We start from the raw sequence: 57,671 nt of genomic DNA, 5'->3' as shown, positions 1-57,671 counted from the left end.
TGGTCGTGTAGAACGGCATGCCGATCCGCTTGAGCTGCTGCTCGTTCATGCCGATGCCGGTATCGCGGATGAAGATGAGCACCTTGCCGTTCTCCTTGCGGGAGCTGACCGTCAGCACGCCGCCCTCCGGCATCGACTCGACGGCGTTTTTCATGATGTTGAGCAGGCATTGCTGCAGCTTCTTGGAGTCGCCGACGACCGGCAGCTCGTCGTGGACGCCATGCCTCGACACGAGCTCCACCCCGGTCATGACGCACAGCGGCTTGACCCACTGCTCGACGCTCGCCAGCTCCTGGCGGACGTCGAGCAGCCGGGGCTCGTCCACGGACGGCTTGCTGTAGTTGAGGTAGTCGGTGATGATGGCGTTCGCTCCGTCGATGCCCTCCAGCGCGTTCGTCCGGTAGCGCTCGAGCGTCGCCGAGTCGAGGCCGGAGCGGCCCATCAGCTGCAGGAAGCCGCGCGCCGTCGTCAGCGGATTGCGGATCTCATGCGAGATCGAGGCGGTCAGCTGGCCGATGAGATGATATTTCTCAGCGTTGAAAAGCTCCTCCGTCAGCCGCTCCTGGTGCTTGACCAGATAGTAGGTGTAGGCGACGAGCGGAGACGACAGCAGCGTGCCGATGCCGGTCGCCAGCATCCGCTGATGGTCCATCGTCTCGGAGGTCGCCAGCGACACGCCGACGAACAGCGCCATGTAGCCGCTGACGAGCAGGAAGTGCATCGTCAGCATGCGCCTCACCGTCTCCGGCGACGGCATCCGGTAGTGGTAGGCGATGCCGGCCGCCGCGACGATCGTCGCGGAGATCGTTCCCGGCGCCCATTCGTTGCCCGCGATGAAGATGTTGCCCCAGATGAACGCGGCCGCTGTCGCCACTCCCGGGATCCAGCCCTCGTAGATGGCGATCAGCGCGACGCATACCGGCACCAGGTGGAAGGCATAGACGAGCGGATCGATCTCCTCGTAGCCCAGATAGAAGTAGGACATCAGCGCCAGGATGCCGACGAACAGCAGCTTGCGTCCGAAGCGCATGAAGGACACCCGCGGCGTGATGATGAGGAACAGCAGGCAGGCGGTCAGATAGTACATCAACCCCTGAAATTCGCGCGCAAGAATGTATTCGATCACGGCAAGGCTTTCCTTCCGATCAGCTAGCCGACAATCTTGCCGTTCCAGGGAAGGCCGTCTTCCCATCGGGACTTGTCGTTGCGCTGCCACAGCCCGAGCAGCTCGAACGCGTACATGTCCCAGATCCGGCATTTGTCGGCCTTGATCTCATAATGATCTATAATGGCGTTGACGGCCCGCCTGGCCGCCTCGTTGGCTCCCTCCATCGTCGCCAGGTCCGTATTGGTGCGGACATAGTCGGAGGCGAGGTAGAAATTGGGGATCGCGGTGTAGGCGTTCGGCCGCAGATCCCACGTATGGACCCGGTTCACGAGCAGAGGCTCCATGTTGGTCGCCCCGTGCGGATTCGGAAACTGGATGTCCTCGTCGAGGAACCACGCCTCCAGCAGCCCGTCATGGAGCACGTCGCCGCTATGGTTGAAATGGTCCTTGAGCTGCTGCCATACTTCCTGCTTGATCTCCTCGGCCGAGCATTGCATCGCCGGCTTGCCGAACAGGACGCCCTTGGACTCCCAGTCGGAGACGTCGACCGAGAGGATGCCCTTGACCTTGCCGTTGCCGTATTCGGACAGATCGACGCCCGGCCAGAACTGCTTCTGGGAGACGAGCGTCAGCGCCCACGGGCTGTCCATGCAGATGATATGACCGTGGATCAGCTCGACGTCCTCGTTCAGATAGAACTGGATGCCGTTCATCCACTCGACCGACTCGCTCAGCGGCTTGATGCTGCCGAGCAGCGGATCGGCCTGCACCAGCTCGTCGGTGAGCAGGCCCGCCATCACCTCGACCGGCAGCGCCGCGATGTAGCAGTCGCCGACGACAAGCTGCTCCTGTCCGTCCAGCAGCACGGTCGCTCCGACGATGGAGCCCTTCTCGCAATGGATCGCCTTGACCGGCGCGCCTCGGTAGAATTTTACGCCCAGCGATTCGAGATGATCGTACCAGGGGAACAGCCAAGCCTCGTTGGTCGGCCCGTTCAGCAGCCGGTCGGCGCTGCCGCCCGGCGTCACCATGTCGAGCATGAGCGTCGCGCCGACCGTGCCGATCGTGCAGGCGTTCGCTTCCTGCGCCTTGGCCGCGACGAGGATGCGGGAGAGGCCGACGAAGATGCGCTTGAACTGCTCCGACTGCTTGTCCGCCTCGATGAAGTCCCACCACGACACCCGCTGGTAGTCGAGGTAGCGGCGCAGCTTGCTGCTGGAGGCGAGCTCGAACAGCTTCGCGCCGTACAGCGCCGCCTCCTCCGCCGTCAGGCCGAGATGGTTTTCGAACAGCGACGTGAACAGCACCTTCAGATCGGAGATCGATTCGGGGAACTCCGTAATGAACGGGAGCATGTCGCGGTCGTCGAAGGCGAGCCCGAGCCGCGTGCCCTCGACCAGGTTGTCGAACACGCTCTTGCGTCCGTTTCCGAGCAGCTGGTCGAGCACGCCGCCGCGCGCGCCGCTTTGGAGCGGGATCCTCTTCATCGTGTCGGTCACATGCTGGTAGAACTTCGGGAAGAAGCGGAACCCGTGCTCTCCCGGCAGATCCTTCCTTCCGTCGATGCCCGTGCCCTTGGCCTCCATGCTGCGGGCCTTGCCGCCGGGAACCTCTCTCGCCTCGTAGACGGACACCTCGAAACCGCGTTCGGCCAGCTCATGGGCTGCGCTCATTCCCGCGACTCCGCCGCCCAATATGACAACTTTCGGCAGCCTTTTCTCCAAGCTTCCTTCTCCTCCTCTAGCATCCTCGATTTGATCGGCTTCACCAATAGGCCTGCACTCGTATAAACGCTCCCCATATAGTACCATCGCACTAATGTCAGTTGCTGTCGATTATTATCGGTTATTGAAATATTTCTCGTTAATGGTCGCTCTACGAGAAATGGAATCGCTTGGAAATCCGCGCAGCGCATCGCTTTCTCCAGCGGCGGGCGTTGCGCGGAAGCGGCTTTCGGCAGGCGGAAGGGCCGTTCCGAGGCGGCTTCCGGGCGCTCGGCCGCTGCCGCAGGAAAGCAAAAAAAAGAGAGACGGAAGGCCGCAGCCTCCGTCTCTCGCGCCATCGTTCGCTAGGGCGTGTTTGCATGCCCCGAAGGAAGCAGATGTGACCGAATTTTTGATCCCTGCGAGGAACGTAGGCGAAGGCGTACCGGGGGTACGTCAAGCCTGCGTGACGAAGCAGGGGGCAAAAAGGCGGGGATAGATGCCCCTGAGCGGGTTTGCAAGCACGCCCTAGACCTAATACAGCGTCCGCCACAAATAAAAAGTCGCATAGGCCTCCCAGCCTGCCCAGGCGCGGGCATGCTCGCGCACTTCGGGCTCGGTCGGCTTGCGCTCCAAGCCGGCCTGGACGCGGATCGCATGCTGCAGGCCGACGTCGGCGGCGGGCAGCGCCTCGGCCATGCGCAGGCAGCGCATCATGACGTAATGCGCGGTCCACGGCCCGATGCCGCGGACCGCCGTCAGCCTTTTTTCCGCAGCCGACCAGCCGGCCGCCGCCAGCTCCCTCTTGTCCAGCTCGCCGGCCGCGACATGACGCGCGACGCCGATCAGATACTCCGACTTGCGCGTCGTCATCTGCAGCGCCGCGATGTCGGACGGCTCCAGCGCGGCGACCGCCGCAGGCTTCGGGAAGCACCAGTACGTCCAGCCGCCGTGGCGGACCGAGCGGCCGAACGACTCCGTGAAGCGCTTCTTGAGCGCATAGGCGAACGGCAGGTTGATCTGCTGGCCGATGATGCCCCAGCAGGCGGCCTCGAACAGATCGGGGATGCCGACCATCCGCAGGCCGCGGAACGTCTCCGCCGCCTCTTTCAGCAGCGGGTCGGCGGCCGCCAGCCGGTAGAACGGCGCCAGGTCGCGGTCCAGGTCGAACCACTCCTCGGCGTAGCGCCGCACATGCGCCTGCATCGCCGGGGAAGGCCGGGCGGCGGCAGGCGCGGGCGGGTCGGCGGGCTCGAGCGCCGGGCGAGCGGCCGAGGGCTCAGCGGCGGACGTTGGCGCGACTGGAGCGGCGGGCGGGAGACCGCTCGCCGGGTCTTCAGGCGCGGGCTCGCTCGCTGGGTGAGCGGCCGAGAGCGCTGCGGGTGCAGCCGCGGCGGCGGACGGCGCTGCGGACGGCGACGAGTCGGCGGCGGAGGCGGTTGCCGGGAGGCCGCCGATTGATCGGGCGGACGTTGGCCCGGCGCGCCCCGCGGCTGGAGCGGCGGGCTCGGGCTCGCTCGCATCCGTGCCGATCGGCACGAATTCCGCCTCGAGCGCATGGACATCGTCCCGGCAACGGAAGCGGACCAGCGCCAGCTCGCCCTCCCGCTCGAACAGCTTCGTCACCTCGCTGCCGTCGACCCGGTACAGCGCCTCGTCGCTCGATCTCGCCAAGTAGCCCAGCACCGCCGGCCAGCTGAACAGCTCCGGCAACTCAATCCGCAGGCGGCTCGCCTCTTCCTGCGCCGCTCCGTTTCTATCGGTCGTTTCCATGCTGCTTCCTCCCTCCTGTCATTCCCTGACTCTACCTTTCTCGCGCCCAAGTTGTCCATAGCCGAATCTTGCGCTTTCATGGGACTCTCCGGGAGTGTTGCCTCCTACTCGTTCTATCTTTTCTCGGAGCTCGGCTAGCAGAACGGCGCCAGCATGATTCGGCGCGGCGACGCGACGAGGGAGTCGAGAGTGCCTTGATTAGTGAAAACCCGGCGCGGCGACTCCACGAGGGAGTCGAGAGGGCCTTGGTTGGTGGGAACCCAGCGCGACGACTCCACGAGGGAGTCGAAAGTGCCTTGGTTGGCGGAAACCCAGCACTTCGGCGCGACGAGGGAGTCTAGAGTGCCTCGCTTGGCGGAAACCCGGCGCGGCGACTCCACGAGGGAGTCGAGAGTACCTTGGTTGGTGAAAACCCGGCCCATCGACGCCACGAGGGAGTCGAGAGGGCCTTGGTTGGCGGAAACCCGTCATATCGATGCGACGAGGGAGTCGAAAGTGCCTTGGTGGGCGGAAACCCAGTACTTCGGCGCGACGAGGGAGTCTAGAGTGCCTTGGTTGGCGGATATCCGGCGCGGCGACTCCACGAGGGAATCGAAAGTGCCTTGGTTGGCGGAAACCCAGCACTTCGGCGCGACGAGGGAGTCTAGAGTGCCTCGGTTGGCGGATATCCGGCGCGGCGATGCGACGAGGGAGTCGAGAGCGCCTTGGTTGGTGAAAACCCGGCATATCGACGCCACGAGGGAGTCGAGAGGGCCTTGGTTGGTGAAAACCCGGCCCATCGACGCTACGAGGGAGTCGAGAGGGCCTTGGCTGGCGGAAACCCGGCGCGGCAACTCGACGAGGGAGTCGAGAGCGCCTCGGTTGGCGGAAACCCGGCGCGGCGACTCCACGAGGGAGTCGAAAGTGCCTTGGCTGGCGGATACCCGGCATATCGACGCGACGAGGGAGTCGAGAGTGCCTTGGTTGGCGGAAACCCGGCGCGGCGACTCCACGAGGGAGTCGAAAGTGCCTTGGCTGGCGGATATCCCGGCGCGGCGACGCCTCGAGGGAGTCTCATGTCCTCCACGAAAAACAAGCCGCTCCGAGCGTCCATACGGACGTTCGGAGCGGCTTCAATTATAAAGAGCTGGCTTCGCACGCCGCGCGCCGGCGCTATGCCCGCTGGCGGATGATCCGCACGCCGCGCGCCGGCACGCTGACGCGTCCGGCCGCCACGCTCGCGCCGCCGCCGAGCAGGTCGTCGCCGCCCGAGCTCAGCTCGGCCCAGCCTTCCTCGGCCGCATGGTTGAGCAGGAACAGGTAGCGCTGGCCGTCCTTCACGCGCGCCGCCGTCTCCAGCTCCGCCGACGCCTCGGCGACGAGCGGCTCGATGCCGTTCTCCGCGCACACCTCGCGCAGGAAGTCGCCGAGGAACGCCTCGTCCGGGCTCGTCGCGACGTACCACGCCCGTCCGGCTCCGAAGCGGTTGACGGTCAGCGCCGGCATGCCCGCATAGAAGTCGTCGCCATACACGGCCTTCACCTCGGCGCCCTCGCTATGGATGAGGTCGCACAGCAGGCCGCACTCGTACTCGGCGAGCCCGGACGCGCCGCCAGCTATCCGCGCGGACGTCCCTGCCGCCGCCGTGCCGGCATGCTCCGAGCCCGCCGCGGTCTGCCGCTGCGCCTCGGCAGCTGCATCCTCCGCGCCGCCGCTCCAAGCCGAGCTCAGCACGATGCGGTTCCGCTGCTCCGGCAGCAGCGCGTCGATCTCCTCCGACCAGATGCCGAGCACCTGGCGCAGCTCGCCCGGGTAGCCGCCCGTACGCACGATGTCCCGCTCGTCGACGATGCCGCTGAAAAACGTCGTGATGAACGTGCCGCCGGCCTCGACGAACCGCTCGACCGCCGCGGCGAAGCCCGGCTTCACCATGTACATGACGGGCGCGATGACGACGCGGTAGCGCGAGAAGTCCGCGTCCACGCCGATCATGTCGGCCGCAACCTGCTGCTTGGCGAGAGCGTCGTAGTACTTGTGGGCTTCTTTCACATAATCGAGCGCCACGGTCGGACCGCTGCTGAGATCGATCGCCCAGCGGTTCTCCCAGTCGAAGACGATGCCGACCGCGGCGTCGCCGCGCGCGTCCAGCAGCTCGCCGCCGACCGCCTGCAGCTCGCCGCCGAGCTCCGCCACCTCGCGGAACACGCGCGTATGCTCATGCCCGACATGCTCGATGACCGCGCCGTGGTACTTCTCGCAGGCGCCGATCGAGCGGCGCAGCTGGAAGAACATGACCGTGTCCGCGCCGTGCGCGACCGCCTGCCAGCTCCACAGCCGCATGACGCCGGGCCGCTTGAGCGAGTTGTACGCCTGCCAGTTCTGCTGGCTCGGCGTCTGCTCCATGAGCATGAACGGCTGGCCGTCCTTCAGGCCGCGCATCAGGTCATGGGCCATGGCGGTCAGGCTGTGCGGGGTGTCGATCGACGGGTAGTTGTCCCAGGAGACGACGTCCATTTCCTTGGCCCATTTGAAGTAGTCGAGTTCGGGGTAAAATCCCATCAGGTTCGTCGTCACCGGAATGTCCGGGGTAAGCGCCTTCACCGCATCGCGCTCCAGCTTGAAGCAGTCCAGCAGGCTGTCCGACTGGAAGCGGCGGTAGTCGAGCGAGATGCCCTGGAAGTTCGTGCGGCTGCCGCCCCACTCCTCGCTCAGCGCGTTCGGCGGCACGACCTCTTCCCAATCATAGAACGTATGGCCCCAGAAACGGGTGTTCCAGGAGCGGTTCAGCTCCTCGAGCGAGCCGTAGCGCTGCTGCAGCCAGGAGCGGAAGCCCGCGGCGCAGTTGTCGCAGTAGCAGTAGCCGCCGTACTCGTTGCTCACATGCCAGATGAGCAGCGCCGGATGGCTGCCGTAGCGCTCGGCCAGCTTCGTCGCCAGCGCGGCGCTGAACTTGCGGTAGGCCGGGCTGTTCGGGCAGGAGTTGTGGCGGCCGCCGAAGCGCCGCTTGCGCCCGTCGAAATCGACGCGCAGCACGTCGGGATGGCGGCGCGCCATCCACGCCGGATGCGCCCCCGTGCCGGTCGCCAGGCAGATGCCGATGCCTTGGCCGTGCAGCAGCTCGAACTGCTCGTCGAGCCAGGCGAAGTCGTACGTGTCCTCGTCCGGCTGGTCGAGCGCCCACGAGAACACGTTGATCGTGGCGACGTCGATGCCGGCGAGCTTGAACATCCGATGGTCCTCGGACCATGTCTCGGCGTCCCACTGCTCGGGATTGTAATCGCCTCCATACCAGATCTTAGGCAGCTTGTTCGAGATCATCAGAAGCCCCTCTTTCGAATGGGATATAAGGATATCCCCATTGTATCCCTTCCCCAATTCCCTTGATATCCAAGGATATGGACATCTAATATAACAATATGGAACTGTCGAAAGGAGAGAGCCGCATGCAGCAGCCCGGACCGCGTCATCGCCGCATCGTCGCCGTCGAGCTCAAGGAAAGGCCGCTTCCGCTCCGGCTGGAAAGCCTCGGCTTCAATCCGGACCAGGAGCCGTTCCATCGTCCGGACGGCTATTCCGTCTACCACTGGCTGCAGACCGTCTCCGGAGAAGGCCGGATCGAATGGGGCGGACGCTCGGAGACGCTCCGCTCCGGAAGCGGCCTGCTGCTGCCTCCGGGAGCGCCCCACCGGTACCGGAGCGCGGACGACTCGATCTGGAAAACGGTCTACATGACGTTCAGCGGCGGCGAGGCCGCGGCGCTGCTCGCCTCGCTCGGCCTCGCCGCGCCGGGGCTGTACCGCTGGGAGGAGGAATCTCCGCTCGGCTCGCTGCTGCTCGGCTCGCTCGGCCAGCTCGAGGCCGCGTCCGATCCGCTCGGCCTGGAAGCGTCGCAGCAGGCGTACCGCTTCCTGCTCGCGCTCGGCACGTACGCCAGCGCCGACGCCGGCACCGCCGTCATGCAGCAGCTGCGCCAGCTGGAGCCGCTGCTCGCCTGGCTCGAGGCGAACCTGCACCGGCCGGCCGTCGGCCTGGACGACATGGCGGCGCAGGCCGGCGTATCCGGCCGGCGGCTGAACACGCTGTTCCGCAGCTTGTTCGGCCTCTCGCCCTACGCCTATCTGCTGCGGCTGCGCATCCGCCGGGCGCGCGAGCTGCTGCTCAGCCGCCCCGGCGCTCCGCTGCGGGCGATCGCCCAGGACAGCGGCTTCCGCGACGTCAGCCATTTCATCGCCACGTTCCGCAGGCTGACCGGCGATACGCCGGACCGGTTCCGCAGCGGCCGGCCGTAAGCCGGCGAAATCAGCCGATTCGGACCGTACTCGCCGAGTCGGCTCGCGGCGATGCGCCTTGACGGTGCACGTTGACAGTCTGCTTCATTGATTTTATAATGAATAAAATTTCATTCATTAAAGGGGAGGGTGAAGTGCCCCGTACACCGGAACAATATGAGGCCATGCGCCTTGCAACCCGAGTCAAAATCCAGACAGCGGCGATGCAGCTGTTCGTTCGTCAAGGATACGGTTCCACCAATGTTCAGCATATTGCCGATCAAGCGGGCATCAGCACGGGTCTGATGTACCGTCATTACAAGACAAAGGAGCAGCTTTTCGAGGAGCTGCTGCAGTTCGCCATCTCCGGATTGGAGACGCTGATCGCCAGATTTCAGACCTGCGACAAGCCTGCTGAGGAACTGGCACGGTTCGCGGACGAGGTGTATTCGGATCTGTCTTCCGGCGATGACTTGGGACACCTCATGCTGTTGATGACGCAATCCTTCTTCTCCGCGGAGACGGCCGATCGGAAAGCGGCTCTCATGCAGATCAATGCCGATCTTCTGCAAGCGACTGCCGCGCTCATCGTTCAAGGACAGCGTCAAGGCCAGATTCGCAATGGCAATGCTCTCGAGATGGCGCTCTATTTCTTTTCCTCGATTCAGGGACTGGCGACGATGAAGGTGATGCTGGGGGAAGGATTTTCGATGCCGTCGAGACCGCTCTTGACCTTGGTTTTCAAAAAGGAAGGGGAATCGTCATGAAGCATTCCGACGCCTTTGAAGTTGTTCGGGCCGACCGCGCGGGCCCAGAGGCCAGGAACCAAATGGCGGAGATTTTCGCCGAAGGCTTCTCGCAGTGGCTCTCGTTTTTTTCCAAGGACCGGGATATCATCGCAAAGGCATTCGCCCATATGTTCGTGCTGGATCAATTTTATGTGGCGCTCGCCGGCGATCGCGTGGCGGCCTTCGGCGCCTGCACCGACTGTCGCCGCTTCTCCGTAAACCTTCAGAGCGCGCCTCTCCGCCGGCATCTGGGCTGGTTCAAGGGCTCGATGGCCGCTCTCATTCTGAAGAGGGAATTCCAAAAGCCCTTTGTCGACCCGCCGGCGGAAACGGGGTCGGTCGAGTTCATCGGCACCGCCTTGTCCTTCCGCGGCCAAGGAGCGGCTTCGGCGGTGATTCGACATATGCTGGATCATCTGCCGTACCGCACCTATCTGATCGAAGAGGTCGCGGATACCAATGTTCCGGCCATGCGCCTGTATGAGAAGCTGGGGTTCACGGAATACAAGCGCAAGTCCCTATCCCCCAAGCAGGCCCGCAGAGCCGGGTTCCATCACATGATCTCGCTGCGTCTGGAGAAGGCGTGAGACGTTGCAAAGCCTGCCCGAGATTCGGGCAGGCTTTGTTCAACTCTCCATCATGGGACAATTCCTCGCCGGCATACACTGAGGCGCAGACACTCCGCATCCGCGTCCGGAAGGGAGGCGAACCGCCGTGCTCCAGCGCTTGCTCCGCAAGCGGATGATCCTCGTCATCGTGCCGAGGTACTCCATCCATCAGTTCCTCTGGTGCGACTTCGGCGCCAGCTCGCTTTGCGGATGGGTGATGGAGGAGAACGACTTCACCCGCGTCGCCGTTTTCGTCGGCAGCTCAGCGGTTCCCGTCCTGCTGCGCCGCTCCGTCAACTCCCCGCGCAGCCCGCTGCGGCCGCGCCTGCTGCAGACGCATGACCGCCTCTGGTCAAAGCGAGCCAAGGCGGTGCCGCTCGTCGCGGCTTCCGCAGCCGCTCCTTGCTGACGTTGACCGTTCACGGGATGAAAGGTCTCCCCTCAAATCATTTCATAAGGTAGACTATTATAGGAAAAGTGAAGGATAAGAAAGAGTTCATCGACGCGCCAAAACACGCCCCAAGGTCCTGATGTGGACCGGGGCGTGTTTGGTTTGCCGACAGGGTTCAGCTGCCTGACGGCGCCGTACCGCCGCTCCTACTGGATGCCCTTCTCGTCGAAGTAGGCGTTCGCCTGCTCCTGCACATAGGCGAGCACTTGATCGACACCGGCCGCCTTGAGCTGCTTGCGGTACGTCTCGAGCGCCTTGTCGACGTCCGGCACGAGGCCCATCATCAGCGGCATGCCGTACTGCTGGATGACCTGGTTGACGGCCGCCTGCTGCGATTTGACCGGCTTATAGTCCATGATGATCGGCGCGAAGATGTTCGGCTTGCTCTCGGCCTTGAACTCCTCCATGAGCGCCGGGAACTCCGTCCAGCCGCCCGCCTGCTGCTCCTTGGCGAGGCTCGTGACGCGCCAGCCCCAGCTCGTGATGCCGTAGCCCTTGAAGTTCTTGTCGTTCTCCTTGCCCTTCGGCGGCGAGATGGCGAGCTTGCCATCGTCGCTAAGCGAGTAATGCGTGTCCTGGATGCCGTACGTCAGCAGGTCGAAGTAGCGGGAGTCCGTGCGGATCTTCTCCAGCGCCATCAGCGAGCGCTCGGCGTTTTTGGAGCTTTTCGGCACGGCCATCGCGTTGTTGACCGACAGCGTCGGCATCGCGTAGCCATGGAAGCGCGTGAACGGGAAGTAGGCGTAGTCGGTGCCTTTGTTCGTCTTCTCGGCGTCGACGATGAAGCCGCCCGCGCCCGGCGCGTTGCGCCAGTAGGCGCCGCCGGTGCCGGCCTTCAGGGCATCGCCGGCTTCCTTCTGCGAGCTCAGCGTATCGGAGGTCCAGAAGCCTTTTTGCGACCAGGTCTTCATCCGCTTCACGAACTGCTCGAACTCCGGCGTCTCCGCGTAGTTGACGATGTCGCGCGGCGCATCATACGACTTGGCGACGATGACGCCGCTGTCTCCGCCAATCTGCTCGTAGCCGTGGTATGCCTTGAACAGCGTGAACACCTCGTTCCACGCCTTGCCGTTGATCGGCGTCACCTTCTTCTGCGTCTTGACCGCGTCCAGGTACGCCTCGATCGAGTCGAGATCCTTGATCTCCGGCACGTTCAGCTCCTTGCGCCAGTCCTCCCGATAGACGAGGCCGTCCGGCGTGTACTCGGGGTACGTGCTCGGCACGGCGTAGATCTTGCCGTTGACGGTCGCCTCGTCCCAGTCCTGCTTGGGCACCGCCTTCCACGTCTCGGGCATGTAGGTCGGGAGCAGGTCGTTCAGCTCCTTGAACGCCCCCTGGTCCGCGAACTTGTAGTAGTCGGCCCATGTCGAGGCGAACACCATGTCGACCTTCTCGCCGGACGTCAGCAGCAGGTTGTACTTCGTCTGCCAGTCGTTCCACGTCGTGAAGTTCAGCTTGATCGTCGCATTGATGTCCTTCTCCAGCATCGCGTTGATCTGGTCCTGGATCTTCGGGCTGTCGGCATGGCCGTCCCCGAGCACGTACCAGACGAGCTCGACCTTCTTGGACGTGTCGATCGCCTTCGCTTCGCCGGAGCCGCTGTTCGCCGCCGCCCCCGCGTTCGCGTTCGCCTCGCTGCCTCCGCTGCCGTTTCCATTGCCGTTGCCGCTGCAGCCGGCGAGCGCCGTCGCCAGCAGCGCCGTCGTCATCAGCAGGCCGATTGTTTTTTTGCTCACGTTGACTCCTCCTCTAGGTTCATCCCTATGCTTTGAAAAAGTCCTCCGCCGTCCGGTCGAGCCCGGCGAAGCGGCTGCCTCGGCAGAGACAGTCGCTTCGCCGGGCCCGATCGGACCCGGCCGTCCGCGCCTGATCCGGCTCCGGCACGGACGCGGAGAGGCCCGCTTTCGGTCAGCCTTTCACCGCCCCGATCGTCAGTCCCTTCACGAAGAAGCGCTGGACGAACGGATACAGGAACACGATCGGCCCCGTCACGATGATCGCCGCGGCCATCTTGAGCGTCTCCGCCGGCGGCTTGAAGTCCGGCGACAGGTTGCCGGCGATGCTCGTCTTGAGCACGGCGGCGCTGGCGAGGATCTTGTACAGCAGGAACTGCAGCGGGTACTTGGACTCGGTCGTGATGAACAGATTGGCCATGAACCAGTCGTTCCAGAAGCCGAGCGCCATGAACAGCCCGATCGTCGCCAGGCTCGGCGCGGACAGCGGCAGGATCAGCTTCAGGTAGATCGTGAACTCGCCGGCGCCGTCGATCTTGGCCGATTCCGGGATCGACTCGGGGATCGACTTCATGAAGTTTTTCATCAGGATGATGTTCCACGCGCTCACCAGCACCGGCACGAGCAGCGCCAGGTAGCTGTCCTTGAGCTGCAGGTAGTTGACGATGAGGATGTACCACGGGATGAGGCCGCCGCTGAACAGCGTCGTGAAGTAGATGAAGAAGCTCAAGCTGTTGCGGTACTTGAACTCCTGGCGGCTCAGCACGTAGCCCGCCATCGAGGTGAGGAACAGCCCCAGCGCGGTGCCGGCGAGCGTCAGCAGGATCGTGACGCGGTAAGCGTCGAAGATCTGCTCCGGATTGCTGAAGACGGCGCGGTACGCTTCGAGCGACCATTGGTCGGGGATGAGCTTGAAGCCCTCGGCGATGATTTCCTGCTCGGACGAGAACGAGCCGGACAGCACGAGCAGGAACGGCAGCAGGCAGAGCAGCGCGAACAGGCTGATGAGGACATAGCCGATCGTGTTGAACAGTACGGTCGAGCGTTCGGTACGGATCTTCACCTTTTCATTCCTCCTAGAACAGGGCGTAGTCTTCGCGCGTCTTGCGAATGACGTAGTTGACGGCCAGCACGAGGATGAGGCCGAAGAAGCTCTGGTACAGGCCCGCCGCGGTGCCCATGCCGATGTCGAAGTTGACGGCCAGCGACCGGTACACGTACGTGTCGATGATGTCCGTCGAGTTGAACAGCACGCCGTTGTTGCCGATGATCTGGTAGAACAGGTCGAACTGCCCCTTGAGGATGCCGCCGAGGCTGAGCAGTATGAGCAGGATGAACGTCGGCACGAGCAGCGGCAGCGTGATGTGGCGGATGCGCTGGAAGATGTTCGCCCCGTCGATCTTGGCCGCCTCGTGGTATTCGTCGCTGATGCTCATGATCGCGGCGAGGTAGATGATCGTGCCGTAGCCGAGTCCTTTCCACAGGTTGAAAAAGACGATGATGTACTTCCACGGCGCCGTGTTCAGGTAGAAGTCGTACGGCTGGAAGCCGAGCTGCACGAGCACCGTGTTCACGAGCCCGTTGCTGGAGTTGAACAGGTTGAACACGAACGCGCCGACGAGCACGAACGAGACGAAGAACGGCAGGAACATGACCGACTGCGTGATCTTGCGGAACCACTTGCCGGGCAGCTCGCTGAGGAAGATGGCGCAGATCAGCTGCAGCGCGTTGCCGAGCAGGATGAACGCCAGGTTGTAGAGCACGGTGTTTTTGGTCAGCGTCCAGAGCACGCCCGACTCGTACAGGAAGCGGAAGTTCTGCATCCCGACGAACTCGCTGCCGAACAGCCCTCCGTCGAAGCTGAAGTTGGTGAACGCGTAGTAGACGCCGATCATCGGCAGGTAGGAGAAGACGACGAAGAACAGCAGCGTTGGCGCGATCATGAGGAACAGCATCCGGTTGCGCGACCATTCCCTCAAGAAGCCTTGCATCAGAGCACCTCCGAATTTGTGTAATCGATTACTTATTATTGAAAATGGACGAGCCCCGAACGAGCAGCCGCGAGCCGACCTCGAAGCAGCGCGTGCCAGGGCAGCGGCCCTCGCCGAGCTGGTCGATGAGCTTCTCGGCGAGCAGCGCGCCCATCGCATGCTTGGGCGGATCGACCGTGCTGAGCGCCGGATCGACATGCCTGCCGACGCGGTTGTTGTCGACGCCGACGACGGCCATGCCCGCGGGGATCGGGATGCCGAGCTCCGCGCAGGCGCGGTAGATGCCGAGCGCCATCTCGTCGTTGGCGGCGAAGACGGCCGTGAACGCGGACGATCGTTCGCGCAGCCGCAGGAACGCCTCGTAGCCTCCTGGCTCGCTGAAGCCGCCGCTGTCGATCAGCTCCGGGCGGAACGGCAGCGACGCCTGGCGCAGCGCCTTCATGTAGCCCTCGAGCCGCTCGTAGCTGTCGGTCGCGTCCGCGAAGCCGCTCAGGAAGGCGATCCGCTCATGCCCTTGCGCGATCAGATGCGTCACCGCCTCTGTCGCCGCGCCGACGTTGTCGGTATAGACGCACGGGATGGCCGGATGGTCGATCCGGCGGCCGATCACGCCGAGCGCGTAGCCGCGGTCGGCATAGGCGGCCAGCTCCGCGTCGCCGAGCATCGGCGCGATCAGGATGATGCCGTCGACGGTGCGGTCCATCGCCAGCGTCATGTAGTCGGCTTCCTTCTCCCGCTGGTTCTGCGCGTCGCAGATGAGGATCTTGTAGCGGAGCGCGCCGGCCGTGTTCTCGATGCCCTTGATGATCTCGGCATAATAGGAGACCAGGATGTCCGAGACGATGACGGCCAAGGTCGACGTCTTCAGGTGGCGCAGGCTCTTGGCCGAGGCGTTGGGCATGTAGCGGAGCCGCCGGACGGCCTCCTCGACCCGGCCGCGCGCCGACGGACTGACGGGACCGCTGCCGTTCAGCACCCGCGACACCGTCGCCGCCGACACGCCGGCCGTCCGCGCCACGTCTACAATCGTGGCATCCGGCTTGCGTGATGGCAAATGGCATCCCTTTCTCTCCCGAACCCGATTGGTATCGATTACATCGGACGAAGCCAAGCGGCCCCGAAAGCGCTCCTGCGGTCCGAACCGGCTCGCATCCGGCGCTTCTTCATCCGGTAAGCCGAATATATCAGCAATTTGTAATCGATTTCAACAACTTTTTTTCCGGTTGCCTCGGGCTGCGAATGTCGGCTAAAATGAAAGTTGGTCTGAAAACGATTACTCCGCAAAGAAGGTCGAGTCTACGATGGACGTGAAAATCATCGATGTCGCCCGCGCTGCCGGCGTCTCCACCGCAACCGTGTCGCGCGTGCTGAACGGGAGCCCCGGCGTCACGCCGAAGACGCGCAGCCGCGTCGAATCCGCCGTGCGGGAGCTCGGCTATCATCCCAACGCGGTCGCCAAAAACCTGCGCGTGCAGAAAACGAAGACGATCGCCGTCATCGTCCAGGACATCAACGTCTCCTACTTCACCGAGATCGTGAAGGGGATTGAAAATATGGCGTACGTCAAGCACTACAAGGTGCTCATCTGCGACTCGGAAAACCAGGCGGCCAAGGAGCTGGAGTACCTCAACCTGCTCATGAACCGCACGGTCGACGCGGCCATCCTCGTCTCGCCGCTCGTCGGCGACGAGCAGCTCGCCGAGATCGCGGAGCGCGGCTACTCGATCGCCGTCATCGGCCGGCATATCGGGCATGAGCAGATTCCGTGCATCTATACGGACAACGTCAAGTTCTCGCTCGAGGTCGTCCGCCATCTGGCCGAGATGGGCCACCGCGACATCGCGTTCTTGAGCGGCTTCGCCGACTCCATCGACAGCTACGAGCGGCTCGAGGGCTACATGAAGGCGCTCAAGGAGCAGCGCCTGCCGTTCCGGCCGGAGCTCATCGACAGCGGCGGCTTCAGCGAGAGCGGCGGCTACGAGGCGATGGGCCGGCTGCTCGACCGCTCCGGCGGCTCCGTGACCGCCGTCTATGCGGCCAACGACGAGATGGCGCTCGGCGTCTACAAATGCTGCCGCGAGCGCGGCCTCCGCATCCCCGAGGATATCGCCGTCGTCGGCGTCGACAACAACCGGATCAGCAAGTACATCTCGCCGTCGCTCAGCACGGTCAACCAGCCGAAGTACACGATGGGCGCGCTGCTCGTCGAGAAGCTGATCGACTCCATGAACGAGGACCAGTTCGGCGACAAGCGCGTGTTCAAGGTCGACTCCGAGCTGCTCGTGCGCGGCAGCTCGTCCTTCCGACGGGAAGGCTAGCCTGACTCTCAGCCGCCTGCCGAGGCGGGTTTCCGCCATCCAAGGTACTCTCGACTCCCTCGTGGCGTCGATGTGCCGGGTTCCCGCCAACCAAGGCACTTTCGAGTCCCTCGCCGCGCTGATGTGCCGGGTTTCCGCCAACCAAGGCACTCTCTACTCCCTCGCCGCGCCGGTGCGCCGGATTCCCGCCATCCAAAACACTTTCGATTCCCTCGTCACGCTGATGTGCCGGGTTTCCGCCATCCAAGGCACTCTCGACTCCCTCTGCGCGCTGATGTGCCGGGTTTCCGCCAACCAAGGCACTCTCTACTCCCTCGCCGCGCCGGTGCGCCGGATTCCCGCCATCCAAGGCACTTTCGACTCCCTCGGCGCGTCGCCGCGTTGGGTTTCCGCCAACCAAGGCACTTTCGATTCCCCTGTCGCGCCGTTGCGCCGGGTTCCCGCCATCCAAGGTACTCTCGACTCCCTCGTCACGCCGGTGCGCCGGGTTCCCTCCATCCAAGGCACTCTCGACTCCCTCGGCGCGTCGCCGCGCCGGGTCTCCACCAACCAAGGCACTTTCGACTCCCTCGCCGCGCTGATGTGCCGGGTTCCCTCCATCCAAGGTACTCTCGACTCCCTCGTTGCGCCGGTGCGCCGGGTTTCCGCCAACCAAGGCACTCTCGACTTCCTCGTGGCGTCGATGTGCCGGATTCCCGCCAACCAAGGCACTCTTGACTCCCTCGCCGCGCTGTTGCGCCGGATTTCCGCCAACCAAGGCACTTTCGAGTCCCTCGCCGCGCTGATGTGCCGGGTTTCCGCCAACCAAGGCACTCTTGACTCCCTCGCCGCGCCGGTGCGCCGGGTTTCCGCCATCCAAGGCACTTTCGACTCCCTCGCCGCGTCGCCGCGCCGGGTTCCCGCCAACCAAGGCACTTTCGACTCCCTCGTGGCGCCGGTGCGCGATTTCTCCCATGGCCCGACCTGTTTTTGCCGAGCGCGCACGAGAAAGCGACCTGCCGCGCGCACCTGAAAAAAAGGGGTTGATTTCCGGCCCATTCATCGAGTACGATATTCCCACTCCGCAGGAAACGCTTCCAGAAGCTGCATCAATGCAAGCCGTTTTCGGGCGAGTTTTTTTCAATGGAAGTTTGTAATCGATTACAAATTCATGCTTCTGAATCGAGGTGAGGCAGCCATCCGCGGCCGGCTGCAGAGCTGTCCGTGCCTGTCCGCATCAATTCTTCTCATCCCGACCCCATCCCCGAAAGGAGAACCCGATCATGTCCGACTGGAAGAAAAAAACCGCCGCCGTCGCGCTCGCCGCTGCCCTCGTCTCCGCCGGAGGCACTTATTCCGCCCCGCCCGCCAAAGCCGCAGGAGAGCAGGTCGAAGTGTGGATTTCCACGTCCGATCCGAACAGTGAGCCCGCCGTCGGCCTCAGCCCGAGCGCCCGCCTGACGCGCATCGGCGACAAAAGCTTCAGTACGAGCGCCGGAAGCGCCGACTTCACGATCAGCGTCGATGAGAACACGACGTTCCAGCAGATGGACGGCTTCGGCGTCTCCATGACCGATTCGTCGGCATGGCTGATGAACTACAAGCTGGACGCGAACAAACGCGCCGAGGTGATGGAGCGGCTGTTCGGACAGACCGGCATCGGCCTCAGCGTGCTGCGCCAGCCGATCGGCAGCTCCGACTTCGCCTGGTCCGCCTATACGTATGCCGATACGGCCAATGACACGGCGCTGAACCAGTTTTCCATCGGAAGGGATCTGCCCTACATCGTGCCGATGGTCAAGCAGGCGATCGCCAAAAACCCGAACATCAAGGTGTTCGGCTCCCCTTGGAGCGCTCCCGCCTGGATGAAGTATTCCAATACGCTCAACGGCGGCAAGCTGCGCGCGGAGCATTACGGCACGTACGCGAACTATTTCAAGAAATACATTCAGGCCTACCAGGCCCAAGGCATCCCGATCTACGCCGTCACCGTGCAGAACGAGCCGCTGTACGAGCCGACGCATTACCCTTCGATGGGCATGAACACGCAAGACGAGATCGGCTTCATCGGCGACTATCTCGGCCCGACGCTGCGCGGCGCCGGCATCAACACGAAGATCATCGCATTCGACCACAACTTCCTGGACTGGAGCTTCCCGAACACCGTCATCAACAGCCTGAAAAGCTCCGGCAAGGGCGGCTACATCGACGGCAGCGCGTTCCATCACTACGACAGCGGCGACGGCTCTACGATGACGCAGCTGCGGAACAACCATCCGGACAAGGGCATCTGGTTCACCGAGGGCGGCTTCGGCAACTGGAACGATCCGCAGAACGGCACGTCCCAGGGCTTCGACAACATGATGAACGAGTTCATCAACATCACCCGCAACTGGTCGAAGACGATCATCCTCTGGAACGCCGCGCTCGACCAGAAGGACGGCCCGGCGCTGCTCGCGGCCAACAACACCAACAAGGGCATGATTACGATCCGCAACTCCGACAACCGCAACGACGCGCCGGAGAACGTCGTGACGTATCACAAGCAGTATTATCTGCTCGGCCATTTCAGCAAGTTCGTCGTGCCCGGCGCGTACCGCGTGCAGAGCAATACCGGCAGCGAGATCAAAAGCGTCGCGTTCCGCAATCCGGACGGCTCCAAAGTCGTCGTCGCCTACAACTCGTCCAGCTCGGCCCGGAACGTCAAGGTCCAGTGGGGCAGCCAGTCTTTCAACGTCAGCGTGCCTGGCAAGTCCGCGATGACGTACAAATGGTACGGCAACCGCTCGTAGCGGAAGCCGGGAGAGCGGCGGGCAGGACGGGACGGCCTATCGGCCGGGATGGCAGGCGGCGACGGTGGGCGGAGGGCCATGGCCGATGCCCGAGCCGACGGCCACGACCGGTAGGTCGGGACGGCAGGCGGGCTCTTCCGTACAAAAAACAGGCTGCAGCCCGGGGAGACCGCAGCTCGATTCCAGTGCTGCAACCCGATAATATCGGGTTGCGGGCTCTCGGCAGCTCGGTTCCAATGCTGCAACCCGATAATATCGGGTTAGGGACTCCCCGCAGCTCAGTTCCAATGCTGCAACCCGATAAAATCGGGTTGCAGGCTCTCGGCAGCCCAGTTCCAGTGCTGCAGCCCGATAAAATCGGGTTGCGGGCTCTCCGCAGCTCAGTTCCAGTGCTGCAACCCGATAAAATCGGGTTGCGGGCTCTCGGCAGCTCGGTTCCAGTGCTGCAACCCGATAAAATCGGGTTGCAGGCTATCCGCAGCTCAGTTCCAGTGCTGTAACCCGATAAAATCGGGTTGCAGGCTCTCGGCAGCTCGGTTCCAGTGCTGCAACCCGATAAAATCGGGTTGCGGGCTCTCCGGAGAGCGGAGCCGCCCGCAAAGCAGATGTCCTCAAACGTGAATAAAATGGGGTAGACGACCGGAAAGCGGGACCGAAAAGGCCCCGCTTTTCAGAGCGGGCATCGAAACCGGCAAACCGCTTCGCGGAGCAGGGACTCGCTCCGATCTCCCTGCTGCCCAGATTCCATTGAACCCACTCCCCTGCAGGGGGGAATTCGGCCTCCAAGGGAACCGCTGCTGCTTCTCCACGAGTCCCCGTGCTCTTCGCTGCTGGTCCTTGAACATGCACCGCTTCGCGGGGGAGCCTCCGATTACTGAAATCGGACTCACATCCAAGCGCTCCGCTGACCATTGCTCCCTAATTCTCCAACTGTCTGCACACCCGAGTTACTCGGTGTTTCCGCGCAACTCCTCCCGTTTCCCCTACTGCGCACCCGAGTTACTCGGTTTTTCCGCGCAACTCCGCCCCTTTCCCATATTGCACACCCGAGTTACTCGGTTTTTCCGCGCAACTCCGCCCGTTTCCCCTGCTGCGCACCCGAGTTACTCGGTTTTTCCGCGCAACTCCGCCCGGTTCCCCTACTGCACACCTGAGTTACTCGGTTTTTCCGCGCAACTCCGCCCGTTCCGCCGACAGCGCACTCCAACCAACTCGATTTCTTCGACTTGCTGGCTCGACTTCGCGCCTCCAAGCACCTGCCAGCTCGATTTCGACTAAGACTGCCGTCTCCCGGGTATGCGGGAGGCAGTTCCCCTTGGCCTGCGCAGCGGCCTCCTTGTCCCATAAACCGGCTGCTCCCGCTCGTTCCGAAGGCCCGCTCAAAGCAGTCCTTTCACGCAAAAAATCAGCCCTGTCGCCAGGGCCGATTTTGATCTTGCGCAACCGCAACGAGGAGCAGGATCGGCCTTTCGGCCCCCCCCCCTGGTCCCTTTATTTTTTGGACAGGATGTCCGTCAGAACCGGAACGACCTGCGACTTGCGGGACACGATGCCCTTCAGCGTCGCCTTGTTGTCGTCGAGCTTGACGCCGAACGCTTCCTCGAACGCGGCCGTATGCTTGCCGAGCGCGATCGCGACGGAGTCGTTGTTGAGGATGTCCGTCGTGACGAAGACGAACAGGTCCAGCCCTTTGGAGGCGATGATGTCGTTCAGCGCCGCTTCGACCTCGGCCTGGCGGGAGAACACGTCGTTCAGGTCGACCGCGTTCACTTGCGCGATCTCGACCTTGGCGGAGCCCATCGAGAACTCCTTGGAGTCGAGGCTGATCAGCTCGGCGACGGTTTTGTCGCTCAGGTCAGCGCCGGCCTTGAGCATGTTCAGGCCGTACTCGTCGGCGTTCACGCCGGCGATCTCGGCGAGCTCGCGAGCGGCCGCCACGTCCTGCTCCGTGCAGGTCGGGGACTTGAACAGCAGCGAGTCGGAGATGATCGCCGACAGCATGAGGCCCGCGATTTCCTTTTTGACCGGCACGCCGTGCTCCTTGTACAGCTTGAGCAGGATCGTCGCCGTGCAGCCGACCGGCTCGGCGCGGTAGTACAGCGGAGCCTTGGTCTCGAAGTTGGCGATGCGGTGATGGTCGATGACCTCGATGACCGTCACTTCGTCGATGTCGGCCGCGCTCTGCTGGCGCTCGTTGTGGTCGACGAGGATGACTTGCTTCGCTTCGGCGGCTACGGCTTCGACGAGACGGGGAGCGGCGACGCCGAACTGGTCCAGCGCATACTGCGTCTCGCTGCCGACCGCGCCGAGGCGGATCGCTTCCGCTTCGACGCCGATCTGGTTCTTGAGCTCCGCATAGGCGATCGCCGAGCAGATCGTGTCCGTGTCGGGATTTTTATGGCCGAAAACAAGTACTTTGCTCATGTCAATGTTCTCCTTCGCTAACTGGAATCGGGATTCGAATAAGACCTGTCCCCGATTATACCTTAAATCCGCCCCGAGAACCATCCCTTTCATCGTCAATCCGACCCCTCCGATCGCGCTGCGGCCCCCCGTTCCCGCTCGGTTTTTCTCCTCTGCCGCCGACGGACGCCCTCCCCGCCGGCCCGTTCAAACGCTGCCGGCCCGCGCCTCGTCTCCCTTCAGCCTCAACGCGTCCAGAAGCCCGCTCTGCAGGGCCGGGTTCGAGGCGACAAGACTGCGCTCGCTCAAGCGGTAAGGGCCGGCGGAGGCGGTCGTCGCCGCGCCGCCCGCCTCGAGCAGGATGATCAGCCCGGCCGCGACATCCCATGGATACAGCCCGTCATGCCAAAATCCGCTCAGCCTGCCGCAGGCCACGAGGCATAGATCGAGGCTGGCGGCGCCGAAGATCCGGACCGTGCGCGCCGTGCCGGCGATGCGGTTCATTTGCGCGATCGCTCGCGAGCCTTCGCGCCAGTCGGATGCCTGAAAGCCGGTCGCGAGCGTCGCGTCGGGCAAGGACCGCTCCTCGCTGACCCGGATCGGCTGGCCGTTCCGATAAGCGCCTTTGCCGGCGGAAGCATGGTACAGCTCCCCCGTCGAAGGATTGTAGACGACGCCATGCAGCAGGCAGCCGTCCTTCATGATGCCGATCGACACGGCGAAATGCTCGATTCCGTGCACGAAATTGATCGTTCCGTCGATCGGATCGACGATCCAGCCGCAGCCCGGCAGCGGCTGCTCCATGAAGCGGAACGGATCGCCCGCGCCGTCCGTCTCCTCCGACAGGATCCAGTGGTCCGGATAGTCTCGCGCGATCGCCTGCCGCAGCAGCTGCTCGCTGCGCAGATCGACCTCGGTCACCAGGTCGGCGTGGTTCGCTTTGTCGCGGATCCGGTAGGGCTCGCTCATGCCTCGCAGAATCTGGTCGCCCGCCTCTTTGGCATAACGGATCGCCGAAGCCAGCATCGCTTCTCCGCCTTCTTGGTCTCTATTCATTGAATCCGGAAACTCCCTTTCTTGGCCTAGAATCGCGGAGCGCCGCCTTTCAGCCGCCGATCTCCGCGTGGATCCGTCCGCGCGCCAGCAGGAGGCTCTCCCCCGGCGGCACCGATCCCGTCAGGCACAGCCTGCTCCCGGAGCCGCGAAGCATTCCGTTCCAGCGCTCTGCCAGCGGCTCCGCCCGCTCCGCGCAGATCGGGATGACGCATGCCTCCGGCCGCACCAGCTCCAGCAGCCAAGCCTGAAAGCTGTCCTCCAGCCCGTGATGCGGCGCCTTCCATATCCGGCTCGCCAGTCGGCTCCTTCGCGCCAGACGCGTCCAGCCCCCCTCCATCAGATCGCCGCCGAACAGCACGCCGACCGTTTCGTCGCCATCCGCCGTCAGCCGGTAGACCGAGCTGTCGTCGTTCGACTTGTCGAAAAAGCCGGCCAGCTCGGCCAGCCGCTCCTCCTCGGGACGTCCGTCCGCATCGAAAACGCTGTGGAGAACCTCAAGCGCGGGGAGCGGATCGTCCTGCCACGGGTACAGATGCTCCAGCCGGAAGCCGTGCTCCTCCCAGACGACGGAGCTCTCCGCCGATGCGTGCCGAGATCTCCAGCGGATCTCGGTTCCCCGAGCCTCCAGCAGCCGGATCAGCTCCCGATACGTCTCCAGGATGCCGCAAACGCGCCTGGTCAGCTCCGAAGCCTCCCGCTCCAGCTCCGGACGGAAGCGGACGGCCCGCTCGGGAAGCCCGTACGGCAAAATCGCGAGCGCGACCTCGACGCTGCGGACGACGTCGAGCAAGCCGTTCAGATGATCCTCATGCAGATGCGTCACGATCATGGCGTCCAGCCGGCGCAACCCGCGGCGCTCCATCCAGCGAAGCGGATGGTCCCGCCCCTCGGCGAGCGAGCCGTCTCCGCCATCGATCAGCGTCAACGCCCCGGACGGCAGCCGGATGAAATGGGCGTCACCCCAGCCGACGTTCAGAAAGTGGACGGATGCGTTCATGCGTCTCGCCTTCCTTTCTTTCGGAATCCGCCTCATCCGACAGGACATGGATCTTGTCGGCGGCGCACGACAGGCGGACCGTGCCGTCCAGCACGCCGGTGACGCTCGGATCGGCATCGTCCACGATCAGCGTCGTCTCCCCGCACTGCACCTCATACCGGACCTGGCGCCCCAGGAAGCTGCTGCCGGATATCGCCCCCATCCAGCGGTTCTCCGGCTCCGCATCGCCCTCGTCCGCTCCGATGCGGAGGCATTCGGGCCGGATCATCAGCGTCGCCCTGTCGCCCGGCCGGAACGTCCTCCCGGCAGAGGAGGCGCGCAGCAGCACGTCCCGGCAGCGGACGAGCAGGACTCCGTCCCGCACGTCCTCCACGATGCCGGCCAGCAGGTTGGCCGTTCCGACAAAGTCGGCCACAAACGCATTGGCCGGCTCGTAGTAGACCTCCCAGGGCGTGCCGGCCTGGCGAATGCGCCCTTTTTCGAACACCGCGACATAGTCGGACAAGGACAGCGCCTCGTCCTGGTCGTGGGTGACGAATACGGCGGTAATGCCGGCGCGCCGCTGCAGCTCGCGCAGCTCGCGGCGGACCTCGACCCGCATCTTGGCGTCGAGATTGCTCAGCGGCTCGTCCATCAGCAGGATGTCACGGCCGGTGACGAGCGCCCTAGCGAACGCCACCCGCTGCTGCTGCCCGCCGCTGAGCTGCTTCGGCAGCCGCTTTTCCAGCCCCTGCAGGCCGAACAGGTCCATCATCTCGCCGACCCGCGCGGCCGTTTCGGCCTTGCGGGCTTTTTGCAGCTTCAGGCCGTAGGCGATATTCTCCTGCACCGTCATATGGGGAAACAGCGCATAGTCCTGGAAAACGAGCGGCGTCTTGCGGCGGAATGCCGGAACTCCGTTCATCTCGGCTCCGTCGATGCGGATGCTTCCGCTGTCCGGCTCGTCGAAGCCGGCGAGCAGCCGCAGCAAGGTCGTCTTGCCGCAGCCGCTCGGCCCGAGCAGCGTCGTGAAGCTGCCTCGCGGAACGTCCAGCGTGACGCTCCGCAGGGCGGAGAAGGCGCCGAACGACTTGGTCACGTCGTCGATTCGAATATGCGGCTGAGCAGCGTTGTTCATGATTTCCTCCGATCGTAGGCGAACAGGATCAGCCGCGAGGCGGCCAGCAGGGCAAAGGCGATCAGGATGAGCGTGACGGTGAGCGCCGACGCGCCTCCCCAGACGCCGCTTTGGACGAGGCTCAGGATGGAGATCGTGCCGACGGATGTGGACGACGAATACAGGAAGATGATGACGCTCAGACAGGTGACCGAACGCAGGAACGAGAGCGTGAAGCCGGAGAGGATCGGGCCTCTCAGCAGCGGCAGCAGGACGCTTCGCAGCGTGCGGAGGGTGCCTCCGCCAAGGTTCAGCGACGCCTCCTCCAGCGATCTTCCGATCTGCTGCAGGCCTGCGAGGCATGCGCTGTAGCAGGTCGGCAAGTTCCAGAACAGCAGCGCCAGCACCATGATCGCGGACGTGCCTGCCAGCTCGAAGGGCGGCCCGTTGAACGCCATCGCGAAGCCGAGGCCGAGAAAGACGCCGGGAACGGCGCCGGGCAGAATCGCCAGGACGTCGAGCAGCCGGTTGATGCCGACCTGCTTGCGCTGGACGAGATAAGCGAGCAGCATAGCCAGCGCGACGGCGCCGAGAGAGGAGACGGCCGCGAAGCGGATGCTGTTCCATAGCTCGCTGCCTTTGGCGGTCACATACTTCATGTTCTGCAAGGTGAGGCTCCAGTCATAGCCCCATGTCCGGGCGAACGCCCCGTAGACCAGTACGCCGTATACGGCGAGCACGAAGAGCGAGACGAACAGGCAGCAGGCGAACAGGCTCCATTTGAGCGCCGGCGGCGCGGGATAAGCCTTGAGGCTCGATTCCTTGCCCGTGACGGTCACGTACGAGCGCTTCCCCACCCACAGCCGATTGACGAGAAAGAGGACAAGCGCGGGCACGAGCAGGGCGGTCGACAGCACGGACGCCGCCGACAGGTCGAACCAGCCGGACATCTGCATGTAGGCTTCCGTAGGAAGCAAGGCGAAGTTGCCCGCGATGATCATCGGATTGCCGAAGTCCGCGAGCACGTTCATCGCGGCGATCAGCGCGCCTCCGGCAATGCCCGGACGGCAGAGCGGCAGAAAGACATGCCGGAACGCCTGCCAGCGCGAGGCGCCCAGATTATGCGCCGCATGCTCCAGATGAGCGGCCGCGGCCTGCATCACGCCGTGGATGACCGTGAAGGCGTAAGGGAAAAAGGTGATCGTCTGCACGAGCCATAACCCCTGCCAGCCGTAAATGTCGAGGTTCAGATGAAGCAGATGCTTGGATACGAGTCCTTGCCTGCCGAACAGCAGGATATAGGAAAGCGCCACGATGAAAGGCGGCGAGACGACCGGAAGCAGCGTAATGAACCGGAAAAAGCCTTTCAGCGGGATGTCGAGCCTGACGATGGAATAAGCGAAAAGGAACGCGAGCGCGGTGCAGGATGCGGTCGACAGCACCGTCATGAACAAGCTGTTCAAGCCGGCGCGCATCCAGCGCTCGTTGGTCAGCAGCTGCAAATAATCGGCCGCGCCAGGATAGCTGACGACCTTGACGACCGGCCACAGCACAAATACGCAGGCAGTCGCCAGGACGGCGGCGAGGACAAGGAAAAGGACGGGCTCGCGCTTGAGCTTCTTGATGGCCATCTACCCCGTTTCAGAAAAAACTACCTGCTCCGACGCCGCTCTCCGCCCGGGTTCGGAGCGGAGCGAGACGGCGGAGCAGGCTGACTTCGGCGTTTCAGTTCGTGCCGGTCATTCCGACGAACCGCTTCACGACTTCTTCCTTCATGGCGGCAGCCTTTTCGCGGTCGTACTCGACGAGGCTGATCTCCTCGATTTTCGGCATGCCCTCCGGAGGCGCCACATCGGCCCGGACGGAGTAGCGGTTCGACAGCTTCGTGTTCAGCTCTCCGGCTTCTTTGGTCAGCAGCCAGTCCACGAACGCTTTGGCGTTGTCGACATTGGCCCCGCCCTTGACGATGCCGACGCCGCCGATTTCAAATGCGGTCTGCTCCGGCACGATCGCCTTGATCGGATAGCCTTGCTTCATCGTCTTGACGATGTCGTGCGCCCAGGACATGCCCGCGATGAATTCGCCCGTCGCGGTCAGGTTGATTCCGTCGCCGGCCTTTTGCGTGTAGTGATGGACGTTGCCGTTCAGCTTCTCGAGGTATTCCCAGCCCTGCTGCTCGCCGAGGCGGAACAGCTGGTCCGCGACGAAGATGTAGCCGCCGCCCGCGGTCGCCGGATTGGACGTGATGAACTGCCTCTTGTACGACTCATCCAGCAGGTCGTCCCATGTTTTCGGCTCCTGCACGCCCTTGGGCGCAAGCTCCTTCTCGAAGCGCTCCGTGTTCAGCACGATGCCGAGGACGCCCATATACCAGCCCTGCCAGTAGCCGTTCGGATCGTTGAACTTGGCATCGATCTGGCTGGCGTTGGCCGACGTATACTTCTCCAGCAGTCCTTGCTCGGCCAGCGGCTGGTAGAACTCGACCGATCCGCCGACCAGGATGTCCGCTTTGGGAGCATCCTTCTCGGCCTGGACCCGAGTGCTCGCCTCGCCAGCGCTGCCGAGGTTGAGCGATTCGATCTCGATGCCGGTATCTTTCTTGAACTGGTCCTTGAGCTGGATGACGTCATCCTCGTTCAACGCCGAGTAGACGACCAGCTTTTTCGACGCCGGCGCGCTCGGCGACGGCTCGGCTCCGGCCTCCGCTTGCGCAGAGCCCGACCCGGAATTCGCTTCTCCGGCGGAGCCGCCGTTCTGGCCGCAAGCCGTCACCGTCAATGTCGCGGCAAGCGCAGTCGCCAGAATCATGCCTTTTCTCGTTTTACCCCATCTCCACTCCATGCCAGATCCTCCTTTTATCTCTCCCAAGCTGTCTGACAGCTTTAGAATAACGGAGAATGATTTGCCCCATGTCAGCATTTTGTGAACCCTTTTTTAAGAAAAAAAAAGCATCCGCCATTAAGGCGGATGCTTCATGCTTCATGCTTCCTGATTCATGCTCATGCAGCCGGGGAGAAATCGTTCAGTCTCGCCGGACGACGAGCTTGAACGCGCTGCTTTTCAAATAATCCAAGGAGTAGAACACGGGACGGTCGTTCTCGTCGACATGCAGCTGCTTCAGCAGGATCAGCTCGCCGCCGAGCACCTCGGCCGCCTTCCGATCCCGTTCGCTGGCCGTGCCGACCGCGCTGATCTCGGTCAGCGCATAGGCGATGCGGATGCCGAGCTTGCGGTCTAAAAAGTCGAATATGGCGCCGGAGAAGCCTTCGTCGAAATGACCGCCTGCGATCTCCCGGGGAAAGATGTTGTAGTAGAACGCCACCTTCTGCCCGTCCGCCGTCCGAATCCGCTCCAGCACCACGACCGGCTCGTCCGTCCGCAGCTTCTCCATCCATTCCGGCTCGGCCTCGCGCGTATACACGCTGACGTCCGCCTCGCTCACCTTGTAGCCTACGCTCTGGATCATCTCGCCGAGACTGCGCAGCTTGTTCAACGAATTCTCGATCGAAAAAGGCCGTTCGTTCACATAGGTGCCGACGCCGTTCCGGCTGAGCAGGACGCCTTCCCTCTGCAGCATCTTCAGCGCCTCCCGCAAAGTGGGGCGGCTCACGTCGAATTGCTTGGCGAGCGCCGGCTCGGACGGAAGCTTGTCGCCCGGCTCGAGCTCCCCGGACTGAATTCTGCGCTCGATTTCTTCTTTGACCAGGATATAACGAGGTTTCTTTTCCATTTGGCGGGTTTCCCTTTGTCTTTGGCTAGAATACCCTCATTATTCCGCAAAAGGGAAGGCAACGCAATGCCGGAGCGCCGAGCGGCGCCGGTCTTTATTTCGCTTCGACGGATGCGGTCAGCTTGGCTTGGCCGTTGCTGGTCACGGCATTGACCCAGGACGCGGTCGTCCCTGGCGCCACGACGGCGGACACATAGCCCATGTCGTCGTCTCCCGACGTTCCGTCGGAATCATACACGTGGATCTCGACATTCGTATTCGACGGCTTGGCGACATAGACGGCATTGTAGCTGTCGGAGAATTGAGGTCCGAATTCCGCATCGTTGGCGCCGAATACGATCCGGTAGTCCTGCAATTTCGGAGCGTCGTTCTTTTTCCAGAACCTCGCATCCGTCTGCCCCTGGCCGTTGACGTACGCCTTGATGAAGATGTCGCTCTTGCCGCCGAAAGGATCCCGGTCCTCCAGGCTCTGCACGCTCTCGAGCACGATCTTGTGCGAGTAATACGGGTTGTGCACATACTGATGCGAAAACGCGCCGAGACCGTTCAGATGCACGTCGACATGATGGGCCGGATCGGACCAGTTCATGCCTTGCAGCGCAGGACCGTCGTCGCTGTCGTCCCAGCCCCAAGGCGCATTGGCGGAATTGGACGTGTAGTTGTCGCCTCGGATCGTTCCCCAGGACGAGAAAATCGAGGAATCATGCCTTTTTGCCCACAGGTCGCCCCACTCCAGGAGCGCATAGCCGTAGTGATGGACGTAGCTGCCGGTGGCGTTCGTCGGGAACTCCGCCGTGCCCGTATAGTCGTATACGATGCCGTCGCCGCCAGGCGCGCTCGACCCGTCATAGGCTTTGATGCCGTGCCCGCCGCTCGGGCTTTGGCCGTTCGCCTGACTGAACACCTTCGGATGGCTTCCGTTGAACAGCACGCCGCCGTCCACGTTGTCCGAGCCGGAGGTGATGGTCGGATCGTTCGTGTAGTCATACCACTGGTTATGCGCCATCGTCTCCATCAGATGGAACTTGCCGTACTCGGAGCCGTCCTTGCGGATGACGACGATGATGCCTTCCAGGTCGTTCTCATGCGCGTCGAGCGGTCTCGTATAGGCGTCGTCCCGAGGATGGAACAAATCGTACTCGATGAAATAATGCGTCAGCGTCTCCGCGACCTTGTAGTACACATACGCTTTCTGCTCGTAGTTGTGCAGATTGTCCCAGTTGTTGAGCGGCAAATAATCCCCGTCATAGTTGAAGCTGGAGATGAAGTCCGCCCTCGCGTCGAGGTCTGCGTTGACGTCCTGATAAATTTGCGGCGCCCAATGAGCCGCCAGATCCGCATAGCTCGGCGCCGCATGGCTCGTCCCGCCTGCGCCTCCCAACAACGATGCCGCCAGTACCGATCCGACCAGAGCCAGTTTCTTCCACATTCCTTGCTCCTCCATTTCAAATCGAGCGTTATTTTTTGAAGCTGTCTGACATCTATGATTATAAGCACGCTCCTCACCGCCGATCTAGACGCGCTTTGTTAAATGAAAAGCCGAATTGGATCAGGGAATCCAACCGAAAAAGGCCCCCGAAGGGGCCTTGCGCTCGAATTCAATCAACGTCCTTCGTCCGAAAGAGCCCGGGAGGAACGGCTGCGGGCCAGCGCCAGGCCGAGCAGCAGCCCGAGCAGCGACAGGCCCGACATCGTCACATACATCGTCTGGCCGCCGAAGCGGTCGAACAGCCAGCCGCCGGCGTAGGAAGCGACGATGCCGGACACGCCGAAGAACAGCAGCGCCAGCACCGTCTGGCCGGTCGCCCTCCACTCCTGCGGCACGATCCGGTACAGGTACTGGATCGCCGCCGAGTAGAATACCGGGAACGTGATGATCTGCAGCAGCTGCAGCAGGACGAGCCCGAACGGCTCCGTGATCCATGCGCTCAGGAAGAAGCGGATGAAGTAGAAGAAGCCGGCGATGGAGATGAGCAGCAGCTCGCGGCCGCGGCGCAGCCACCAGAAGCTGAGCGCGAATACGGCGATCTCGCTGCCCGCCGCGAGGAACCAGGCTTGGCCGAGCAGCTCTGGCCCGCCTCCGAGCGAGCCGATGTAGACGCCGAGGAACGTGTCGTTCACGCGCTGCGGGACGGCGCTGATGAAGATCAGCAGCAGGAACAGCGCCGTCTGCCGGTTCCGCAGGAAGCCGGCCAGGCTGGCAAGCCGCACGGGCTCCCCGGAAGCGTCGGCATCCGGCATGAGGAATCCGGCCAGCAGGCATAGCGCGCCGACGGCGGCGAATGTGAGGCCGAGGCTGGAAGCGCCGAAGCCGGACATGATGTAGCCGACCGCCAGCGACATGACGGCATAGCCGAACGCGCCGTAGGTGCGGATCGAGCCGTAGCTGACGCCGCGGCTCTCCGCCGTGCGGAAGTTCAGGCTTTCCAGCAGAGGGTCGATCGGCATCAAGCAGAAGTACAGCAGCATCGCCAGGCCGAGCAGCAGCGGGAAGCTGGCCGTGCCGTAAAGGAAATACCCGATGACCGCCGAGCAGACGGTGAGCAGCAGCATGATCTTGCGCACCGTGCGCAGCCGGTCGCTGATCATGCCCCAGAGCGGCTGGGCGATGATCGTGACGAAGCCGCCGGTGCCGGTGATGAGCCCGATCTGCATCGGGGTCAGTCCCTTTTGATCCAGATAGACGGGCATGAACGAGACGAACATGGCGAGCAGGGAGAAATAGAGGAAGTTGTAGGCCTTGAGAGTGGACGTTCCTTGGCGCATCGGATGGTCAAGCCTCTTTCACGGAAATTCGCGCGCATGCGGATCGTGGCGTCGGACATGGGAAGCGCGTCTACCCAGCATACCACAGCCGAGGGGCTGGCCTGCGCAAAAAAACCGGAGGCCGCAGGAAAATCCCTGCAGCCCCCGGTCCGGGGTGCGCATGCATGAGCTCAATGGGCCGAAGCGTACTCGCGCTCCTGCTCGGCGACGGCCGCGGGGTCCATCTTGCCGTTGCCCATGAAGAAGGCGCATAGCAGCGCCAGCGCCGCCGGCACGATCGCCCAAGCGAACGTCTGCACGATCGACGACGACAGGCCGCCCGTAATCCGCTCGAGCAGATCCGGCGGAATCTGGGCGCGCAGGGCGGGGTCCATCAGCTCGCGCGGATCATGCAGCGTGAAGCCGGGAAGGCCCGCTCCGTCGGCCGCGCCCGCGACCGCTCCGCCCGCCGTGCCCGCGGCTCCCGCCGCGTCGGCGCCGGCAGCCGCCCCCGGCTGGGCGCCGCCGGCCGCTCCGCCAAGCGCCGATTCCAGCTTGCGCGTGAACAGATGGCTCTGGATGATGCCGAACACCGTGATGCCGACCGCCATGCCGAGCGTGCGCAGGAAGCTCAGCGTCGAGCTCGCCGCGCCGCGGTCCTGGACCGGCACCGAGAACATGCAGGCGTTGCTCAGCACGGAGAACGAAGCGCCGATGCCGAGGCCGACGAGCACCATGAACAGGCGCATCACCCAGATGTTCGTGCCGGCGCCGATCGTCGTCAGCAGCGCGAGGCCGACCACGAGCAGCGCGAGCGTCGGAATCATCAGCGTGCGGTACTTGAACTTGGTCATGAGGAAGCCGCCGAGCGTCGCCGTGACGACCGAGCCGACCATCATCGGCAGCAGCACGAGGCCGGAGTTGGTCGCCTTGCCGCCCATGACGCCGGAGATGAAGATCGGAATGTACATCGAGGCGGAGATGAACGCCGCGCCGGCGAAGATGCCGACGAGATTGCTCGAGGCGTAGACGCGGCTGCGGAACATGCGGAACGTGATGATCGGCTCCTTGGCCCGCAGCTCGAACAGCACGAACAGCACCGTCAGCACGGCGAAGCCGCCGAACAGCCCGAGGATGAGCGCGGAGTCCCAGCCGTACGTCGTGCCGCCGATCGTCTTGCCGCCGAGCTCGAGCGCGAAGATAAGGCAGATGACCGCCCCGACGAGCGTCGCCGCTCCGCCCCAGTCGATGATCTGGCGGCTATGCTTCTGCGACTCGCGATAGAAGCCCCAGACGAAGATCAGCGAGATCAGTCCGAGCGGCAGATTGATGTAGAAGATCCAGTTCCAGTGGATGTAATCCGTAATGTACGCTCCGAGCAGCGGCCCGAAGATGCTGGAGAGGCCGAACACCGCTCCGAACAGGCCGCCGAGCTTGCCGCGCTGCTCCGCCGGAACCGCGTCGAACATGATCGTGAAGGCGACCGGAATCATCGCGCCGCCGCCGAGGCCCTGGATCGCCCGGTACAGCGCCAGCTGCTCGATCGAGGCGGCCGTGCCGCAAAGGGCCGATCCGATCATGAAGACGATGAGTCCGAACACGAAAAACCGCTTGCGCCCGTACATGTCGGACAGCTTGCCGAAAATCGGCATGCCGGCCATTTCGGCGACCATGTACGCCGAGGTGACCCAGACGAACTTGTCGAGTCCGCCGAGCTCGCCTACAATGGTTCCCATAGCCGTCGACACGATCGTCTGATCCATCGAGGCCATGAGCATGCCGAGCAGCAGCCCGGCAATGACCAGCCCAACGGGATTGCGGGTGGCTTGTTTCATTTGCTGATCCTCTTCCTTTCCTGCTTGCGTCCCTTTGGCCGGGACGCGTCCTTCATCATTATAGCCACGGCAGCCGTCCGCAAAATCAGCCCGCAGACGGATGTCCCCGGCGATATTTTTATTCTAAAGCAAATCCCCTGACAGCTGCCTGTCAGGGGGTGGACGCAGGTGCGGAAGCCTCTTCCTCCGACGCCGGCTTCATGAATTTTTTCTCGATCGCCTTGCAGGCCGCCCACGAAAGGAACAGGAGCAGCGCGACGAAGGCGAGCTGCAGCGGGTCGCGGTAGAAGCGCCCGACGTCGTGGCCGACATAGGAGACGACCAGCGCCATGATCCCCTTGCCGACGCCGACCGCCGCGAAAAAGCGGCCGATCGGCATGCGCGACACCGCGGCCGCCATGTTGACGAGCACGAACGGTCCGACCGGGAACAGGCTGAGGACGAACACGTAGCTGAACGCGTTGCGCCGGATCCAGCTCATGCTCGCCTTCACCTTGGGCTTGTCCGCCCAGCGGCGGGCGAGGCGGTGGCCGGAGGCGGCCCGCACGGCCAGGAACGTCGTCATGCAGCCGGCGACGAGGCCGAGCCAGGAGTAGAGGAACCCGGCCCAGAGGCCGTACGCCGCGGCATTCGTGCCGATGAGCAGCAGCGTCGGCAGCGGGGGCACGAAGGATTTGAGGAAAGGAAGCAGGATGCCGGGCAGCGGACCATAGGATCGGTACCGCTCGAGCAGCTCCAGCAGCCGTTCTTCCGTCATATAAGACATCAATTGGTCAAGCATGTGGCATGGACTCCTTCCGCAGGAGCCGGCGCGGCCGGAAGCTCCTTGGGCTATCGGCTTCATTGTACTCCGTGCCTGGCGCGGAAGGAAGCCTCGGACGCGGCATATTATCCCTTGATCGGCATATCCTACAAAACGAACCTACCGGCCAGCCGGCCGGCACGAAGGAGAGTCTATGAATCCCATCCTGCTCGGCAGCATCGCGACGGCGGTGTGCACGGTCATCGGCGCGCTGCCCGCCCTGTTCATTACGAATATCACTCACCGCGGCAAGGACATCCTGCTCGCCTTCACGGCCGGCATCATGGTCGCCGCCTCGACGTACGGGCTCATCCCGAGCGCGCTCAAGCTGTCCGGGCTGCCGGCGGTCGCGATCGGCATCCTGCTCGGCACGATCGTGCTCATGCTGCTGGAGCTCATCCTGCCCCATACCGATCCTTCGCATGACTCCGACCTCGACCTGTCGCCCGGCTCGGCCGCGGCGCGGCGCGGCTGGCTCGGCATGGACCGCAGCTCGATGCTGTTCTTGACGGCGATGGCGCTGCACAACCTGCCGGAGGGGCTGTCGGTCGGAGTCAGCTACGGCAGCAGCGAAGCCCAGCTCGGTCCGATCGTCGCGATCAGCATCGGCCTGCAAAACATTCCGGAGGGCTTCCTGACGGCGCTGTTCCTCATTACCCAAGGGATGCGCCGCGGCTACGCCGTGCTCATGGCCATCGGCACCGGCGTGCTCGAGCTGATCGCCGCGCTTGTCGGCGTCAGCTTCGTGGCGGCGATCGAGACGGTCGTCCCTTACGGACTCGCCTTCGCCGCCGGCGCGATGCTGTTCGTCGTCTACAAGGAGCTCATCCCCGAGAGCCACGGCGACGGCAACGAGCGCGTGGCGACGTTCTCGTTCATCATCGGCCTGCTGACGATGATCGCGATGACGCATTCGCTCGGGTAAGGCGGGGCGATGTCGGAGGCCGCTCCAATTGTATGAAAAGAGGTCATCCCTCATCAGGATGACCTCTTTTCAATGTTTAACTTCTATACCGGCTGCTGTCTCCGAAAAGGTCTGATCGAGTTCGTCCAAAACTTGGAGAATGTCAATATCCTTTTTCCGAATATATGGAGTCGTCTTGATTATTCCGGCTCTCCAGTCGGTTGTTCTGACAATAAGTTCATTTCGTCTCAGGTATTCAAGAGAATCGAGTTCTGGGGAAGACTGTCCGCCAGCCCGTTTTCCACTCGCTCCGACAACCGGTTTCAACATTTCCCTCATGACTTCAACCCCTTCATACATCAACTCAGAATTTTGAAAGTCGCCTGAATAGCATACCTTGTTTGGTAACACAAATTTACCATTATCCATGTGGAGATTCAATGATATCCTATAATCTTCTACGAATGATTCCTTCAGTTCGGTAAGCTTGTCCAGCGGAGTAAGGTCGGCAAATGCAGGACTTCTCATTTCAACATTCATGTAATAACCGGAGTCCTGAAACCATTTCATTTGCAAAGATTTAGAAGAAGTAATGCCTAGCAGATCAAACATACGGTAATGCAGGACATGTCCATATTCATGCATTAAACTTTGTGCGCATCTCTCATGCACACTCAAAGTATTTAAGTTCTCAATAAGCCTGCTCTGATCTTCAGATTCCATAGCTTGCATGACGAGGGTCAGATAGTTGGCCGCGTCCAAATAGGCCCGACGCTCTGCCTGTATCCGTCGGACAGTGTCGTCTGGAAGAAGCAGAATCCACTCCTCTTTTTTCATCGGGGGTCTGCACATGGCTGCAATGCCAGTTCCATCAACATGACCTTTGAATCGAAAATACAAATTATAAACGGAGCACTCCGAAAGGAAAGCTCCTTTCTTCATAGCCCTCTTATAGCCTCCGCGCACCTCATGTTTATGTCGAACCGGATGTGTGTAATCAATCTCTGATTCGTTTCCGATCAGAGCGGCCACCATTTCTGAGGTTCTACGTATGTTGATTACTTTGTCTTTATCAAGCTCAAGCAGTCCGAGATCAAGTTCTTGAATACTGATTTCTACCTCGTCATTCTCTCCTTCATTCTCTTGGTTTATAAGCTCGGCTTTCATGAAGAGCCCCATCAATTTCCAATACCCCTTTATGCTTATGTATTTCTGTTAATTTACCATATTTTGAACAAAATAGATTGGTTCAAATTAAAAAGCCGAGTTCGCGGCACAAGGCCCAAACTCGGCTTTCAGACGATAGCGGTATGCTTTGACTCAATGTCTGTCCGGCAGCTCGCAAGCCTCGTCGCCCGGAGCGCAGGCCGCGCCCGCATCGCCGGCAGACTCGGGGGCCGGACCGGCGGCTTCCGCCTGGCGCTCGTCCCAGGCCTGGCGGAGCACCTGCAGGAAGGCGTCGGGATGCTGCGCGCCCGAGACGCCGTATTTGCGGTCGAGCACGTAGAACGGCACGCCCTGGATGCCGAGCTGCGCCCCGTCCTGCTCCTCCGCCCTCACCTGCTCGAAGTAGCGGTCCGACTCCAGCACCGCGGACGCCTCCGCGCGCGGCAGCCCCGCTTCTTCCGCCAGCGCCTCCAGCACCTTGCGGTCCTCGAGCAGCAGGCCGTCGGTGAAGTAGGCCTTGAACAGCCGCTCGGCCATCGCGTCGCCCTTGCCTTGCTCCTTGGCCCACGCCATGAGGCGATGCGCGTCGAACGTATTGCCCGGCTTCATCGCCTCGAAGTCGAACTTGAGGCCAAGCTGCGCCGCCTGCTGGCCGAGATTCTCGTTGCTCTGGCGCGCCTTCTCAACCGACATGCCGTACTTGGCGGCGAGCAGCTCATGAATGCTGCGGCCCGGCTCGTGCACGGCCGACGGGTCGAGCTCGAAGCTGCGGTAGACGACCTCGATGCCGTCCTTGTGCTCGAACGCTTCGAGCGCCTCCTGGAATCTCCTCTTGCCGATAAAACAGAACGGACAGGCGTAGTCCGACCAAATTTCAACCTTCATCGTCATACCCGCTTTCCGGCGGCTGCAGCCGCCTTTGAACTGTAACCATATTGGTTACATGGTATCATACGACATCGCCCGCGGGCAAACGTACGGCCGGCAGGCTCGCGGCGCGCGGCCTTGCCGCCGGCTACGAGCCTCCGCCTTCGCCAGCCGGCTGATCCTCCGCCGGGCCGCCTGCCTCCGCCGGCTCCGGCCCTTCCACATGCAGCCGGAGCGCCTGCAGCTTGTTTTCCCAGTAGCGGTCGAAGTAGGCCAGCCAGCGCTTCAGCTCGCGCAGCGGATCGGCGTCCATGCGGTAGCGCGTCTCGCGGCCGGTCCTGCGCTCATGCACGAGCCCGGCATCGGCGAGGATGCGCAGATGCTTGGAGACGGCGGCTCGGGTCATGTCGAAATGCGGCGTCACTTCCTTGAGCGGCAGCTCCCCCGCGTCCTGAAGCAGCTGCAGCATGCGGCGACGGCTCGGGTCGGCGATCGCCTGATAGACATCCGCGCTTGGCTCCCGCAGCGGCACGGGCTCAGCCCTCCAGCACGGCGGCCAGCTTCTTCACGATGCCGGCCCAGCCTCCGTTCATCCGCTCGCGCACCTCGCGGTGGGACTGGCCGAACTCGGTCACGCCGTCCTCCGACCAGCCGCCGTGGATGACGGTGAACTCGGTCACGCCGGGCTCCAGCTCCTTCAGCTCGAACGCGACGCTCCACTGCTCGCCCCAGTCGAAGCTCAGGCGATGCGGCGGGGACAGCTCGGTCACGCGGCAGCGCGAGTCGCCGAACGGCCCGGCATGCAGAATGAATTCGGCGCCCTCCTCGGCGACGAACGTATTCGGCATGAACCAGGCCTCAATGCCCGCCGAGGTGGCGGCTGCTTCCCATACTTTTTCGATCGGCGCTCGAAGCACCTGCACCTGACGGATTTCCGGCAGCTGGCGGTCGGATGACGATGGCATCATAATTCCTCCTTGAGTTCGTTGAACATAGAAAAAGGATACCATATGGTATCCTTTTTAGCAATCCCGGCGGGACGGAGACCGCCGACTGCCAGCTCCGCTTCCCTCTTGCGGCGCTCAGCGGTAAGTCCGCTTCTCCATTCCGTCGAGGCTTTTGAACTCATAGCCTTGCGCGCGCGCGCCGTCGATGATCCGGCCCAGCGCCTGCGTATTGTCGCTCGACACCGCATGCAGCAGCAGCACCGCGCCCGGATGCAGCTGCTCCATCACGTTGCGGTAAGCGTAATCCGCTCCGCGCTGCGCGGACGTGTCCCAGTCCTTGTAGGCGACCGACCAGAAGACGTTGCGGTAGCCCTCGGCTCCGCTGGCGGCGAGCATCGGCTCCGAAAAAATGCCGCGCGGGGCGCGCAGATAATCCATCTTCTGGACGCCGGTCAGCTCGGCGACCGCCTTTTTCACATCGGCCAGCTCCTGCCTGATCTTCTCCGGCGGCAGCGTGCTCATGTCCGGGTGGCTCCACGAATGGTTGCCGATCAGATGGCCCTCCGCCGCCATCCGCTTGACAAGCTCCGGCTCCGTCTTGACGTAATGCCCGGTGATGAAGAAAATCGCCGGCACGTTCTTCTCCTTGAGCACGTCGAGGATCGTCCCCGTCAGCCCGTCCTTCTCGTAGCCGTTGTCGAACGTCAGGTACAGCTCCTTGCGGGACGTGTCGCCGAGGAATACGGCGCCATGCTTCTCCAGCATCGGCTGGAAGCCTTCCTCCGCGATCGACGGCAGCTCGCCGTTTTTGCTTTTCTTGAAGCCGAAATGGTACGCCTTGCTCCAGCCTGCGGCAGGAGCCGCATCCGCTGACGGCGGAGCCGGCTCCGCCGCCGCCCGGCCGAGCGGCAGCCCCGCGCTTGCGACCGCTCCCGCGATCAGCACAGCCGCTCCGGCGGCTTGCCACCAACGTTTCGCCATTCTGTTCCCCTCCCGCTTTCATGATGCGCGCTCTGCTTTGTTTTGCCGCAAACGGCGGCCGCTTATGCATAAGCCGAGGGGAATCCGTTACGACGTTTAATTTACATGTGCATAACTTTTCATGTGGATAACTGTGCAACCTTTTCACAAGCTTAACTTTCCTGGGCATAGCGGCTGTTCATAGTGGGGATAATTCTGTGCATAAAGCAAAAAGCCGGCTCCGCGACAAAACGCGGATGCCGGCTTCGGGGCCGAAGGGCTGGGGATGGACGATCAGCTCGCCGGAGGCTCGGCCTTGGCCAGCGACGTCAGCATCAGCTGCTTCGCCTGAGGGTCGCCCTCGACCGGCTGCTCGGTATACTCGAACGAGACGAGATCGCCCGGCTCCAGCTCGAAGGCCGCTTCGGCCGTTCCTTCGCCAAGCTGGAACGACTCATGCCGGCCGTCCATCTCGATCTCGATCGTATGCGAATCGGCCAGGCCGCTGAACTTGCCTTCGCCTTTTTTGGCTTCCGGCTCGGACGGAGCGGCGGATGGCGCAGGCTCTTCCGAAGGCGATGCCGACGGTGCCGGCGGGCTTGGCGAAGGAGAAGGAGCCGCGGAGGGCGAAGGGCTGACGCTAGGCAGCGGCGACGGGGATGCCCCCTGCAGCGACTCGTTCGAGCCGGAGCAGCCGGCCAGCGCCAGCAGCAGCACGGCTCCGGATAGAGACAGCAGCCTCGTTTTTGACCGTGATGTACGTTTGTTCATATGAAGTGACACCTCCAATCCCTACAACGAGCGGGGGCTTGGATAAGTTGCCCGCTGGCGCAAAACCCGACTAAAGTCCAGCTGGGAACGCAAAAAAGCTCCCGCCCATGGGCGGGAGCTTCACGGATGATGCGGGCCGCGATGCCGGCGTTGTCCGGCTCGTCGGCGATGGCGCTGCGAGCGCCCTCGCGCTCGGCACGGATCAGTTCATCCTCGTCAGCGTGATGGAGCCGTCCTTGGCGGCGAAAGCGACGTTCCAGTCCAGCAGCTCGGCGATGAAGCGCAGCGGCACGAGCGTGCGGCCGTTCTTGTCGATGACCGGAGCGGCCGGAGCCGTCATGCTTTGGCCGTTGACCGAGTACGTTTTCTGGTTCACCCAGAAGCCGAGCTTGTCGGAGCCGGCGCTGATCCAGACTGCCTTGGCCTTGCCGTCGAAGCTGACCGTCGCGCCGATGCCCTCGCTCAGGAAGCGAAGCGGGATGTACGTCATGCCGTTCCACATGACCGGCGTCGTATCCATCTGGGTCGTGCCGCCGTTGATGTTCAGCTGCATGCTGTTCAGCTTCATCCAGACCGTCGTCATGGACGGCTCGACCGGAGTCGGCGTCGGTGTCGGCGCTGGCGTCGCTTCGGCGAACATCGACGGCTTCTGCCTGACGATCGCGTCGCCGAGGCCTTGGCCGACGCCGAAGACGAACTTGAAGCCTTCGCGGTCCGTCGCGTAAGCCGCATCGTAATTGCCGGCGGCGTAGCTGTCGAACGCCATCTGGATCTGGCTCTCATGCTTCAGAAGCGCTTCGGTAGCGGCGGCAGCCGGCAGCTTGCCTTCGGTGGCGGTGCCGAGGAACGAGCCGAAGTCCTTCGAGAACGTGTTGAAGCGCGCTTGAACGGCCTGCTTGGCGGCCATGTCGCCGGCCTTCACGGCGTTCACGTAGTCCGACTGGGCGTTGATGTGGTCGCCGGTCCACAGCTTCTCGAACGCGTCGGCTCCGGCGCTGCCGTACAGGGACGCGATCGCCGCTTTCCAGTCGGCGGTGTTCATCGCCTCGGCGCCGACGAGCGCGGAGGCGTCCTTCGCTCCGTCGAACTGCTTCTGCATCTGCAGCACCGACAGCGCCACATGCTCGGACACGAGCCTATTCAGCGTCGAGCGCAAATCGGCGGCCTTCGTATCGACGGAGGAGCCGCCGAACTTATCCGGCATCTGCTTGACGATCGCGCCGGACAGCGCCTTGCTGATCGTGAACATCGTCTTGTAGCCTTCGCGATACGCTTTGTACGCATCGGCGTAGTCGCCCTGCACATACTCGTCGAATACGGTCTGCACCTGCGCCTCATGCAGCTTCAGCGCGTCCATGGCGGCTGCCTTCGGGAGGTTGTTCGCGGTCGCCGCGGCGAGGAACGTGGAGAATTCGTCCACGAAGCCCTGCACCTTCGCTTCCGCCGCTTTTACCGCGTCGGCGTTGTTCATCTTCTTGGCCTTGGCCAGCTCGTCGGTGGAAGCGTTGTGCGAACGGAAGATGCGGCCGAACTCGTCCGCTCCGGCTTTGCCGTACAGCATCTCGATCGCCGGCAGCATGTCGAGCGCGTTCTGGTCGAGCGCCTTGAGGGCGGCCGCCGCATCCTTGGAGCCGTCATACGCTTTGGTCATCGCCGCGACGGCGAGCGCGAAGTGCTCCGAGAGCAGATGGTCGAGGCTGGCGCGCAGATCGGCGGCCGGCGTCACGGCCGTAGGCGCCGCGGCCGGGGCGGGGACGGCCGCAGCCCATCCGGCTGGGATGGCGAGGGCGAGGGTCAGGACAGGGGCGAGCGCTTTCGTGATCTTCATGAACAGTCACTCCTTCGGGTATGGGGTCAATGCGGATTGCCGTGGCTGGCTCCGTCCGGGGATGATGCCCGGCGGTCGGCTTGAGCTGCTTTCATGGAGTGGAACGCAGGCCGGATCCGTTTGGATGACTCTTTTTTGCTTTATTTTTTATTTTTTTAAACCGGTTTCAACCTGGTTTTATCCGGGTAAATTCATTGTTTTCTTCTTCAACATCCCCTGACTTGCCCATGTCAAATTACATAATATTACATTAATTCAAAAGGAGCGCATGCAAAAAAGGATGGAAGGAAGCGGCTGCTTCCTCCCATCCTTTGTTGGCTGCGCGATGCGTCTTCCTCTACAGCGTGCCGTACGATTCCAAGCCCATCTTCTCGACGAGCCGGCCGCTCTCCTCGTTGAGCCCGACAACGTCGCAGCTTTTGCCGGCCTCCAGGTACTTGCCCCGGATGCGGGCGATCGCATTGACGCCGGAGTGATCCCACACATGGGCGTCCGAAAAGTCGATCGTTACGAGCTCGGGATCGCCGGCCGAGTCGAAGGCGTCGCCGAAATCGGTCGCCGTCGCGAAAAACAGCTGGCCGCTCACCGCATAGCGCAGGCTGCCGTCCGGCTGCGGCTGCGCCTTCACGGCGATGCGCGAGATGCGCCGGGCGAAGATGACCGCGCTCAGCAGCACGCCGACGATGACGCCGAGGCCGAGGTTATGCGTGTACAGGACGACGCCGACGGTCGCCAGCATGACGATCGAGTCGCCGATCGGGGCGCGCTTCAGCTCGCCGAGCGACTTCCAGTTGAACGAGCCGATCGCGACCATGAACATGACGCCGACGAGCGCCGCCATCGGGATCTGCTTGACGACCGGACTGAGGAACAGGATCAGCAGCAGCAGGACGACGCCCGCCGTCAGCGTCGACAGCCGCGTGCGTCCGCCGGAGCGCACGTTGATGACCGATTGGCCGATCATCGCGCAGCCCGCCATGCCGCCGAAGAAGCCGGTAGCGAAGTTGGCGATGCCCTGGCCTTTGACCTCGCGGTTTTTGTCGCTCGGCGTATCGGTGATCTCGTCGAGGATGTTGGACGTCAGCAGCGACTCCAGCAGCCCGACGAGCGCCATCGAGGCCGAGTAGGGCAGGATGATGAGCAGATTGTCCAGGTTCGGAACGAAGTCCGGCAGATGCAGCATCGGCAGCGTGCCGGAGAAGTCGGCGATGTCGCCGACGGTCAGCGCGTCGAGCTTGAAGATCATGGCGACGGCGGACACGACGATGATCGCGGCGAGCGCGGACGGGAACGCGCGGGTCAGCTTCGGCAGCCCGAACACGATAGCGAGCGCGAGGCCGACGAGCGCGTACATCGTCCAGCCCTGGCCCTGGAAGTGCACGAGCTGGGCCATGAAGATCATGATCGCCAGCGCGTTCACGAAGCCGTTCATGACCGAATGCGGCACGAAGCGGATCAGGCTGCCGAGCTTCAGCCAGCCGATGACGAGCTGGATGATGCCGGTCAGGATCGTCGCGGCGAACAGGTATTCCACGCCGTGATCGCGGACGAGGCCGACCATGAGCAGCGCGAGCGCGCCGGTGGCGGCGGAGATCATCGCCGGACGGCCGCCGGCGAACGAGATGATGATGGCGATCATGCAGGACGTGATGAGCCCGACCATCGGGCTGACGCCCGCGATGATCGAAAAGGCCAGCGTCTCGGGAATGAGCGCCAAAGCGACAGTGATGCCGGACAGGATGTTCGTTCCCGGATTCGGGAGCCACTCCTGCTTCCAGCGGGATATGCGGTTCAAGACGAATGTACCCTCCTGATGAGCGGAATTTCCGATGCACCTCTTCTAACCGAGCATTATAAGGCTTTTAGGAAAAGCAGGCGACAAGCCCGGAAGTCAAAGAAAGCGCAATCATCGAAATGAATCGCGCCCATTCTCGCTGCTGCGGCTCTTTTCTATGGGGATCGATTCAAGTAAGGTCAAGATCGGGGCGGGAGACGGCCCCCTGCCCCGTGGGGATTCGCGCCATAAAAAGCGAACCGGCGAAGCAACGAGTGCTTCGCCGGTTGGCGGACGCTTGTTCAGGCGATGCGGCGCGGGAGAGGCCGCCGTGCCGGCAAGCCCTTACGGCCTCCCCTGGCTTCCCGATTTCCCATGCGGATCGTCCAGCGTGATCTCGACGACGGTATCCAGCTCATCCGGCAGCGGATAGGTGAAGTGCTCCGGCTGCGCGAAATTGAAAAATTCGTCGTTCGGATACAGCTTGGCATTCCACGGACGGGAGACGAACAGCTCCGAGCCGTCTTCCAGCAGCCTCGCTTTTTTCACCTGGCCGCCCAGACCGGACAGATTAACCGGACCGACGCTTTCTTCAAAGATATGCGCATACAGCTTGTCGCCCTTGCGCGTGTAGCGGCCCCACTCCGGCTTGTCGAGGCCCGCTTCCCCGCAGCCGTAGATGCTTTCCCCGTTGCGGCGCATCCAGGCTCCTACCTCCGTCAGGACGCTCAGCGATCGCCGCGGAATCTCTCCCTTCGCGTCCGGTCCGACATTAAGCAGCAGATTGCCGTTTTTGCTCACGCACTCGACCAGCTTGCGGATGACGGTTTTCGCCGACTTGTACGCATGGTCGTTCGCCGCATAGCCCCAGTTGTTGTTCAGCGTCATGCAGGCTTCCCAGGGGATGGGTCGTCCGTCCTCGTCCGTAATGCCCTGCGGAGGGATGATCTGCTCCGGCGAAGCGAAATCGCCCGAAAAGAAGCTCGGGGTCCGGGAATAGATCGAGCCCCCTTCTTCTCCGCTCGCCTCGAGCCGGTTGTCGACGATGATCTGCGGCTGGAACTCGCGGATCATCGTCATCAGCTCGGTCGCCCGCCATTTTTCCCCTCTCATGTCGTCGTAAGAGAAGTCGAACCACATGATGTCCAGCTTGCCGTACCCGGTGAGCAGCTCGCGCACCTGCGCATGCATGTCGTCCAGGTAGGCGTCGAAGCGCTCCGGATCGCGCCGGAAGCTCTCGTCGTCGCGCATCGGATGGATGCGGTCTCCGTACGCCGGGAAATCCGGATGATGCCAATCGATGAGCGAGAAGTAGAGGCCGACCTTCAGCCCTTCCTCGCGGAACGCATCGAGGAACTCGCGGACGAGGTCCCTTCCGCATGGCGTGTTCGTCGACTTGTACGTCGTATGCTTGCTGTCGAACAGGCAGAAGCCGTCATGATGCTTGGCCGTCAGCACCGTATAGGTCATGCCCGCATCCTTGGCCGCCTTCGCCCACGCTTTCGGATCGTACCGCTCCGGGTTGAACTCGTCCACATAAGTCTGATAGTCCTGGTCGCTCATCCTCTCGAAGCTGCGCACCCATTCGCCCCGTGCCGGAATCGCATAGATTCCCCAATGGATGAACATGCCGAAGCGGTCATGTCGGAACCACTCCGTCCGTTCGGTACGTTGCCTGATCAACTCATTCATGCCCTAGCGCCTCCCCATGTTCGGTATAGCCCAAGTCTAGCAATGAATTGTGATAAGCTATAGGCAGCAAGTTAGCTTCCTGCGGGGATGAAATTAACCAATTGAACGAGGGATGCGGATGCACGACCATGACGCCATGCCGGGCGCGATGCTCCAGCATCTTCAAGTCAGCCTGGTCGAAGCCTACTACACGGAGTGCTCGCCCGAGTGGCGCGAGCTTGATTATGTGCCGTCTTACAATAAGTTCTATCTGATCTGCGGCGGCGAGGGCTGGATCGACATCGACGGCCGCTCCTATGCCCCCGTCGCGGGCCAGCTCTGCCATATGCCGGCGCATGTCCGCCAGTCCTACTCCGCCATAAGCGACCGCCCCTACCGCAAGTATTGGTGTCATTTCACCGCAGCGCTGGGAGGGCTGGATCTGTTTCAATGGATCGACGTCCCGCCGCTGCTGAACGTTCCGCCGGACCGGCTGGATTCGCTGACCCGGCTGTTCCGCGAGCTTGCGGAGCTGCATGCCGACGGCGGCTGGCTGGCGCGGATCCGGGAGAAAGCAGTCCTGCTCGAAGTCATCGGCTTTTTCCTCGCCGAGTCGAACCCGCAGCTGCGGATCACCCCCGGCAAGCGAGACGAGATCGAACGCCTGCGGCAGATCGACTCCTTCATCGAAGAGCGCTTGTCCGAGGCGCTTACGCTGGACGACCTGTCCCGGCATGTCCATCTGCATCCCAACTATCTCGTGCGCTACTTCAACAAGCATCTCGCCGTCTCTCCGCTCAAGTACCTGAACCGCAAGCGCATGCAGCGCGCTCGCGCCCTGCTGGAGGCCGGCGGACTCAGCATCAAGGACATCGCCGCGCAGGTCGGCTTTCCGGACACCAACCACTTCTCCAAGGTGTTCCGCAAGGAGATGAGCTGCTCTCCGTCCGAGTACCGGGCCAGACAGGCCTCCAGAGCGAGGGCGGCACGCGGCGAAGAGCCGGTCTGACTTGAAGGGGAAGAGAAGAAGGGCCGGGTCTGTCCAGCCTCGATTGCCGCGTCAGCTCCATGGCGGATCAGACGCACGAAAGCCCTCCTTTGGCAACGAAAGGAGGGCTTTTTTCAAGAGCGCTCAGCCAGCCAGTCCGGTTACGATGATGTTGTCGAACCGGTAGTCCGCGGACTCCGCCCGCAAGCCGACCGTCCCTTTCAGGAAAGGCTGGTTCAGGTCGGTGATCGTCGCCTTCTGCTGAAGATCGACTTCAACCGTCAGGCGGTTCCCTCGGCAGGTCAGCTTCAAATAATGGTAGCTTCCCGGCGAATAGACGTGCGCGCCTGACGCCAGCTCCGTCCAGGTGGATCGGCCGTCGAATTTATATAGCTTCCAGGAGGCTCCGTCCCTCAGCTCCAGCTGATAGAAGCCTCCGCTTTTCTGCATCCGGGCCAGAACAGCGGCATTATGGGCCGTGTTCGGCAGGTAGACATGGCCTTCGACGCTGTAGTCCCCGGTATTGAAGCCGCGAATGTAGTTCACGACGCTGTTGGCCGCGGCGGCCTTGAGCTCTTTGGTCGCTCCGGCAGGCTGGGACACCTGCCAGGAGCCGCTGACGTTCTGCCAGCCGGCCGGCATAGATTCGACCGATGCGTCCTCGAACGTTTCCGAAAGCGCCGTGCCGCTTTCATTCGAGCCTTTCTCGATCCAGATCATGACCCAGTAGTGCAGCTTGGGCACCGTCAGCGAGACATAGCTGCCACCGGCATCCGATCCGGTCGAGTAGCTCAGGCTGTACGCCTTGCCATGGTCGTAGTCCGGCGACGCCACCCAGACCTTGGCGTTCGGGCGCAGCGTTCCCTCGTAGTAGATCTTCGCCGGAACAGCGGCGAATTGATCCGGCGCCGCGTAGGCTGCGTTCTCATCGCGCCAGCGGGTCGAGACGTTGTTTTCCAGGTTGATGAGGTGGATGATGTCGTAGCCGTCCTTCGACTTCGAGAACTTCCACACCGCTCCCGCATCGCCCTCCGTGCTCGACGGCAAGCCTGTCAGCTCGATCCGGCTCGACCCGCTGACGACGCCGTCCCTCAGCAGGTTCTGATAGGCTGTCAGGAACCCGTAGTAATTCTTCATCGCCGCCTTGAGGCTGTCGCTCATGACCAGATTCTTGTTCGGGAAATACTCGTTCGACAGCATGCTTCCGCCGTCGCCGAGCTCGATGTGCGAGGCGCCTGCAGCGAACATGGCGGCATCCGCCAGCCTGACCGACGCTTCGTTGAACAGTCGCTGCGTTCCTCCTGGAGTCTCCTGCGAATGCTTGTAATTCATGTACGCGGCGAATACGACGGCCTTGTCGCTGCGCGCCTTGGAGCGCTCCACCAGACGCAGCAGATCGATGTAGTCGTCGTTCGATTCGTCGTCATCCCACAGCTCCGTGTAGACGAATTCCGCGCTCGAGTCCGCGGACACCTGATCCTGTCCGTAGGCCAGGACGCTGTTGAAGACGACCTCTTTCTGAAGGCGCGCCTTCGCGGCATTGATGAATCCGGCATACGTCGAGTCCAGCTGGACCGCATTGCGGTTCCAGTCGTAGAGCGTGCCCCGAGGACCGAGCGTATCCATGTGCCACCCGTCGAATGCGAAGTTCTGGAACACCTCCTCTTCCCTCGTGAAGATGTAGTTCCGCCAGCCGGGGTTCGCGGGATTGAACAGATAGATCTTTCCTCCCCCGCCTGCCCAGCCGCCCGGAAGCCCGTGAAGATCCTGGCGGCTCGGGTCGTAGCTGCCGCCGCTGTCCTTGAACAGTCCCCATGCGACCTGCACCCCGTCGTTCCAATAGTTGTCGAAGGCGCCGTTGATCAGATTGTAGTTCATCGCCTTCATGCCGTAGTGGTGAGCGCTGCTTATGTAGCCGTTCACCGTCGAGCGCGCCACCCGGCGGTTGGCGATATCCTGCCAGGACGGGGACTGCGGATCCGGGTTCGGACGATGGTGCTGCCAGTGCCAGTCATAAAATTGCAGCGCGTTGATATGGTAGTTTTTCAGCTGCCACGTCGAGTTCGCCGTATCGACCGTATCCGCGAACTCGCTCACATAGCCGTACCGCGGAAATCTGGTCCAGTTGCTCGAGACGTCGATCGCCGTCGATCCGGAGTCGACGACCGCGCCGCTCTGGTCCCGGACCCATGCCTCCACCAGATACCCCCGATAGTCGGTCGACGGGGGCGTCCAGGCATACGTCAGCGTTGTCGCTTGTCCCGCGCCGAGGGACACGGTCCGGGTCTGGTCCGGGCCTGCCTCCGCTCCTAGATGGCGGAAATAAAGCGTCACCGAGCCGGCGAAGCTGGACCCGGTCCCGTTTTTCAAATCCAAATAGATGGCGGCTTGCTCGCCCGGATTGTAGCGGGCCTTGTCGGTATTGACCCGCTGCAGGAGCGGCGCGGTGCCGGCCGAAGCTTGTTCCGGCGCCATCCCAGCCAGGCCGAGCAGCAGGACAACCAGGCCGAACACAGGCAAGAGCTTGCTGGTCATGATCGTTCCTCCTCGTTTTGTTCATCGCTTGTCGCTTGCGCATGGAATCCAGCATCGTCCGGATTCCAGGACATCGCCTCCCTTCCGCTGGATGGAAAAAAGGGGCGGAAAGCCACACTTGCAGCCCTCCGCCCCTTGCCTGCGCCATCTCGTGCCGTCCTCGCCAGGACGGCGTCAGTCCGCCGCGGCCGTCCGCTCCAGCAGCCGGTCCAGCACGGCCGCAATCTCGGCCCGCGTGCTGGCGGCCTGCGGCCGGAATTGTCCCCGGGCGTCGCCGAGCAGCAGCCCGGCCTGCTCCAGGCGGCTCACCGCCGCCTGAGCCCAGGCCGCGATCAGCGCGCGATCCGAGAAGGAAGAGGACGCGGCGGCTGCCGGCGCCTGCTTCTGCCCGCCCAGGTAGTCGAGCGTGCGATCCAGCATCACCGCCAGCTCCTGTCTCGAGACAGCGGCATCAGGATCGAACCGGCCATCCTCCCGTCCGAGGATCAAGCCGGCCGAGACGGCGGAGGAGACCGCATCGGCATGCCATGCGCCTGCCGGAATATCAGGGAAAGCGGATGGCTTGCCGCCGGATGAGAGGCCAAGCGTCCGGACGAGCAGCGCCGCGAGCTGGGCTCTGGTGGCCGTCGCCGACGGCTCGAAGCGGCTCTCCGTCATGCCGGTCACAATCTGCTTGGCGGCCAGCGACGCGATCGCTTCGTAGCCCCAGTGGCTGGGCGGCACGTCCGCGAACGTCTTGAGATGATCCATGACAGCGTAGGAGCCGGATTCGGTCCAATCCGCACGCAGGACGCGCTCTCCCGGCCTATAAACGCCGCCGGCGTAGCTCCACTCGGCGTCCGTTGCGCCCGCCCGGTACAGGCCGAGCGTCTTGCCTCCGAGCAGCGGAGCCTGCACCCGGAATTCCAGCTGGCCTTGAGGGTACAGCGCCGCGCTGCCCACCGCTGTTCCGTCGGAGCCGACTGCGCTCAAGCGGGCTTCATAGACTGCGCTCCTCGGCGTCCACGCCGCGTGCGGAGCCTTGGCCTCCCCTGCCGGCCGCAGCTCCAGCTCAAGCCAGGCCGCTCCATCCTTGGCGGCGGCAGCCAGCAAGGCGTTCAGCGCGGAGCTTTTCCAAACGGCTGCTGCCCCATCGTGTCCGATCCGGACTTCCTTGGCCGAAATCTTGCCCGCGGCTGCCACCGGAATCCGCGCCCGGCCGGTTCCAGCCTCGAGACGCAAGTCGATCCGGCCTGCCGCGCCTTCGCCCGACAGCTCACTCTCGCCGATGACGCGGACTGCCGGCGCTGGCGATGCGGATGGCGAAGGAGCGGCCGATGCCGCTGCGCCGGACGCCGGCGGCTCGGCCGGAGGCGACGTCGGGCTTGCGCTTGGGGACGGCGTCGGGCTCGTCTCGGAGCCGTCTCCGCCGAACAACGCCTGCGGCTCCGGCGACTGCGGCTGCCGGTCGATGACGAGCATCGTCCAGTAGTCGAGCTCCGGCACCTGGATCACGATGGAATCGCCGTCCCAGACATAGTCGAGCTCCTGCATGGCGCCCTCGCGGCTGTCCGGCGTGGCCGCGTACACCTTCAGCTCCGGCCGCTCCGCCGCCGGGCCGCCGATCGCATAGCGGACCGCAAGATCGTGCGCCGCCTTCGGCTGCCGCGCCTCGTTCCGCCAGTTGGAGTCGTTGTCCAGCAGGTTGATCAGATGGATGACGTCGTAGTCGGCATACCCCTCATTGCCGGCGTTGGTGCGGACGGTCGTCCAAAGCGTCCGCTCCGAGCCGTCCCGGCTCGTCGGCAGCGCCTGCCCCGAAGCGTCGAACGCCTCGACCGCCGCATCCGCATCCGCCTTGCTGTCGAACAGCAGGTTCTCGTAGGCGGCGAAGAACTTGTAGTAGTCCTTCATCGCCTCCTTCGTGCTCTCGGTCATCTTCTTGCTGCGGTTCGGGTAATACTCGTGCGCCAGCATGTTCGGCCCCTCGCCGATCTGCTCCGCCGTCCCGAGCTCGATGTGGGTCGCACCCATCGATGCCAGCGCCGCGTCCATCAGACGCACCGAAGGCTCGTCGAAATACCCGACCGTCACGCCGCGCAGCTGGATCGATCCCGGCACGTCGTCGGCTTCCATTTTCAGCGTCACCTGATGCGCTCCCGCTCCGAGATGCGGCAGGATCACATAGCCGTCGCCGCTGAACGCGTCCTTGCCCTTCGTGCCGTCGAGTCCGATCTTGAGCGGATTGCCGCCCGCATCCTTGGCCCGCTCGCCGTCGATATAGACCGAGCGGGTCGTGAAGGCGCCCGCGTTGGCGTAGGTGAAGATGAGGCTCTGCTCGCCCGCGGCCGGCACTTCGAGCGGGTACGTGACCTGCTGCCCGACCTCGCCGAAGTTCACGACCGTGTCCTTGACGAGAGCGAAGCTCGTGTCACTTCGCGGGTTTTCCGCCTCATAGCTCCGAACGGCACCGGAGCCTTGCGCCGGCCGTACGTCCAGCCGGTCCAGCTGGATCGAGCCTGCCTGCCCGGCCTCCTGACTGATGACGACGACGTTGCTGCCCTGGCGAAGCGCGACGCCCGCCTGGCGCTTGTCCGTCCACGCTGCGGCCGGATCGAGCGTCAGCTCGCCGGCGGCGCTGCCGTTCACCGACACGCTGCGGACCGCGGCTGCCTGTCCTTGGGCGCGGTAGATCCAGTCGAGATCGTAGAGGCCGTCCTCCGGCGCCTGCACCTCGAAGGCGACGCGGTCGTTCACGTTGTCGAAGCCGGAAGCGTACCCGACGACAGGCTGGACGCCGCCCTCCGGCGCCGCGCCGCCGGAGCTGTACAGCCGTCCGTCTGCTACGATGCCGGCTACGTTCGCGTACTGGCCCGAAGTCGCCATTTCCAGCCGCACCTCATGCGCTCCGGCTTCCAGGCGGAGCGGCAGCAGCTTGAGCTGCATGTCTCCGCCCCAGCCGCCCGGCGTGCGGGAGAACGGCACCTGCTGCGCCTGAGGCGCAGGCTGGCCGTCGACCTTCACGGAGAGGGCGGGCTCGTTGTCCGTGCGGTAGAGCACGCCGATAGAATCCACGGCTCGGTCGGCATAGACCCGGTAGGTGACGCTCTGTCCCGCCTGGCCGAAATTGTCCGTGCTCGAAGGCGTCAGGACGATGCTCGCGGCCGGAGGTATTTCCGCGAAATAGGCGGGCAGCTTCTGGTCTCCGACCGTCATGTCCCGCAGCTTGATGCCCAGATCGTCCGCCGGAGCGCGCAGCTCGACGATGTTCTTGCCGGCCTTGAGACGCGCCTGGGCCAGCACGCCGGACGGGACGAACGACTCCCAGCCGCCCGCCGCCGGGAATACGACGTCTGCCTGCCGCTCCCCGTCGACCCTCAGCTCGCGAGATGCTTCCTGCCAGTCGGACGCATAGGTGAACGACAGCGGATAGTCGCCCGCTTGCGGCGCTTCGACCTCGAAGCGGATCGTGTCGCCCTTCGTCTCGAAGCCGTACACATGGCTGTACTGGTCCACGATGACGTTGTCCAGCTCGGCGTCCGCGGCGTCGTACCGCTTGTCGGAGCCGTGGCCGCTGACGGTCAGGCTGGCCAGGTTGAGCCAGAGCCCGTTTGTGTTCAGCGTCAGCCTGACCTCGTTCTCGCCTTTGACAAGCGCGGCCTCGACGACCGCTTCCGCCGTCGGCTCGCCCCATCCGGTCTTCTCCGGGAACGGAATCGCGGCTGCGGCCGTCGCGCCGTTGACGGCCAGCCTTCCTTCCGGAGCTCCTCCGTCGTTGCCATGGCCGTAGCCGAGCTTGAGCCGATAGCTTCCGGCCGCAGGAACCGTGACGCGGAACGTCACCGCGTCCGTATCCTTGCGGCCGAAGTTGCCGACCCAGCCATGGGCCTTCGCGATCCTTGACGGGGACTCGGCTGCAGCCGGCACGTCCCGGGCAGCCGTGCCGCGGGTCTTGACCCCGGTCGCCATCTTGTAGTTCATGTAGCCGGCGATGACCATCGCCTTGCCGCCGTTTTTGGACCGGGTATCCTCGACGACCTTCTGCAGGTCACGGTAATGGTTGCGGTCGCTCCAGATCTCGCTGTAGTCGAAATCGGTCTTGGTCGCCGGATTCGGCACCGCGCTGTACTCGGCGTTGCCTCCGACCATGTTGAAGGTGACGTCGCTTTTCGCCGGATCGTTGGCGGCCAACGCGTCCTTGGTCGCGTTGATGATCTTGTCGTAGTCGAGCGAGTAGTAGCGCTGGCTGCCGTCATACCCGTAGAGGAAGTTCTTGTCGTTCGCCCCCCACTGGTCCAGATGCATTCCGTCGAAGCCGAACTCGTTCGCTGCCCGGACGAACTGTCCGGCGATGTACCGCTGCCATTCCGGGTTGCCCGGATCCTGCAGGAACAACGAGGTCGTCTTGCCGTTCACGTCGAAAGTGAAGCCGTCCTGGCTCTTCTGCGGCTCGGCGGGATCCGGCTTGGCCTTGAACAGGCCCCATCTCGGCGACACGCCGAAGTCCTCGTAGTTCTCGCGGGCCGCATAGTTCATCTGATAGGCCATCGCAGCAGAGCCGTACTTTTGCGCCGCCGCCACCTGCTGCTTGATCGAGAGCGGATACAAGTCCCGCCCGAGCAGATCGGCATAATGCGCCTCGGGCGTAATGGCTTCCGTGACGAAATTCCCTTGCTCGTCCCGGACCGGCTTGCCGCTGGCATCGGTTTTGGAATAGACGCTGACATCGTGGCGCCACATCCAGTCGTAGAACTGGTAGCCGTTCAAGTAATACTCCTGCGAGAGCTGTTTCAGCTTGGCGTCGCTTTCGGCCGCCGTCTCTCTCGGGAACTCGCTCACATAGCCATATCGGGGGAAGCGCTTCCAATCGCTCGAAACGTCAATGGCCGCCGTAACTGCCTCCTCTTCCCTGCCTTTCAGCCAAGCCTTGACCAGATAACCGGTGAAGTCCCTGTCCGGCGGGTTCCAGCTGAAGGACAGCTCTCCTTGTCCCGGCTGCGCCTGGATTGTTTTCGTTCCTTGGGCAATCAGCCGGTTCAGATGGTGGATCTCGACATGCAGCTGGCCTTGCCAAGGCTGCTCGTCGCGGAAGCGCAGCGTCAGCTGCGCCGCCTCGCCCGGAGCATAGCGGGCTTTGCCTACAGCCAGCGATTCGATCGGCGACGCCGGAACGGATGCTGCGGGACCGGCAATCTGCGCCGCCGCAGCGGCTCGTGCCGCGTTCCAGGAAATCGCTCCCGGCAGGACCGCTTGCAGGGCAAGCGCGGCCGCCATGGCGCGAGCGGCATGTTTGACGATAGGTCTCATCATGTTCCTCCTTGATCAAGCATGGATAGGGGTGAGGCTATGGATGCAAAGCAAGGGCATCCCGCGAACCGGCATGCCCTTGCTCAAACCTGCTGTCTCTCTTCCTACTTGCCGTTGGCCTGTCTCCAGGCGTCCAGCTGCTTCTGCGCTTCGGCGATCACTTTATCGGAGCCAGCCGCCTTCATCTTGTCCAGCATTTTCGGGACGTTCTCCTCCGGATCGAGCTGGCCGGACTTGATGCCGTCGACATAAGGCTTGATGGCCGTGTCGATCGCGATCATCTCGTTCTTGACCGGCTCCGGATCAAAGATGAAGCCGAAGATGCGGGAAGGATTTTGCGAGATCGCCTCGTTGAACTTCTTGTAGTTCTCGTATTTGTTCGGATCTTCGCCGACGCGGGTGTAGTTGAGCATCTGGTTGCCGATCTGCCACATGATGTCGTGGCTGTAGCCGACATCGCTGCTCGTCTTGCCTTCCGGCAGCGCGATCTGGCCGTCCTGCAGCACATAGTGCTTGCCCTCGACGCCGAAGTTGAACAGCGTGAGCAGTTCTTTGTCCTTGTAGAACAGGTTCAGCAGCATCATGGCGCGGGCCGGGTCCTTGCTCGTCTTGGAGATCGCCTGCATCGTCGCCGTCATCTTGCCGGTCTGGAGGCGGTCGATGTTGAGCGGAATCTGCAGCACTTCCCGTCCCGCCTTGAGCGTGCCGTTCGGCGATGTCGCCACGGAGCCGATCGACATGTCGGCGATGATGTCCATGTCGCCGACGAACGCGAACGCCTTGCCGGCCTGGAACTTCTTCCACACGTCCAGTCCCGGCGTCAGCGCGTCCTTGTTGATGTAGCCCGCCTTGAACCACTTGTGGGTCAGCTTGGCCAGCTCCATGTAGCGCGGCGTCGTGAACGTATTGACGACCGTGAAGTCGTCCGGGTCCGTATTCAGCACGTTCAGGACGGCGACGCTGGCGATCGCATCCGTCGTGCCCGAGCCGTAGTAGGCCTCGAGCGGGAAGCTCGGCGCGACGAGCGGCGTGACGCCCGGCTCCTTGTCCTTGATCGCCGCGAGCATCGGCTCCAGCGCTTCGACTTTGCCTTCCTTGAACACGCTGAGATCGAAGCCATGCTTCTCCGCCAGCGCCTTGTCGACATAGACGCCCTGCGTGCCGCCGAGCTCCTGATGCGTATGGATGCCGTACAGCTTGCCGCCGCGCTTGGCCGGGTCATGGAAGTCCTTCTCGACCGCCTCGATGTCCGGTCCGTACTTGGCGAGCAGATCGTCCAGCGGCAGCAGGCCGCCCTTGGTCACCTGCTGGTTGAAGCCAAGCCAGTCTGCCGTAAAGATCAGGTCGAACTTCTCGCTGGACGCCATCATCAGGTTCGTCTTGTCGCTCCAGGCGCCCCAGTCGATCGGATTCAGCTTGACCGACACGTTCATCTCGGGATAGGTCTGCTTCAGGTAATCGTTCATCGCGCTTTGGACCGTGCCGAGATCGTTCTGCGGTCCGTCCGGATACACCATGACGACCTCGTATGGCGCAAGCGCTTTCGTTCCGTCGGACGAAGGAGCCGGCGAGATGCCGGCCGCGCCGTTCTGGCCTTCGCCGCCGTTGCCGCCGGAGCAGCCTGCCGCACCGAGCGCCGCCGTAAGCAGCAGCGCGGTCAGCATCGTGGAGCGTTTCTTCCATCGTTTCATGAATATTGCCTCCCCTTGAATGCCTGTTTTCTTCTATGTGCTCAACCGGCCGGAGCCGGAATCAGCCTTTGACTGCCCCTACCGTCAAGCCTTTGACGAAGTATTTCTGCAGGAAGGGGAACACGAGCACGAGCGGCCCGATCGCCACCATCGCCATTGCCATCCGGATCGATTCCAGCGGCTGCGCGACGGTCGCGGTATTGCTGTACGCCTTGTCGGCGATCGCCTGCAGGAACGCCGCGTTCATCAGCGTCTTGTTGAGCAGGTACTGCAGCGAGTACAGCTTCTCGTTGTTGATGAACACAAGGCTGGTGAACCAGTCGTTCCAGTACGCGACGATGGTGAACAGCCCGATCGTCGCCATGACCGGCAGCGACAGCGGCAGGATGATGCTGAAATAGGTGCGGTACTCGCTCGCCCCGTCGATCTGTGCGGAGTCGATGAGGGACGGGGGGATGCTGTTCGTGAAGAACGTCCGCATGATCAGCACGTTGAAGCCGCCGATCAGGCCGGGCAGAATGAGCGCCAGCAGCGTATCCTGGACGCCGAGGAAGCGGGTGTACACCAGATACCAGGGAAGCAGGCCGCCCGAGAACAGCATCGTGAAGAAAACATAGAAACTGAGCGCGCCCCGGTAAGGAAAATCCTTGCGGGACAGCGTGTAGGCGAGCGCCGAGGTAATGAACAGGCTGACCGCGACGCCGATGATCGTGACGAGGATCGTCACGCCGTACGCCCGCAGGATCGACGCGGAGTCCTGCAGCAGATAGCGGTAGGCGACCAGGTCGATCTGCTTCGGCCAGAAGCTGTATCCGTGCTTCGTCACGTCCGTTTCATTGGAGATCGAGATCGTGAACACGAGCCAGAATGGCAGGATGCAGGCGAGGCTGAACAGGCTCAGCCCGATGATGATGAAGGGATTCGTTCGTTTATTGTCCAAGATGCCGCATCCTCCTTAGAACAGCGCGTTCTCTTTGCTGATTTTGCGCACGACGTAGTTGACGGTGAGGACGAGCACGAAGCCGACGATCGACTGCATCAGGCCTGCGGACGAGGCCAGACCGGTATCGCCCGTGACGAGCAGGGCGTTGTAGACGTAGGTATCGATGACCTCGGTCGTTTCCTTGAGCATCGAGGACGCCATCGTCGCCTGGTAGAACAGGCCGAAGTCGGCATTGAAGATGCGTCCGATCGCGAGCAGCGTCAGGATGATGATGACCGGCGTGATGAGCGGCACGGTAATCTTGGTCATCTGCTGCCAGCGGCTCGCTCCGTCGATGCGCGCCGCCTCGTAGTATTCCTGGTCGAGTCCGACGATCGCCGCCAGATAGACGATGGCCGAGTAGCCGACCGTCTTCCACGTATTGACGAGGAGGAGGATGTAAGGCCAGTATTCCGGCGAGGCGTACCAGGCGACCGGATCTTTGCCCATCGGCTCCAGGATCGACTTGTTCACGAAGCCGAGATCCGGATTGAGGAAGCCGAATACGAGGTAGCCGACGATGACCATCGAAACGAAGTTCGGCAGGATTGCCGCGCTCTGGAAAAACCTGGACAGGATGCGGCTTCGCACCTCGTTGAGCACGATCGCCAGCAGCACGGCCAGAACGGTGCCCAAGACGAGGAAGGCGAGGTTGTACAGCAGCGTATGCTTGATGATGCGCCACACGTCGTTGGAGGCGAACAGGAACTCGAAGTTCTTGAGCCCGACCCAGGCGCTGCCCCAGATGCCCTCGGTATAGTTCAGATCCTTGAAGGCGAGGAAAATGCCGAACATCGGCAAATAGTTGTTGATGAAGAGCATGAGGATCGCCGGCAGAGCCAGGACGATGAGCGCCCGGTACTGCCAGGCCTGCTTCAGCCCCCGCCTCGGACGCGCCTTCGCCCTTGGCTCGGGCAGCTCTTCTTGAGTTTGTTGCGCGAAATCTACTGCAGCCACTTCGTCCACCTTCTTGTCGGTTTGGTTTCCATGACCTTAGTATAGAGAGGCAGACAACGGCGCTCCGCCGTTTTTGATACCTCTCCCTAGTCGTTTCGTGACATCCGGTATTCCTGCGGATTGACGCCGAACTGCTTCTTGAACATTTTGGTGAAATGGGAAAAGTTGCTGTATCCGACCTGCTGGGC

Annotated in this window: 44 protein-coding genes (2 of these 44 only partly in view); 10 read left to right on the top strand and 34 right to left on the bottom strand. The window is 63.0% G+C overall.

All coding sequences use genetic code 11. The features are described from left to right. From B8V81_RS13985 to B8V81_RS13965, 4 genes are all read right to left on the bottom strand, one after another. Window positions 1-1,126, bottom strand: partial view of a sensor histidine kinase gene (locus tag B8V81_RS13985; RefSeq protein ID WP_052333547.1) — the 5' portion only. 164 nt of this gene lie to the left of the window's left edge; the window shows 1,126 of its 1,290 coding nt (coding positions 1-1,126); it begins with the start codon at window positions 1,124-1,126; its stop codon lies beyond the left edge, outside the window. Between the two features lie 23 nt (window positions 1,127-1,149). Beyond that, a complete protein-coding gene (locus B8V81_RS13980) occupies window positions 1,150-2,802 on the bottom strand; it encodes a hydroxysqualene dehydroxylase (protein WP_228551805.1) in 1,653 nt (550 codons plus the stop codon). A 543-nt stretch (window positions 2,803-3,345) separates the two neighbouring features. Next, window positions 3,346-4,584, bottom strand: a complete 1,239-nt coding sequence (locus B8V81_RS25820) for a DNA-3-methyladenine glycosylase family protein (protein ID WP_052333546.1) — start codon at window positions 4,582-4,584, stop codon at window positions 3,346-3,348. Window positions 4,585-5,736: 1,152 nt separating this feature from the next. Then, window positions 5,737-7,881 (bottom strand): beta-galactosidase, encoded by a 2,145-nt coding sequence (locus B8V81_RS13965; protein WP_028600299.1) that lies wholly within the window; start codon window positions 7,879-7,881, stop codon window positions 5,737-5,739. A gap of 125 nt (window positions 7,882-8,006) precedes the next feature. Between B8V81_RS13965 and B8V81_RS13960 the strand changes: the two genes are divergently transcribed. The 4 genes from B8V81_RS13960 to B8V81_RS13945 all read left to right on the top strand — a co-directional run bounded on the left by B8V81_RS13960 (window position 8,007) and on the right by B8V81_RS13945 (window position 10,636). Then, complete coding sequence (locus B8V81_RS13960) at window positions 8,007-8,852, top strand: AraC family transcriptional regulator (RefSeq protein WP_052333545.1); 846 nt, start codon at window positions 8,007-8,009, stop codon at window positions 8,850-8,852. Between the two features lie 134 nt (window positions 8,853-8,986). Then, the gene (locus B8V81_RS13955) at window positions 8,987-9,598 is read left to right on the top strand and encodes a TetR/AcrR family transcriptional regulator (RefSeq protein WP_028600297.1); all 612 of its coding nucleotides are present in this window, start codon (window positions 8,987-8,989) and stop codon (window positions 9,596-9,598) included. Further along, the gene (locus B8V81_RS13950) at window positions 9,595-10,206 is read left to right on the top strand and encodes a GNAT family N-acetyltransferase (RefSeq protein ID WP_043111758.1); all 612 of its coding nucleotides are present in this window, start codon (window positions 9,595-9,597) and stop codon (window positions 10,204-10,206) included. The genes B8V81_RS13955 and B8V81_RS13950 overlap by 4 nt, the downstream gene beginning before the upstream one ends. A gap of 127 nt (window positions 10,207-10,333) precedes the next feature. Then, window positions 10,334-10,636, top strand: a complete 303-nt coding sequence (locus B8V81_RS13945) for a hypothetical protein (RefSeq protein WP_028600295.1) — start codon at window positions 10,334-10,336, stop codon at window positions 10,634-10,636. A gap of 188 nt (window positions 10,637-10,824) precedes the next feature. Here B8V81_RS13945 and B8V81_RS13940 read toward each other — a convergent pair whose 3' ends face one another. From B8V81_RS13940 to B8V81_RS13925, 4 genes are all read right to left on the bottom strand, one after another. Next, complete coding sequence (locus B8V81_RS13940; protein WP_307719991.1) at window positions 10,825-12,414, bottom strand: extracellular solute-binding protein; 1,590 nt, start codon at window positions 12,412-12,414, stop codon at window positions 10,825-10,827. 172 nt (window positions 12,415-12,586) lie between these two features. Continuing rightward, on the bottom strand, window positions 12,587-13,474 hold the full coding sequence (locus B8V81_RS13935) for a carbohydrate ABC transporter permease (protein ID WP_028600293.1): 888 nt from the start codon (window positions 13,472-13,474) through the stop codon (window positions 12,587-12,589). A gap of 13 nt (window positions 13,475-13,487) precedes the next feature. After that, a complete protein-coding gene (locus tag B8V81_RS13930; RefSeq protein ID WP_028600292.1) occupies window positions 13,488-14,402 on the bottom strand; it encodes an ABC transporter permease in 915 nt (304 codons plus the stop codon). A gap of 28 nt (window positions 14,403-14,430) precedes the next feature. Then, a complete protein-coding gene (locus B8V81_RS13925; protein ID WP_228551266.1) occupies window positions 14,431-15,456 on the bottom strand; it encodes a LacI family DNA-binding transcriptional regulator in 1,026 nt (341 codons plus the stop codon). 247 nt (window positions 15,457-15,703) lie between these two features. On the opposite strand from B8V81_RS13925, the gene B8V81_RS13920 reads away from it, so the two are divergent. The 3 genes from B8V81_RS13920 (at window position 15,704) to B8V81_RS13910 (ending at window position 19,491) form a co-directional block, all read left to right on the top strand. Next, the gene (locus tag B8V81_RS13920) at window positions 15,704-16,720 is read left to right on the top strand and encodes a LacI family DNA-binding transcriptional regulator (protein ID WP_028600290.1); all 1,017 of its coding nucleotides are present in this window, start codon (window positions 15,704-15,706) and stop codon (window positions 16,718-16,720) included. A gap of 70 nt (window positions 16,721-16,790) precedes the next feature. Then, entirely contained in the window at window positions 16,791-17,732 is a 942-nt protein-coding gene (locus B8V81_RS13915) for a hypothetical protein (protein WP_028600289.1), read from the top strand. 250 nt (window positions 17,733-17,982) lie between these two features. Next, complete coding sequence (locus tag B8V81_RS13910) at window positions 17,983-19,491, top strand: glycoside hydrolase family 30 protein (RefSeq protein ID WP_028600288.1); 1,509 nt, start codon at window positions 17,983-17,985, stop codon at window positions 19,489-19,491. A gap of 1,491 nt (window positions 19,492-20,982) precedes the next feature. Here the strand turns inward: B8V81_RS13910 and B8V81_RS13905 are convergent. The 11 genes from B8V81_RS13905 to B8V81_RS13855 form a co-directional block, all read right to left on the bottom strand. Next, on the bottom strand, window positions 20,983-21,915 hold the full coding sequence (locus B8V81_RS13905; protein ID WP_028600287.1) for a manganese-dependent inorganic pyrophosphatase: 933 nt from the start codon (window positions 21,913-21,915) through the stop codon (window positions 20,983-20,985). Between the two features lie 186 nt (window positions 21,916-22,101). Beyond that, window positions 22,102-22,950, bottom strand: a complete 849-nt coding sequence (locus B8V81_RS13900; protein WP_084137532.1) for an inositol monophosphatase family protein — start codon at window positions 22,948-22,950, stop codon at window positions 22,102-22,104. A gap of 49 nt (window positions 22,951-22,999) precedes the next feature. Beyond that, window positions 23,000-23,947: a ComEC/Rec2 family competence protein gene (locus B8V81_RS13895; RefSeq protein ID WP_028600286.1), complete on the bottom strand. Its 948-nt coding sequence runs from the start codon at window positions 23,945-23,947 to the stop codon at window positions 23,000-23,002. After that, complete coding sequence (locus tag B8V81_RS13890) at window positions 23,907-25,064, bottom strand: ABC transporter ATP-binding protein (protein WP_052333544.1); 1,158 nt, start codon at window positions 25,062-25,064, stop codon at window positions 23,907-23,909. Before B8V81_RS13890 ends, B8V81_RS13895 begins: the two co-directional genes overlap by 41 nt. Beyond that, a complete protein-coding gene (locus B8V81_RS13885; RefSeq protein WP_028600285.1) occupies window positions 25,061-26,674 on the bottom strand; it encodes an ABC transporter permease in 1,614 nt (537 codons plus the stop codon). The genes B8V81_RS13890 and B8V81_RS13885 overlap by 4 nt, the downstream gene beginning before the upstream one ends. A 94-nt stretch (window positions 26,675-26,768) precedes the next feature. After that, entirely contained in the window at window positions 26,769-27,884 is a 1,116-nt protein-coding gene (locus tag B8V81_RS13880) for an ABC transporter substrate-binding protein (protein ID WP_164820200.1), read from the bottom strand. A 181-nt stretch (window positions 27,885-28,065) separates the two neighbouring features. Next, window positions 28,066-28,773, bottom strand: coding sequence for a GntR family transcriptional regulator (locus B8V81_RS13875; RefSeq protein WP_028600283.1), 708 nt, complete (start codon window positions 28,771-28,773; stop codon window positions 28,066-28,068). 94 nt (window positions 28,774-28,867) lie between these two features. Then, a complete protein-coding gene (locus B8V81_RS13870; protein WP_052333543.1) occupies window positions 28,868-30,202 on the bottom strand; it encodes a hypothetical protein in 1,335 nt (444 codons plus the stop codon). 173 nt (window positions 30,203-30,375) lie between these two features. Beyond that, window positions 30,376-31,539, bottom strand: a complete 1,164-nt coding sequence (locus tag B8V81_RS13865; RefSeq protein ID WP_028600282.1) for an MFS transporter — start codon at window positions 31,537-31,539, stop codon at window positions 30,376-30,378. A 170-nt stretch (window positions 31,540-31,709) separates the two neighbouring features. Next, window positions 31,710-33,353, bottom strand: coding sequence for an MDR family MFS transporter (locus tag B8V81_RS13860; RefSeq protein ID WP_028600281.1), 1,644 nt, complete (start codon window positions 33,351-33,353; stop codon window positions 31,710-31,712). A gap of 151 nt (window positions 33,354-33,504) precedes the next feature. Then, window positions 33,505-34,134 carry a TVP38/TMEM64 family protein gene (locus B8V81_RS13855; protein WP_043111756.1) on the bottom strand — a complete coding sequence of 210 codons (630 nt, stop codon included), beginning with the start codon at window positions 34,132-34,134 and terminating at the stop codon, window positions 33,505-33,507. 175 nt (window positions 34,135-34,309) lie between these two features. Between B8V81_RS13855 and B8V81_RS13850 the strand changes: the two genes are divergently transcribed. Beyond that, on the top strand, window positions 34,310-35,080 hold the full coding sequence (locus B8V81_RS13850) for a ZIP family metal transporter (RefSeq protein ID WP_101808552.1): 771 nt from the start codon (window positions 34,310-34,312) through the stop codon (window positions 35,078-35,080). 69 nt (window positions 35,081-35,149) lie between these two features. Here B8V81_RS13850 and B8V81_RS13845 read toward each other — a convergent pair whose 3' ends face one another. From B8V81_RS13845 to B8V81_RS13815, 7 genes are all read right to left on the bottom strand, one after another. Then, window positions 35,150-36,226: a hypothetical protein gene (locus B8V81_RS13845; protein WP_146000498.1), complete on the bottom strand. Its 1,077-nt coding sequence runs from the start codon at window positions 36,224-36,226 to the stop codon at window positions 35,150-35,152. Between the two features lie 153 nt (window positions 36,227-36,379). Further along, window positions 36,380-37,111 (bottom strand): DsbA family oxidoreductase, encoded by a 732-nt coding sequence (locus B8V81_RS13840; RefSeq protein ID WP_101809410.1) that lies wholly within the window; start codon window positions 37,109-37,111, stop codon window positions 36,380-36,382. 130 nt (window positions 37,112-37,241) lie between these two features. After that, the gene (locus B8V81_RS13835) at window positions 37,242-37,625 is read right to left on the bottom strand and encodes an ArsR/SmtB family transcription factor (protein ID WP_101808550.1); all 384 of its coding nucleotides are present in this window, start codon (window positions 37,623-37,625) and stop codon (window positions 37,242-37,244) included. A gap of 4 nt (window positions 37,626-37,629) precedes the next feature. Then, window positions 37,630-38,058, bottom strand: a complete 429-nt coding sequence (locus tag B8V81_RS13830) for an SRPBCC family protein (RefSeq protein ID WP_028600276.1) — start codon at window positions 38,056-38,058, stop codon at window positions 37,630-37,632. Window positions 38,059-38,175: 117 nt separating this feature from the next. Next, window positions 38,176-39,021: a delta-lactam-biosynthetic de-N-acetylase gene (pdaA, locus tag B8V81_RS13825; protein WP_028600275.1), complete on the bottom strand. Its 846-nt coding sequence runs from the start codon at window positions 39,019-39,021 to the stop codon at window positions 38,176-38,178. Window positions 39,022-39,294: 273 nt separating this feature from the next. After that, window positions 39,295-39,771 (bottom strand): hypothetical protein, encoded by a 477-nt coding sequence (locus B8V81_RS25285; protein WP_180968448.1) that lies wholly within the window; start codon window positions 39,769-39,771, stop codon window positions 39,295-39,297. Window positions 39,772-39,973: 202 nt separating this feature from the next. Further along, on the bottom strand, window positions 39,974-41,599 hold the full coding sequence (locus B8V81_RS13815; RefSeq protein WP_028600273.1) for a copper amine oxidase N-terminal domain-containing protein: 1,626 nt from the start codon (window positions 41,597-41,599) through the stop codon (window positions 39,974-39,976). Between B8V81_RS13815 and B8V81_RS24865 the strand changes: the two genes are divergently transcribed. Beyond that, window positions 41,589-41,819: a hypothetical protein gene (locus B8V81_RS24865; protein ID WP_127464463.1), complete on the top strand. Its 231-nt coding sequence runs from the start codon at window positions 41,589-41,591 to the stop codon at window positions 41,817-41,819. The genes B8V81_RS13815 and B8V81_RS24865 overlap by 11 nt on opposite strands. 117 nt (window positions 41,820-41,936) lie before the next feature. Here B8V81_RS24865 and B8V81_RS13810 read toward each other — a convergent pair whose 3' ends face one another. Then, window positions 41,937-43,394, bottom strand: coding sequence for a SulP family inorganic anion transporter (locus B8V81_RS13810; RefSeq protein ID WP_028600272.1), 1,458 nt, complete (start codon window positions 43,392-43,394; stop codon window positions 41,937-41,939). A gap of 324 nt (window positions 43,395-43,718) precedes the next feature. Continuing rightward, window positions 43,719-45,065: an alpha-L-fucosidase gene (locus B8V81_RS13805; protein WP_028600271.1), complete on the bottom strand. Its 1,347-nt coding sequence runs from the start codon at window positions 45,063-45,065 to the stop codon at window positions 43,719-43,721. 118 nt (window positions 45,066-45,183) lie between these two features. Here B8V81_RS13805 and B8V81_RS13800 point away from each other — a divergent pair, with 118 nt between their 5' ends. Then, the gene (locus B8V81_RS13800; RefSeq protein ID WP_028600270.1) at window positions 45,184-46,053 is read left to right on the top strand and encodes an AraC family transcriptional regulator; all 870 of its coding nucleotides are present in this window, start codon (window positions 45,184-45,186) and stop codon (window positions 46,051-46,053) included. A gap of 123 nt (window positions 46,054-46,176) precedes the next feature. Here the strand turns inward: B8V81_RS13800 and B8V81_RS13795 are convergent, their stop codons facing one another. The 6 genes from B8V81_RS13795 to B8V81_RS13770 form a co-directional block, all read right to left on the bottom strand. Continuing rightward, window positions 46,177-48,567, bottom strand: a complete 2,391-nt coding sequence (locus B8V81_RS13795; protein ID WP_052333541.1) for a glycoside hydrolase family 66 protein — start codon at window positions 48,565-48,567, stop codon at window positions 46,177-46,179. Window positions 48,568-48,741: 174 nt separating this feature from the next. Next, the gene (locus B8V81_RS13790; protein WP_240479060.1) at window positions 48,742-53,856 is read right to left on the bottom strand and encodes a glycoside hydrolase family 66 protein; all 5,115 of its coding nucleotides are present in this window, start codon (window positions 53,854-53,856) and stop codon (window positions 48,742-48,744) included. Window positions 53,857-53,957: 101 nt separating this feature from the next. Then, entirely contained in the window at window positions 53,958-55,544 is a 1,587-nt protein-coding gene (locus B8V81_RS13785) for an ABC transporter substrate-binding protein (protein ID WP_028600269.1), read from the bottom strand. 61 nt (window positions 55,545-55,605) lie between these two features. Next, window positions 55,606-56,484 (bottom strand): carbohydrate ABC transporter permease, encoded by an 879-nt coding sequence (locus B8V81_RS13780; RefSeq protein WP_028600268.1) that lies wholly within the window; start codon window positions 56,482-56,484, stop codon window positions 55,606-55,608. A 15-nt stretch (window positions 56,485-56,499) separates the two neighbouring features. Then, the gene (locus B8V81_RS13775; protein ID WP_373864119.1) at window positions 56,500-57,483 is read right to left on the bottom strand and encodes an ABC transporter permease; all 984 of its coding nucleotides are present in this window, start codon (window positions 57,481-57,483) and stop codon (window positions 56,500-56,502) included. A gap of 86 nt (window positions 57,484-57,569) precedes the next feature. Next, a protein-coding gene (locus tag B8V81_RS13770) for a response regulator transcription factor (protein WP_028600266.1) crosses the window boundary here: on the bottom strand, window positions 57,570-57,671 show its end. 1,497 nt of this gene lie beyond the right edge of the window; the window shows 102 of its 1,599 coding nt (coding positions 1,498-1,599); its start codon lies beyond the right edge, outside the window; its stop codon occupies window positions 57,570-57,572.

Source organism: Paenibacillus pasadenensis (genome assembly GCF_002864175.1).
GTDB classification, from domain to species: domain Bacteria; phylum Bacillota; class Bacilli; order Paenibacillales; family Paenibacillaceae; genus Paenibacillus_O; species Paenibacillus_O pasadenensis.
Note: the sequence above shows the minus strand (reverse complement) of the source record. Positions and strands in the feature narration are given on the sequence as shown.

Excerpts from the sequence above, each read along its gene's own strand:
- B8V81_RS25820 (WP_052333546.1), bottom strand. The coding sequence starts at position 4,584 with ATGGAAACGACCGATAGAAACGGAGCGGCGCAGGAAGAGGCGAGCCGC.
- B8V81_RS13965 (WP_028600299.1), bottom strand. The coding sequence starts at position 7,881 with ATGATCTCGAACAAGCTGCCTAAGATCTGGTATGGAGGCGATTACAAT.
- B8V81_RS13960 (WP_052333545.1), top strand. The coding sequence starts at position 8,007 with ATGCAGCAGCCCGGACCGCGTCATCGCCGCATCGTCGCCGTCGAGCTC.
- B8V81_RS13950 (WP_043111758.1), top strand. The coding sequence starts at position 9,595 with ATGAAGCATTCCGACGCCTTTGAAGTTGTTCGGGCCGACCGCGCGGGC.
- B8V81_RS13930 (WP_028600292.1), bottom strand. The coding sequence starts at position 14,402 with ATGCAAGGCTTCTTGAGGGAATGGTCGCGCAACCGGATGCTGTTCCTC.
- B8V81_RS13920 (WP_028600290.1), top strand. The coding sequence starts at position 15,704 with ATGGACGTGAAAATCATCGATGTCGCCCGCGCTGCCGGCGTCTCCACC.
- B8V81_RS13915 (WP_028600289.1), top strand. The coding sequence starts at position 16,791 with ATGTGCCGGGTTCCCGCCAACCAAGGCACTTTCGAGTCCCTCGCCGCG.
- B8V81_RS13910 (WP_028600288.1), top strand. The coding sequence starts at position 17,983 with ATGTCCGACTGGAAGAAAAAAACCGCCGCCGTCGCGCTCGCCGCTGCC.
- B8V81_RS13905 (WP_028600287.1), bottom strand. The coding sequence starts at position 21,915 with ATGAGCAAAGTACTTGTTTTCGGCCATAAAAATCCCGACACGGACACG.
- B8V81_RS13900 (WP_084137532.1), bottom strand. The coding sequence starts at position 22,950 with ATGAATAGAGACCAAGAAGGCGGAGAAGCGATGCTGGCTTCGGCGATC.
- B8V81_RS13895 (WP_028600286.1), bottom strand. The coding sequence starts at position 23,947 with ATGAACGCATCCGTCCACTTTCTGAACGTCGGCTGGGGTGACGCCCAT.
- B8V81_RS13890 (WP_052333544.1), bottom strand. The coding sequence starts at position 25,064 with ATGAACAACGCTGCTCAGCCGCATATTCGAATCGACGACGTGACCAAG.
- B8V81_RS13885 (WP_028600285.1), bottom strand. The coding sequence starts at position 26,674 with ATGGCCATCAAGAAGCTCAAGCGCGAGCCCGTCCTTTTCCTTGTCCTC.
- B8V81_RS13880 (WP_164820200.1), bottom strand. The coding sequence starts at position 27,884 with ATGGAGTGGAGATGGGGTAAAACGAGAAAAGGCATGATTCTGGCGACT.
- B8V81_RS13875 (WP_028600283.1), bottom strand. The coding sequence starts at position 28,773 with ATGGAAAAGAAACCTCGTTATATCCTGGTCAAAGAAGAAATCGAGCGC.
- B8V81_RS13870 (WP_052333543.1), bottom strand. The coding sequence starts at position 30,202 with ATGTGGAAGAAACTGGCTCTGGTCGGATCGGTACTGGCGGCATCGTTG.
- B8V81_RS13865 (WP_028600282.1), bottom strand. The coding sequence starts at position 31,539 with ATGCGCCAAGGAACGTCCACTCTCAAGGCCTACAACTTCCTCTATTTC.
- B8V81_RS13860 (WP_028600281.1), bottom strand. The coding sequence starts at position 33,353 with ATGAAACAAGCCACCCGCAATCCCGTTGGGCTGGTCATTGCCGGGCTG.
- B8V81_RS13855 (WP_043111756.1), bottom strand. The coding sequence starts at position 34,134 with ATGCTTGACCAATTGATGTCTTATATGACGGAAGAACGGCTGCTGGAG.
- B8V81_RS13850 (WP_101808552.1), top strand. The coding sequence starts at position 34,310 with ATGAATCCCATCCTGCTCGGCAGCATCGCGACGGCGGTGTGCACGGTC.
- B8V81_RS13845 (WP_146000498.1), bottom strand. The coding sequence starts at position 36,226 with ATGAAAGCCGAGCTTATAAACCAAGAGAATGAAGGAGAGAATGACGAG.
- B8V81_RS13840 (WP_101809410.1), bottom strand. The coding sequence starts at position 37,111 with ATGAAGGTTGAAATTTGGTCGGACTACGCCTGTCCGTTCTGTTTTATC.
- B8V81_RS13830 (WP_028600276.1), bottom strand. The coding sequence starts at position 38,058 with ATGCCATCGTCATCCGACCGCCAGCTGCCGGAAATCCGTCAGGTGCAG.
- pdaA (WP_028600275.1), bottom strand. The coding sequence starts at position 39,021 with ATGGCGAAACGTTGGTGGCAAGCCGCCGGAGCGGCTGTGCTGATCGCG.
- B8V81_RS25285 (WP_180968448.1), bottom strand. The coding sequence starts at position 39,771 with ATGAACAAACGTACATCACGGTCAAAAACGAGGCTGCTGTCTCTATCC.
- B8V81_RS13815 (WP_028600273.1), bottom strand. The coding sequence starts at position 41,599 with ATGAAGATCACGAAAGCGCTCGCCCCTGTCCTGACCCTCGCCCTCGCC.
- B8V81_RS13805 (WP_028600271.1), bottom strand. The coding sequence starts at position 45,065 with ATGAATGAGTTGATCAGGCAACGTACCGAACGGACGGAGTGGTTCCGA.
- B8V81_RS13800 (WP_028600270.1), top strand. The coding sequence starts at position 45,184 with ATGCACGACCATGACGCCATGCCGGGCGCGATGCTCCAGCATCTTCAA.
- B8V81_RS13795 (WP_052333541.1), bottom strand. The coding sequence starts at position 48,567 with ATGACCAGCAAGCTCTTGCCTGTGTTCGGCCTGGTTGTCCTGCTGCTC.
- B8V81_RS13790 (WP_240479060.1), bottom strand. The coding sequence starts at position 53,856 with ATGATGAGACCTATCGTCAAACATGCCGCTCGCGCCATGGCGGCCGCG.
- B8V81_RS13785 (WP_028600269.1), bottom strand. The coding sequence starts at position 55,544 with ATGAAACGATGGAAGAAACGCTCCACGATGCTGACCGCGCTGCTGCTT.